Source organism: Paenibacillus sp. P36 (assembly GCF_045866505.1).
Lineage (GTDB): Bacteria > Bacillota > Bacilli > Paenibacillales > NBRC-103111 > Paenibacillus_E > Paenibacillus_E chondroitinus.
Window position 1 is genome coordinate 1,597,083 of record NZ_AP038372.1, and the last position, 57,671, is coordinate 1,654,753.

At 46.9% G+C, this 57,671-nt stretch carries 53 protein-coding genes, 1 riboswitch and 1 other annotated feature (2 of these 55 cut by a window edge); of the genes, 41 read left to right on the forward strand and 12 right to left on the reverse strand.

Annotation, left to right across the window (positions count from 1 at the left end; genetic code table 11):
- Positions 1–522, reverse strand: partial view of a helix-turn-helix domain-containing protein gene (locus ACKTT9_RS07460; protein ID WP_407871052.1) — the 5' portion only. Its footprint begins 327 nt before the window's first position; the window shows 522 of its 849 coding nt (coding positions 1–522); its start codon is at positions 520–522; its stop codon lies beyond the left edge, outside the window.
- 177 nt (positions 523–699) lie between these two features.
- On the opposite strand from ACKTT9_RS07460, the gene ACKTT9_RS07465 reads away from it, so the two are divergent.
- Positions 700–2,184: a tagaturonate epimerase family protein gene (locus ACKTT9_RS07465; RefSeq protein WP_407871053.1), complete on the forward strand. Its 1,485-nt coding sequence runs from the start codon at positions 700–702 to the stop codon at positions 2,182–2,184.
- Positions 2,185–2,238: 54 nt separating this feature from the next.
- Here ACKTT9_RS07465 and ACKTT9_RS07470 read toward each other — a convergent pair whose 3' ends face one another.
- Both ACKTT9_RS07470 and ACKTT9_RS07475 read right to left on the reverse strand, forming a co-directional pair.
- Positions 2,239–2,547, reverse strand: a complete 309-nt coding sequence (locus tag ACKTT9_RS07470) for a hypothetical protein (RefSeq protein ID WP_407871054.1) — start codon at positions 2,545–2,547, stop codon at positions 2,239–2,241.
- A gap of 58 nt (positions 2,548–2,605) precedes the next feature.
- A complete protein-coding gene (locus tag ACKTT9_RS07475; RefSeq protein ID WP_127457771.1) occupies positions 2,606–2,899 on the reverse strand; it encodes a DUF3055 domain-containing protein in 294 nt (97 codons plus the stop codon).
- 196 nt (positions 2,900–3,095) lie between these two features.
- Between ACKTT9_RS07475 and ACKTT9_RS07480 the strand changes: the two genes are divergently transcribed.
- Both ACKTT9_RS07480 and tyrS read left to right on the forward strand, forming a co-directional pair.
- Complete coding sequence (locus tag ACKTT9_RS07480; protein WP_407871055.1) at positions 3,096–4,109, forward strand: HRDC domain-containing protein; 1,014 nt, start codon at positions 3,096–3,098, stop codon at positions 4,107–4,109.
- 52 nt (positions 4,110–4,161) lie between these two features.
- Positions 4,162–4,434, forward strand: a binding site (T-box leader).
- 56 nt (positions 4,435–4,490) lie between these two features.
- Positions 4,491–5,747 carry a tyrosine--tRNA ligase gene (tyrS, locus tag ACKTT9_RS07485; RefSeq protein WP_407871056.1) on the forward strand — a complete coding sequence of 419 codons (1,257 nt, stop codon included), beginning with the start codon at positions 4,491–4,493 and terminating at the stop codon, positions 5,745–5,747.
- Positions 5,748–5,809: 62 nt separating this feature from the next.
- Here the strand turns inward: tyrS and corA are convergent, their stop codons facing one another.
- Both corA and ACKTT9_RS07495 read right to left on the reverse strand, forming a co-directional pair.
- The gene (gene corA, locus ACKTT9_RS07490; protein ID WP_127457774.1) at positions 5,810–6,745 is read right to left on the reverse strand and encodes a magnesium/cobalt transporter CorA; all 936 of its coding nucleotides are present in this window, start codon (positions 6,743–6,745) and stop codon (positions 5,810–5,812) included.
- A 300-nt stretch (positions 6,746–7,045) separates the two neighbouring features.
- A complete protein-coding gene (locus tag ACKTT9_RS07495; RefSeq protein ID WP_407871057.1) occupies positions 7,046–7,273 on the reverse strand; it encodes a hypothetical protein in 228 nt (75 codons plus the stop codon).
- A gap of 220 nt (positions 7,274–7,493) precedes the next feature.
- Positions 7,494–7,623, forward strand: a riboswitch (SAM riboswitch).
- Between the two features lie 103 nt (positions 7,624–7,726).
- Between ACKTT9_RS07495 and metA the strand changes: the two genes are divergently transcribed.
- The 4 genes from metA to mqnC all read left to right on the forward strand — a co-directional run bounded on the left by metA (position 7,727) and on the right by mqnC (position 12,317).
- On the forward strand, positions 7,727–8,671 hold the full coding sequence (gene metA / locus ACKTT9_RS07500) for a homoserine O-succinyltransferase (RefSeq protein ID WP_157319532.1): 945 nt from the start codon (positions 7,727–7,729) through the stop codon (positions 8,669–8,671).
- 34 nt (positions 8,672–8,705) lie between these two features.
- Positions 8,706–9,872 (forward strand): aminotransferase class I/II-fold pyridoxal phosphate-dependent enzyme, encoded by a 1,167-nt coding sequence (locus tag ACKTT9_RS07505; RefSeq protein WP_276562821.1) that lies wholly within the window; start codon positions 8,706–8,708, stop codon positions 9,870–9,872.
- Entirely contained in the window at positions 9,872–11,044 is a 1,173-nt protein-coding gene (locus ACKTT9_RS07510) for a PLP-dependent aspartate aminotransferase family protein (RefSeq protein WP_157319530.1), read from the forward strand. The genes ACKTT9_RS07505 and ACKTT9_RS07510 overlap by 1 nt, the downstream gene beginning before the upstream one ends.
- A 136-nt stretch (positions 11,045–11,180) precedes the next feature.
- Complete coding sequence (gene mqnC, locus ACKTT9_RS07515; protein ID WP_407871058.1) at positions 11,181–12,317, forward strand: cyclic dehypoxanthinyl futalosine synthase; 1,137 nt, start codon at positions 11,181–11,183, stop codon at positions 12,315–12,317.
- A 55-nt stretch (positions 12,318–12,372) separates the two neighbouring features.
- Here the strand turns inward: mqnC and ACKTT9_RS07520 are convergent, their stop codons facing one another.
- Positions 12,373–13,473 carry a diguanylate cyclase gene (locus ACKTT9_RS07520; RefSeq protein WP_407871059.1) on the reverse strand — a complete coding sequence of 367 codons (1,101 nt, stop codon included), beginning with the start codon at positions 13,471–13,473 and terminating at the stop codon, positions 12,373–12,375.
- A 194-nt stretch (positions 13,474–13,667) separates the two neighbouring features.
- On the opposite strand from ACKTT9_RS07520, the gene ytxC reads away from it, so the two are divergent.
- From ytxC to ACKTT9_RS07545, 5 genes are all read left to right on the forward strand, one after another.
- Positions 13,668–14,609, forward strand: coding sequence for a sporulation protein YtxC (ytxC, locus tag ACKTT9_RS07525; RefSeq protein WP_407871060.1), 942 nt, complete (start codon positions 13,668–13,670; stop codon positions 14,607–14,609).
- Positions 14,610–14,951: 342 nt separating this feature from the next.
- Entirely contained in the window at positions 14,952–16,886 is a 1,935-nt protein-coding gene (gene thrS / locus ACKTT9_RS07530) for a threonine--tRNA ligase (RefSeq protein WP_157319527.1), read from the forward strand.
- Positions 16,887–17,066: 180 nt separating this feature from the next.
- Positions 17,067–17,702 (forward strand): 3D domain-containing protein, encoded by a 636-nt coding sequence (locus tag ACKTT9_RS07535; RefSeq protein WP_276509498.1) that lies wholly within the window; start codon positions 17,067–17,069, stop codon positions 17,700–17,702.
- Positions 17,703–18,029: 327 nt separating this feature from the next.
- The gene (locus tag ACKTT9_RS07540; RefSeq protein ID WP_407872984.1) at positions 18,030–19,550 is read left to right on the forward strand and encodes a methyl-accepting chemotaxis protein; all 1,521 of its coding nucleotides are present in this window, start codon (positions 18,030–18,032) and stop codon (positions 19,548–19,550) included.
- A gap of 79 nt (positions 19,551–19,629) precedes the next feature.
- Positions 19,630–20,007 carry a hypothetical protein gene (locus tag ACKTT9_RS07545; RefSeq protein ID WP_246069304.1) on the forward strand — a complete coding sequence of 126 codons (378 nt, stop codon included), beginning with the start codon at positions 19,630–19,632 and terminating at the stop codon, positions 20,005–20,007.
- A gap of 46 nt (positions 20,008–20,053) precedes the next feature.
- Here the strand turns inward: ACKTT9_RS07545 and ACKTT9_RS07550 are convergent, their stop codons facing one another.
- Positions 20,054–21,340, reverse strand: a complete 1,287-nt coding sequence (locus ACKTT9_RS07550) for an ammonium transporter (RefSeq protein WP_407871061.1) — start codon at positions 21,338–21,340, stop codon at positions 20,054–20,056.
- A 271-nt stretch (positions 21,341–21,611) separates the two neighbouring features.
- Between ACKTT9_RS07550 and liaF the strand changes: the two genes are divergently transcribed.
- The 22 genes from liaF to ACKTT9_RS07660 all read left to right on the forward strand — a co-directional run bounded on the left by liaF (position 21,612) and on the right by ACKTT9_RS07660 (position 44,195).
- On the forward strand, positions 21,612–22,733 hold the full coding sequence (gene liaF, locus ACKTT9_RS07555) for a cell wall-active antibiotics response protein LiaF (protein WP_407871062.1): 1,122 nt from the start codon (positions 21,612–21,614) through the stop codon (positions 22,731–22,733).
- Positions 22,734–22,742: 9 nt separating this feature from the next.
- Positions 22,743–23,807, forward strand: coding sequence for a sensor histidine kinase (locus ACKTT9_RS07560; RefSeq protein ID WP_407871063.1), 1,065 nt, complete (start codon positions 22,743–22,745; stop codon positions 23,805–23,807).
- On the forward strand, positions 23,800–24,447 hold the full coding sequence (locus ACKTT9_RS07565; RefSeq protein WP_407871064.1) for a response regulator: 648 nt from the start codon (positions 23,800–23,802) through the stop codon (positions 24,445–24,447). Before ACKTT9_RS07560 ends, ACKTT9_RS07565 begins: the two co-directional genes overlap by 8 nt.
- Before the next feature lie 88 nt (positions 24,448–24,535).
- On the forward strand, positions 24,536–24,949 hold the full coding sequence (locus ACKTT9_RS07570) for a YugN family protein (protein WP_127457787.1): 414 nt from the start codon (positions 24,536–24,538) through the stop codon (positions 24,947–24,949).
- Between the two features lie 145 nt (positions 24,950–25,094).
- Positions 25,095–26,690 (forward strand): S1C family serine protease, encoded by a 1,596-nt coding sequence (locus tag ACKTT9_RS07575; protein ID WP_407871065.1) that lies wholly within the window; start codon positions 25,095–25,097, stop codon positions 26,688–26,690.
- Positions 26,691–26,836: 146 nt separating this feature from the next.
- A complete protein-coding gene (locus ACKTT9_RS07580) occupies positions 26,837–27,526 on the forward strand; it encodes a response regulator transcription factor (RefSeq protein ID WP_407871066.1) in 690 nt (229 codons plus the stop codon).
- A 1-nt stretch (position 27,527) separates the two neighbouring features.
- Positions 27,528–28,997, forward strand: a complete 1,470-nt coding sequence (locus tag ACKTT9_RS07585) for a sensor histidine kinase (protein ID WP_407871067.1) — start codon at positions 27,528–27,530, stop codon at positions 28,995–28,997.
- A 46-nt stretch (positions 28,998–29,043) separates the two neighbouring features.
- Positions 29,044–30,000, forward strand: coding sequence for a 4-hydroxy-3-methylbut-2-enyl diphosphate reductase (locus ACKTT9_RS07590; protein WP_407871068.1), 957 nt, complete (start codon positions 29,044–29,046; stop codon positions 29,998–30,000).
- Positions 30,001–30,060: 60 nt separating this feature from the next.
- Complete coding sequence (locus ACKTT9_RS07595; RefSeq protein WP_246069306.1) at positions 30,061–30,576, forward strand: DUF2062 domain-containing protein; 516 nt, start codon at positions 30,061–30,063, stop codon at positions 30,574–30,576.
- A gap of 130 nt (positions 30,577–30,706) precedes the next feature.
- Positions 30,707–31,750: a 3-deoxy-7-phosphoheptulonate synthase gene (aroF, locus tag ACKTT9_RS07600; RefSeq protein WP_145659934.1), complete on the forward strand. Its 1,044-nt coding sequence runs from the start codon at positions 30,707–30,709 to the stop codon at positions 31,748–31,750.
- Positions 31,751–31,986: 236 nt separating this feature from the next.
- On the forward strand, positions 31,987–33,411 hold the full coding sequence (glnA, locus tag ACKTT9_RS07605; RefSeq protein WP_157319516.1) for a type I glutamate--ammonia ligase: 1,425 nt from the start codon (positions 31,987–31,989) through the stop codon (positions 33,409–33,411).
- 203 nt (positions 33,412–33,614) lie between these two features.
- The gene (locus ACKTT9_RS07610; protein WP_407871069.1) at positions 33,615–34,166 is read left to right on the forward strand and encodes an NADPH-dependent FMN reductase; all 552 of its coding nucleotides are present in this window, start codon (positions 33,615–33,617) and stop codon (positions 34,164–34,166) included.
- A 215-nt stretch (positions 34,167–34,381) separates the two neighbouring features.
- On the forward strand, positions 34,382–35,731 hold the full coding sequence (gene bioA / locus ACKTT9_RS07615) for an adenosylmethionine--8-amino-7-oxononanoate transaminase (protein WP_407871070.1): 1,350 nt from the start codon (positions 34,382–34,384) through the stop codon (positions 35,729–35,731).
- 8 nt (positions 35,732–35,739) lie between these two features.
- Complete coding sequence (gene bioD / locus ACKTT9_RS07620) at positions 35,740–36,483, forward strand: dethiobiotin synthase (RefSeq protein WP_407871071.1); 744 nt, start codon at positions 35,740–35,742, stop codon at positions 36,481–36,483.
- A 17-nt stretch (positions 36,484–36,500) separates the two neighbouring features.
- Positions 36,501–37,511, forward strand: a complete 1,011-nt coding sequence (gene bioB / locus ACKTT9_RS07625) for a biotin synthase BioB (RefSeq protein ID WP_407871072.1) — start codon at positions 36,501–36,503, stop codon at positions 37,509–37,511.
- 13 nt (positions 37,512–37,524) lie between these two features.
- Positions 37,525–38,736, forward strand: coding sequence for an 8-amino-7-oxononanoate synthase (gene bioF / locus ACKTT9_RS07630; protein ID WP_407871073.1), 1,212 nt, complete (start codon positions 37,525–37,527; stop codon positions 38,734–38,736).
- The gene (locus tag ACKTT9_RS07635) at positions 38,733–39,485 is read left to right on the forward strand and encodes an alpha/beta fold hydrolase (protein WP_407871074.1); all 753 of its coding nucleotides are present in this window, start codon (positions 38,733–38,735) and stop codon (positions 39,483–39,485) included. Before bioF ends, ACKTT9_RS07635 begins: the two co-directional genes overlap by 4 nt.
- Positions 39,463–40,338, forward strand: coding sequence for a malonyl-ACP O-methyltransferase BioC (gene bioC / locus ACKTT9_RS07640; RefSeq protein ID WP_407871075.1), 876 nt, complete (start codon positions 39,463–39,465; stop codon positions 40,336–40,338). The genes ACKTT9_RS07635 and bioC overlap by 23 nt, the downstream gene beginning before the upstream one ends.
- Positions 40,339–40,417: 79 nt before the next feature.
- Positions 40,418–41,725, forward strand: a complete 1,308-nt coding sequence (locus ACKTT9_RS07645) for a DUF1800 family protein (RefSeq protein ID WP_407871076.1) — start codon at positions 40,418–40,420, stop codon at positions 41,723–41,725.
- Between the two features lie 14 nt (positions 41,726–41,739).
- Positions 41,740–42,972 (forward strand): DUF1501 domain-containing protein, encoded by a 1,233-nt coding sequence (locus ACKTT9_RS07650; protein WP_407871077.1) that lies wholly within the window; start codon positions 41,740–41,742, stop codon positions 42,970–42,972.
- A gap of 84 nt (positions 42,973–43,056) precedes the next feature.
- Positions 43,057–43,578, forward strand: coding sequence for a mismatch-specific DNA-glycosylase (locus tag ACKTT9_RS07655; RefSeq protein WP_407872985.1), 522 nt, complete (start codon positions 43,057–43,059; stop codon positions 43,576–43,578).
- Positions 43,575–44,195, forward strand: coding sequence for an NUDIX hydrolase (locus tag ACKTT9_RS07660; protein ID WP_407871078.1), 621 nt, complete (start codon positions 43,575–43,577; stop codon positions 44,193–44,195). The genes ACKTT9_RS07655 and ACKTT9_RS07660 overlap by 4 nt, the downstream gene beginning before the upstream one ends.
- A gap of 47 nt (positions 44,196–44,242) precedes the next feature.
- On the opposite strand, the gene ACKTT9_RS07665 is transcribed toward ACKTT9_RS07660, so the two are convergent.
- Positions 44,243–45,103 (reverse strand): DUF421 domain-containing protein, encoded by an 861-nt coding sequence (locus tag ACKTT9_RS07665; protein ID WP_157319507.1) that lies wholly within the window; start codon positions 45,101–45,103, stop codon positions 44,243–44,245.
- Positions 45,104–45,214: 111 nt separating this feature from the next.
- Positions 45,215–45,823, reverse strand: a complete 609-nt coding sequence (gene thpR / locus ACKTT9_RS07670; RefSeq protein ID WP_407871079.1) for an RNA 2',3'-cyclic phosphodiesterase — start codon at positions 45,821–45,823, stop codon at positions 45,215–45,217.
- A 150-nt stretch (positions 45,824–45,973) separates the two neighbouring features.
- Here thpR and serC point away from each other — a divergent pair, with 150 nt between their 5' ends.
- From serC to nrdF, 4 genes are all read left to right on the forward strand, one after another.
- Positions 45,974–47,062 carry a 3-phosphoserine/phosphohydroxythreonine transaminase gene (gene serC / locus ACKTT9_RS07675; protein ID WP_127457571.1) on the forward strand — a complete coding sequence of 363 codons (1,089 nt, stop codon included), beginning with the start codon at positions 45,974–45,976 and terminating at the stop codon, positions 47,060–47,062.
- A 638-nt stretch (positions 47,063–47,700) separates the two neighbouring features.
- The gene (gene nrdI, locus ACKTT9_RS07680; RefSeq protein WP_127457572.1) at positions 47,701–48,060 is read left to right on the forward strand and encodes a class Ib ribonucleoside-diphosphate reductase assembly flavoprotein NrdI; all 360 of its coding nucleotides are present in this window, start codon (positions 47,701–47,703) and stop codon (positions 48,058–48,060) included.
- Positions 48,047–50,131: a class 1b ribonucleoside-diphosphate reductase subunit alpha gene (gene nrdE / locus ACKTT9_RS07685; protein ID WP_407871080.1), complete on the forward strand. Its 2,085-nt coding sequence runs from the start codon at positions 48,047–48,049 to the stop codon at positions 50,129–50,131. Before nrdI ends, nrdE begins: the two co-directional genes overlap by 14 nt.
- 22 nt (positions 50,132–50,153) lie before the next feature.
- Positions 50,154–51,140 carry a class 1b ribonucleoside-diphosphate reductase subunit beta gene (nrdF, locus tag ACKTT9_RS07690; protein ID WP_127457574.1) on the forward strand — a complete coding sequence of 329 codons (987 nt, stop codon included), beginning with the start codon at positions 50,154–50,156 and terminating at the stop codon, positions 51,138–51,140.
- Between the two features lie 403 nt (positions 51,141–51,543).
- Here nrdF and ACKTT9_RS07695 read toward each other — a convergent pair whose 3' ends face one another.
- Positions 51,544–52,605 (reverse strand): LacI family DNA-binding transcriptional regulator, encoded by a 1,062-nt coding sequence (locus tag ACKTT9_RS07695; protein ID WP_407872986.1) that lies wholly within the window; start codon positions 52,603–52,605, stop codon positions 51,544–51,546.
- A gap of 200 nt (positions 52,606–52,805) precedes the next feature.
- On the opposite strand from ACKTT9_RS07695, the gene ACKTT9_RS07700 reads away from it, so the two are divergent.
- Positions 52,806–53,651, forward strand: a complete 846-nt coding sequence (locus tag ACKTT9_RS07700; protein ID WP_407871081.1) for a helix-turn-helix transcriptional regulator — start codon at positions 52,806–52,808, stop codon at positions 53,649–53,651.
- 43 nt (positions 53,652–53,694) lie between these two features.
- Complete coding sequence (locus tag ACKTT9_RS07705; protein ID WP_407871082.1) at positions 53,695–55,059, forward strand: hypothetical protein; 1,365 nt, start codon at positions 53,695–53,697, stop codon at positions 55,057–55,059.
- 86 nt (positions 55,060–55,145) lie between these two features.
- Here the strand turns inward: ACKTT9_RS07705 and ACKTT9_RS07710 are convergent, their stop codons facing one another.
- Positions 55,146–56,201 (reverse strand): LacI family DNA-binding transcriptional regulator, encoded by a 1,056-nt coding sequence (locus tag ACKTT9_RS07710; protein WP_407872987.1) that lies wholly within the window; start codon positions 56,199–56,201, stop codon positions 55,146–55,148.
- A 48-nt stretch (positions 56,202–56,249) separates the two neighbouring features.
- Positions 56,250–57,188: a nucleoside hydrolase gene (locus ACKTT9_RS07715; RefSeq protein WP_407871083.1), complete on the reverse strand. Its 939-nt coding sequence runs from the start codon at positions 57,186–57,188 to the stop codon at positions 56,250–56,252.
- Positions 57,189–57,493: 305 nt separating this feature from the next.
- Here ACKTT9_RS07715 and ACKTT9_RS07720 point away from each other — a divergent pair, with 305 nt between their 5' ends.
- Positions 57,494–57,671, forward strand: the 5' portion of a protein-coding gene (locus ACKTT9_RS07720; RefSeq protein WP_315953391.1) for an ABC transporter permease subunit. The gene runs 779 nt beyond the window's last position; 178 of the gene's 957 nt are visible here — the first part of the coding sequence; it begins with the start codon at positions 57,494–57,496; its stop codon lies off the right edge, out of view.

The following is a 57,671-nucleotide window of genomic DNA, read 5'->3' on the forward strand; positions in this document are numbered from 1 at the left end:
TGGAGAGACATGCTCAGGTGATGTGACCGGATGCTGGCGAATGAAACGTGTCGTGAACAGCAGCAGCTCGATCAGAAAATGACGCAAAGCGAAGGTTTGCCCGAGCTGAGGTTCTTTCGCTTCATGAATCATTTTGCCGAGAATGTCTTCGACAAATCGACGGGTCGGGAGATCGAGCCTAAGCACAGGCGCAGCATGCGTGAAGGCATCGAGCAGGAAAGGAGCATCTGATTTCATGCTTTCCAGGAAGTGATCGCTGAAATTTATCACGACACGCGCATGCCCAAGCTTATCGGAATCCGAAGTAGCGTGAAGCTCACGCCGATTAATGAGCACCAGGTCTCCCGGAAGGATGAGATACGAGCGGTCCCGAATGAAATACATGCGCTCACCTTCGTACAAATAATACAGCTCATACATATCATGCATGTGCTGTGTTCTCTCGAACGATCCATTACGATGAATATGTTGAATATAAAATGGGCCTTCATCCTCATTGCCGAAGGTGACGGTGCTGGGCATCTCAGTACTCCTTTTGTTCAAGTTGTTGTAATGAAAGTATAACATAAGCGAAGTGAAAAATATGAATAGTTTTCCTTGAAAATAGGAATAGATGAAGAGAAAACGCTCCTAACTTGCGATATGATTAAGCTATAAGAAAATAGCAAACGTTTGCAAAATAAGGGAGGAACACACAGAATGAAAGAGCTTATAGACGCAATCAAATCAGGAAATACATCAACGTTATCAGCGCCAGGCGTTAAAGTATATGATTCATCTTTTACACAAATTGGAAATACTTCACTTGTAATGGTACGCACGGAGGCTGGAAAGAGACTGGTTGCAGTTGGTGAAAGTGATTTGTACAATCAGCTAAACGGAGAAGTTGTGGATGGCGCGAAAGTTGCTCCACTAACGCATGAGAATCGTTTGACACTGAATCAATTCTTGCCTTATACAGCCCCGCAAGCATTTGGCACGCAAGTAGCTACGATGGGTCTGGGTGATCGCCTTGGTATTGCAAGCCCTGGACATATTCAAACGATTCGCGGCAAAGATATCCGTCCCGTGTTGGCGCAGCAAAGTATTCGTGAGCTTGCGCTTACAGGCAGAACGTATGAGGATGTTTTGGACGCGGCGGCTTATGCGGTTTTCCAAGAAGGCTACAAAGATGGCTATGGCGCAGACGGCGACCATTTGAAAAAAGAGGAAGACATCGAGTATGCGTTGCGTCTTGGTTTTACGATGCTGACGCTTGATTGCTCCGAGAACATCGATAACACGATTGAAACGTTGTCCGCAGATGAAGTCGCAGTTAAGTATGCAGCTTTGCCAGCCGGCTTGCGTGAGCACTATGAGAAACGTTACTTGGAGACGCCTGCTAATGTACCAGGTGCAGCACTTAAATACACGCGCGAAGCGCTCCAAAAAGATGTGCTGATCTACGACGCAGCCATTAATTTCATGGAAGCAATTTACCGCAAATATATCGCAACGCTGGATCGTGCGGTTGATTTTGAAATTTCGATTGATGAGACGGCTACACCGACATCGCCTGAAGCCCACTACTTGGTAGCGAACGAGCTTCGTGACCGTGGAGTTACCATTTTCAGCATGGCGCCGCGCTTCTGCGGAGAATTCCAAAAAGGGATCGACTACATTGGCGATATCGCGCAATTTGAGCGTGAGCTGGCGAGCCATGCGGCGATTGCCGTGCATTTTGAATACAAGCTGAGCATTCACTCCGGTAGCGACAAATTTAGCGTGTTCCCACTAATCGGACAGTACACGAAAGGTTTGTTCCATATCAAAACAGCAGGTACAAATTGGCTCGAAGCGGTACGTGTTGTAGCAAAAGTGAACCCTTCCCTGTATCGCCGCATGCATCAATTTGCTTTGGATCATTTCACAGAAGCGACAGCGTATTATCACGTGACGACGGACATCAATGCGATTGTTCCTCTTGCTGATGTCGCGGATGCCGATCTGCCGAACTACATGGAAGAAAACAATGCGCGCCAATTGCTGCACATCACATACGGCCTGCTGCTGCAAGCCAAAAATGCTGATGGCAGCAAGCAATTTGCTGAAGAGTTCTTCCGGACGATGACGGAGCAGGAAGACGTATTCGCTGAAGGTTTGCGTCATCATATTGGCAGACATTTGGAGCTGCTCGGTAAATAATAAAAAAAGAGGCAATCCTCAAGCGTTGTAATCTGCTTGAAGATTGCCTCTTTCTTATTCTTGATTCGAAGGTTCATTCCGGTTATCGTCTGCGCCAGGATAATCCCGTTTGAGACCTTCATGCAGCTCATGATTTTCATAGGAAAACCGGTTCGGCGGGCGCTGATCTTTACGCCAAGGCGTGCTTTTTCCCAGCGATTCCGTGTTTAGGCTTGTGCCATAAGGGCCTTCGGGAAACTCCTCGGGAATCAGGTCGTTTCGCTGAGATTCGACCGTCTCCAAATCAGCGTATACATCTCGCTGCTCGGGTATGAACCCTTTTGTTTCGGTATACTTATCTTTCGCGGACTCTTCAACACTCATGGAAAATGCCTCCTCATCTGGGTTGCGCATGCTTTTTCCAGTGTCCCCCGCTGATCCGTTAAATATCCGTGAAATGAATGGAACCGATAATTTGCGATAAAAATCCATTCAGTTCCAGTGCTTGCTCTTCATTGAGCTTGAAAGCGTACTCGAGGTATCCCTCTTCGGCCAAGTCATCCGGACCAATTACCGCACTGCGTCCTGATTGTAAATCAATCACAAGTTTTTTGCCGTAATAACGGGTTGTTGTCATGATCGCAAGGTCAAAACGGTGCAGCGCATTGCCGACGAAGCATACAAAACGCGTTGTCGTCTCTTCTTGATGGTCGTATAAAAAGTCATAATCAGACATAAGGGCCCTCTTTTCATTCTGGTATGTCTTTCATTATAACCGAAATAGGCTTGTCAACAAAACATAGGTTGCGCCCATCTTACAAACATGGTATGATTTGGATATTGGAAAAAGGGAAGCACCTTTTCAGCCTAGCTGAAGAGGTGCTTTTTCGTTTTTCTTAACCTATTTTTGTAGACGTTTGGAGGAGGTAAGTATGAACATTGTTTTTTTGAACACTTTGGAGAAAGAAACGGGGGATCATCGCGTATTATCTGCGCAGGTATCGATTGCTGAAGAGCAAGGCGTGTGGAATGTGTTCTGGAACGAGCCCGACAGCGCGGGCAAGCTGCAGCAAGATCAGTGGTACCAAGGGATGAGTTGGGATGAGATGCTAAGCACCTTCCGTCATGGTTTGCGCGAGAAGTTTCGCAGCGGCTTCCGTCCTATTGTGAGCTCGGAGCTGGAATCCGCTCAAGTGCTGTCTGGCAAAGCGAGAATGACGCAGATGCTGACTTATTATTGCGAAGAAAACCCAAGCGAGGAAGTGTACGAGCAGCTTCGTGCATGGAGACGCGAACAAGCCTCGCGTGAAGGCAAAGCGCCGTATATTCTCGCCACGAATCGAGTGCTGCGCTTGATATCTGTTTTCTTACCCCAAAGCAAGGAAGAACTTCAGCAAATCCCCGGCTTTGGTGAGCAGAAGACCAATATGTATGCAGGGGATATTTTAAAAATTACTGCGGAGTATACGCGTTTGAATGGTTTTCCGCTGGATTGGGTTGCCAAGAACGTCGATATCGTCAAGTTCGAGTCATGGCTCCTCGCTCAGAAGGAGCAGAAGCTGCGTATGGAGCTGGACCGTGAGGTTAGCAAACGCAAGCTGCTCGAGATTACGGCTCGCGGAGGCAGCTTGGCTGATCTTCAAACCGATTTGACGATGCCGCGCAGAGAGCTTCTCCTGTGGGTAGAGGAACTGGACCGCGAAGGCTATGATATGGATCTGCTGGTGGAAGCGGAACTAGCTTCGGTCCCGGAGGAGGAACAGATCAAGGCATGGAACGCTTTTGAATCCGAAGGCGACCGTTATCTGAAGCCGGTTCTTCAGCGTATGGGAGGTACGGAAGAGCTGAAAGGCAAAGAGCTCGACCGCGCATATGAATGGCTTCGATTGCTGCGATTGCGTTTTCGCAAGGACAAGGAAAGCATGAGCGCGCAAGCTGCAAGCTAGTATTGACAGAGCTTAGGCAGATATGATTAAATGGTCAATAATCTTAATAGCAATCAAAGCGATGACGAACTGGGGTTATGCCCTTAGTAGGAGTAATGCCGCTGCTGCAGAGAGTCGGTGGAAGGTGCAAACCGATGCAAGCATGGCTCCGAATTACCGTTCCGAGTTGGTTGAGGGAACATGCTCCGTTTAAGAGCATCAGTAGCTTATACCCGGCATTCGATGCCGTTACAATGACTAAGTGAAAGAGAAGGCTGCGAATGAGAGTCGCAGATCCTTCACTTTAATTAGGGTGGTACCGCGAGACAACCGTCTCGTCCCTTTGTGGACGATTTGGTTGTCTTTTTGTTTTTTTTCATATCGATGAGGAGGGATTGCAAGATGACGGGGATCGAATTAACCGATGCACAAAGGCAGGAAGTCGAGCGCCAGCTGCAAATCATTAAACGTGGTGCGGCTGAAATCATACCGGAAGATGCGCTGAAACAGAAAATTACCCGGGCAATTGTGACGGGAAAACCGTTGAAAGTGAAATTGGGCTTGGATCCATCTGCGCCTGATATTCATATTGGGCACACGGTTGTCTTGCAAAAGCTTCGCCAATTTCAAGAGCTGGGCCATGAAGTTCAGCTGATCATTGGAGATTTCACAGGTCGTATTGGCGATCCAACAGGCAAGTCGGAAACGCGCAAACAGCTGACAGAAGAGGATGTTCAGCATAATGCCCAAACGTACCAGACGCAGCTGTCCAAAATTTTGGATTTTACGAAAACAACCTTTTACTACAATTCTAGTTGGCTGGGTGAACTGAAATTTGATGATGTGCTGAAGCTGGCGGGCAAAGTAACGGTGGCGAGGATGCTGGAGCGGGACGATTTCGCCAAAAGATATGCGGCCAATCAACCGATTCATGTGCATGAATTTTTCTACCCATTAATGCAAGGCTACGATTCCGTTTCACTGGAGACCGACATTGAGCTTGGGGGTACAGATCAGACATTTAATATTCTGATGGGACGCACGCTGCAAGGCGCCTATGAGATGCAAGACGGCCAAGTGGCTATTCTGATGCCGCTGCTCGAAGGGCTGGATGGCACGCAGAAGATGAGCAAAAGCTTGAAAAATTACATCGGTATCGATGAGGCCGCGAATGAAATTTTCGGCAAAACGATGTCGATTCCGGATTCGCTTATGCTGAAATATTATGAGCTAACGACTGCGATCTCAAGCGAAGAGCTTCAGGAGTTGAAAGAGGGACTGGAAGCGGGTTCCATCCATCCAAGGGATGCCAAGATGAAGTTGGCAAAGGAATATGTGCGTATGTATCATGGCGCGGAAGCAGCTCAAGAGGCTGAGCAGCATTTTATCACGGTCTTTCAGAAGCGGGCGCTGCCGGAAGAAATTGAAGAAATACAGATCAGCGAGGAACTGCTCGATGCTGGCCAGATCTCCATTATTAAGCTGCTTGTAGCTACGGGGCTGCAGGCTTCCAACGCAGAGGCAAGACGCAGTATTGAGCAAGGCGCGGTGAAAATCAATGAAACGAAGATATTGAATATCCATGAGTTATTCCAGCCGCAGGATGGCGATATTGTTCAGGTAGGCAAACGAAAGTTTGTGAAAATCAAACAGGTGTAGCCATCGCCTAAAAAAAGGCCTCTTGAACAGCGATCTGCTGCTTCAAGAAGCCCTTCCTTCTATTATAGCCATTCTTTTTTACGGAATAAAATATACATGGCAATGCCTAGCACACCCATAAACGCTAAGACGAACTCATCGCCGTGAGCGACATGTAGCCCTAGAATGTTATCAAAGTTCATTCCGAACACTCCTGTAATGAACGTCAACGGCATGAAAATAGTTGTCAGCGCGGTAAAAACACGCATGATATCATTCGCGCGGTTCGCCAGGCTGGATTGATATGCTTCTCGTAAGTTCCCCATCAGATCGCGGAGCGTATCGAATGTATCCACAATTTTGACGGCATTCTCATAAATGTCGCCAAAATATTTCTGGAGCTGGTGGTCAATCAGCCTGAGATCCTTCTTGCCGAGCGTACCGATCACATCACGTTGTGGAACAAGCACTTTTTTGAGCCAGAGAATTTCCGAACGAAGTCCGATGATTTCATTCAAATGCGATTTTTTGGTAGCTACCAAAATATCTTCTTCCAGCTTTTCAATCTTGGCCTCGATACGGTCACCAACCGCAACGTAATTATCGACGACAAGATCGACTAGATGGTATAGGAAACGGTCGGCGCTGTTGACCTCCTCTTCCCAGAGAAACGGCTTTAAAGCGCGAAGTTCATTAATTTTTTGCCTAGTAACGGTAATAATGACATGTTTGCTAAGAAATAGATTAAGTCCGCGAAGGAAAATTTCCTCATCATCAAAACGAATGCTATTTATAACGATAAAATAATGCGAATCATAAAATTCAATCTTAGGACGCTGTTCCTCTTCGCTCAAGCAGTCCTCCACGGCCAAATCATGTAGATGGAATAAAGGCTGAAGAAGTTCTAAATCCTCGATCCCTGCATCAATCCAATAAAAGCCTTGTTCTGGAGGTGTTAGTGCGACAGACACGTCTTCGACCAATGTGAAAATGCCATTCTGAACCCACCGTGTTTTCATCTGATCCACCCCTTTGCATGGAATCAGCCGGTTACGTTCATCATGTGCGCGAGACTACGAATGATGGAATAACCGACTGCATTCCTACACTATAAAATTTACAAAACTTGCAGGTGCTACTCCTCGGTTCCCCGTCCAAACGTATGCCCCCCTTTTGCGTCCGTGTCGAATAATACTTGTCTAGTATAACCCTTCATATACCCTGTTTCAAGCCAAAAAGTTTGGCGCCACAAGTAAGAATGTGCTTTAGATACTCTATGGATTCAGGGCTTGTTCGGTGTCAAAAAAAACCGCCATGAATTACATGGCGGCTTTCAAGATCTTGCCTTTCATTTCTTGATAAATGTCAATCAGTTCAGGATAGCCTCGGAGTAGCAGATCTTCTTCACTCTCTGCTCCATAGACTCGACATAATAAGGCAGCGGCATCCTCAGCTTGTTGCCTGGTTGGCTTCGATGTTTCAATTAAAGCGAAATATCGATTTAATGAAGCGAAAGCAGAGAAGTTATCCGAAGATGGTGCGGACATAATGGACCCCCTTTAATAGTTAGATAATGTAATCAGTTTGATATTTATTTAACCCTGTTTCGCGTTATTTAAACACCAAATCACGATACATTTCGTATCAATATTACCATAGATGGACAGCCTGAAGCAATTTCTTTGTTTTGCAGGTTGTCAGGATCGGTTAATGTCTTGACTTTACTTTATTTTATAGTATGATGATTTTAATCGCATACGTTTCATTTTCTTATCAAGAGTAGGTGGAGGGACTAGCCCTATGACACCCGGCAACCGACAAACCTTTGCAAGCAAAGGGATGCACGGTGCTAATTCTTGCGGAACCGCTTGTAGAAAGCGAATCTGGGAGATAAGAGAAGGACATTGACAGTGACATTCCATGGCCTTTCTCTGATTCCAGAGAAGGCCATTTTTGCTTTTCCATACACCCAAAATAAACCATGAAGAGGAGTGAACAGGATGCCGATCAAGATTCCTGACAACCTGCCTGCCAAAGAAATTTTAAACCAAGAGAACATCTTCACCATGGATGAATCTGTCGCGTATCACCAGGACATACGTCCACTTCGCATTGCTTTGTTAAATTTGATGCCTACCAAGGAAACGACCGAGACACAATTGCTGCGCTTGATCGGGAATACGCCGCTGCAGGTGGAATTCGTTCTTCTGCATCCAAAAACTCATACTTCCAAGAACACTTCCGTTGAACACCTGGAGATGTTCTATAAAACTTTTGACGATATTAAAGAAGAAAAGCTGGACGGCATGATTATTACAGGCGCCCCAGTCGAACAGATGGAGTTTGAAGATGTGAATTACTGGGAGGAGTTGACGCAAATCCTGAATTGGAGCAAAGAAAACGTCACTTCTACCTTGCATATTTGCTGGGCAGCACAAGCGGGCTTGTATCATCACTTCGGGGTTCGTAAATTTGCGCTGGACAACAAAATATTCGGTGTATTCCCGCACACGGTAGAGGTGCCGAATACGAAGCTGCTTCGCGGTTTTGATGAAATTTTCCACGTGCCGCAATCCCGCCACACGGACGTTCGTCGTGACGACATTGAGCGATGTCCGGACCTGGAGATTTTATCCGAATCAGAGGAATCCGGTGTCTATATCGCGGCAACACGTGATGGCAAGCATATCTTCGTAACGGGCCATTCCGAGTATGATGCGAATTCATTGAAATGGGAGTACGATCGGGATGTGAGCAAGGGACTTCCAATTGATATCCCCAAAAATTATTACCCCAACAATGATCCTAGCCGACAGCCTTATAACACTTGGAGAGCCCATGCGAATCTGCTGTTCTCCAATTGGTTGAACTATTATGTGTACCAAGAAACGCCTTTTGAGCTTACCGCTAATATCAATGAAAGCCTGGCAAGTGCGTCACTGTAATTCGAACCCAAATCATGAGGAGGAACTCCCTTTGTTGAAAATCGAAAGTCGTCTCGCCCAAATTGGCTCCATCGAAGAACCTGTAACCGGAGCTGTCAGCTTCCCTGTTTATCAAGCTACTGCTTTCCGTCACCCGAAGCTCGGTCAAAGCACCGGTTTTGACTACGCGCGTACCAAAAGCCCAACTCGTAAAGTGCTTGAGGATGCGATCGCGCAATTGGAATCCGGAGATGCGGGTTTCGCTTGTTCATCCGGCATGGCAGCCCTGCAAACGGTTTTTGCCTATTTTAGCCAAGGCGATCACTTGATCGTTTCCTTGGATTTATATGGTGGTACGTACCGTCTGCTCGAGAAGATCATGTCTCGCTTCGGTGTAACGGCTACGTACGTAGATACCAACGATTTGGACGGCTTGGAATCTGCCTACCGTTCGAATACCAAAGGGCTGATCATTGAGACGCCGACGAATCCACTCATGATGATTACAGATATCGAGCTTGTATGTACATGGGCCCGTAAGAAAGGCATTGTGTCCATCGTCGACAACACGCTTTTAACTCCTTATTTACAGCGCCCATTAGAGCTGGGCGCAGACATTGTCGTTCACAGCGCGACTAAGTATTTGGGTGGACATAACGACGTTCTTGCCGGACTGATTGTGACCAAGGGCAAGGAGCTTTCGGAGCAGATGGCCTTCCTTCACAATTCGATTGGAGCCGTGCTTGGGCCGCAAGACAGCTGGCTTTTGATGAGAGGTATGAAGACGCTGGCGCTTCGTATGGAGCGTCATGAACAAAATGCAACAGCCATCGCGAACTTCCTGCTGGAGCACCCGCTCATCAGTGATGTTTACTACCCGGCACTGGAGTCTCATCCAGGCCATGCCATTCAAAACAAACAATCGAGCGGAAATACAGGGATTTTCTCCTTTAAAGTGAAAGACGCCAGACTGGTTGAGCCGATTCTGCGTCACATTCAGCTTATCGCCTTCGCCGAGAGCTTGGGCGGCGTCGAATCGCTGATGACATATCCGGCTGTACAAACACATGCGGATATTCCGCTTGAAATTCGCCAGCAAATCGGCGTGGATGATCGCCTTCTGCGCTTCTCTGTCGGCATCGAGCATCAGGATGATCTTATCGCTGATTTAGCGAATGCGCTTAGCCAAGCACAAGCAGAATTAGAAGGAGAATCCCTGTAATGAGCCATTCACCGAACGATAAACGCAAGCCGCACGGCAAATTCGCTACCAAACTCATACATTTTGGCGCTGAGATTGATGAAGTAACTGGTGCTTCCAGCGTGCCTTTATATCAAGCGTCAACTTTCCATCAAGCTGACTTGGAAGTTTCTCCGGAGTATGATTATACGCGTTCCGGGAACCCAACCCGTCAAGCTCTGGAAGACTACATTGCCCTACTCGAAGGCGGAACCCGCGGCTTCGCCTTTGCTTCCGGCATGGCCGCGATTTCGTCGGCCTTCATGCTTCTTTCACAAGGGGATCATGTGATTGTGACGGAAGACGTGTACGGTGGTACATACCGCTTGCTTACTACGATCATGAATCGGATGGGGGTCGAATCCACCTTTGTTGATATGACGGATATCGCCCAAGTTCGTGCAGCGCTGCGTTCTAACACAAAAGCAGTGTTTCTGGAGACGCCTTCCAATCCGACGCTTAAAATTACCGACATCGCGGAAGTAGCTGCTTTTGCCAAAGAGCACGATTTGCTGACGATGCTGGATAATACATTCATGACGCCTTACCATCAACGTCCGATCGAACTAGGAATTGATATCGTGCTTCACAGCGCAACCAAATTCTTGGGCGGACACAGTGATGTCCTGGCTGGACTTGCCGTAGTTGCGAATGACAGCTTGGGCCGCAGAATGAAGCAGATCCAGAACGGGTTAGGCAATGTTCTTGGCATTCAAGATTCATGGCTGCTCATCCGCGGAATGAAAACTTTGAAAGCCCGCATGGAAGTGTCGGAGAAAAGCGCACAACGATTGGCACAATGGCTTTCAGAACAGCCTGACGTTGAGGTCGTTTATTACCCGGGTCTTCCGAACCATCCACGTAGAGAGATTCATGAAAAGCAGTCCCTTGGTTATGGGGCCGTTGTTTCCTTCGATGTTGGCTCCGGTGAAAAGGCTAAAAAGATGCTGAGTAAAGTGCGCATTCCGTTGGTAGCCGTTTCTCTAGGCGCTGTAGAAAGCATTTTGTCTTATCCGGCTATGATGTCTCATGCCGCGATGCCGAAGGAAGTTCGCCTGCAGCGAGGCATTACGGACGGCCTTGTCCGGTATTCGGTTGGTCTGGAAGATATCGAAGACATCATTGAAGATCTGGAGCAAGCGCTTCGCGGTTAAACGTTTCGGAATTCCCAGAATAGTCATATTTGAAAAAGGTTCCTACTTATGAAAAGCAGCAATTTGCTGCTTTTTTGGCATGAGTATGGTACGATAAATGGATACGAGCCATCAGAAATTAAAGGAGTGAAGAGCTGTGAAACCGATCGATCGTATTTTAAATAAAGCACAATCAGGCGGCCGAATTGATGTAGAAGAATGCATTACACTGTTCGAATCCGATCAAATAGAAAAAATTGGCGATACCGCGAATCAAATTATGAAGAAATGGCATCCGGACCCGATTACTACATTCGTTATTGGCCGGAACATCAACTATACAAACATTTGTGATGTATACTGCAGATTCTGTGCGTTTTATCGTGCTCCTGGTTCAGCTGAAGGATATGTATTGCCGGACGAGACGATTTTCCAGAAGATTCAAGAGACACTGGACGTAAACGGTACGGAGATTCTGATGCAAGGCGGTACCAACCCGAACTTGCCATTCAGCTATTACACGAACATTCTGCGTGAGATTAAAAAGCGTTTTGACATTACGATGCACTCTTTCTCACCAGCGGAAATTATGAAAATGAAAGACGTTTCAGACGGCTTATCCTTAGAAGAGGTTGTTCGCCAACTGCATGAAGCCGGACTGGATTCCTTGCCTGGCGGTGGCGCCGAGATTTTGGATGACCGTACTAGACGCAAAATCAGCAGGCTTAAAGGTTCATGGCGCGACTGGATGGACGTCATGCAAACCGCTCACAGAATTGGTATGCACACAACGGGTACCATGGTAATCGGTTTTGGGGAGTCGATGGAAGAGCGCGCGCTTCACATGCTGCGTATCCGTGATGCACAGGACGACGTATTGATGCAGAAGCTTAATACTCCTGGTTTCCTTGCGTTCATTCCGTGGACGTTCCAACCGGATAATACAAATATGAAGGCGGAGAAAGTAGCGCCTGAAGAATACTTGAAAACATTGGCGATTAGCCGGATTATGCTCGACAATGTACCGAACTTCCAATCTTCTTGGGTTACAATGGGACCTGAAGTGGGTAAACAGACTTTGAGCTACGGTTGCAATGACTTCGGCTCTACAATGATTGAGGAGAACGTGGTTTCAGCAGCAGGCACGACGCACAAAGTCAACGTTACATCAACACTGGACATTATCCGTCAAGCAGGCAAAATTCCTGCGCAGCGGAACACGAAATATCAAATTCTGCGTGTGTTCGACGACGAAAATGTGAAAATTGATAAAGATTTTGTCATGCAGAATTAATAAATAAAGAAGCCTCCTTCCACTTGTATCGTGGTTGGAGGCTTTTCTGCGTTACTTATTGCACTTCCTTCAAGGGAGCAGTGTGAATGATCGTTCTATTTTTACCCGTTTTCTTGGCTGTGTATAAGGATTGATCGGCGCCGGCGAAAAGCAGCTCTTTGGAAGTTCCAGGCTGATACTCGCTGAGCCCGATAGAGATGGTGACAGGTTGGCCGTTCAGCTCTTCCTGTTTCATTTGAGAAATTTGCCAACGAATGCGTTCGAGCAGGTCAAACACTACATCGGTGTTCTTCTCTGTGAAAATGATAGCGAACTCTTCGCCGCCATAACGTGCAACAAAATCATTGAGGCCCACATGATGTTTCAAGGTGCTGCTGACATTTTTCAAGACGGCGTCACCGGCCCTGTGTCCGTAGGTATCATTGACTTTCTTGAAATTGTCGATGTCGAGCACAGCGATATGAATGCAGAAGTGACCTAAAGCGTTTTGCACGATAAGCTCATCCAAGTATTCATGGAAGGTAATATGATTGTACAAATCGGTTAATGCATCCGTTTTGGAGAGCTTGTCCATGATTATGTTTTTGATCAATAATTCCTGTTTCAGCTCCGTTGTTATTTGCAAATTATTGAGGATTTCAACGCCGCGCTTAATAATGCCGAATGTAATGATTGAAATAATAGTTAGCACCGGCAATATCGTCAGCAGATCTATGAAGGTGTAATCTGCGAGTAAGCGCAATTTGACAATAAAAAGAATGGAGAAGGAGACGAGAGATAAGGCTATGGAGTATATGATCTTGGAAAATTGCAGGTAAAAAATAGAAACGAAAATCGGAAGCAAAAGATAAAGGATAACGAGATTAATTTCATAATTGAAGAAAATAATGGTGAAGGATAAGATCGCACCGCCGCTTATGATTTGGTAATCCAGCTGATTTTTATAAAATTTATTGGTTGTTTCCAGCATAAGCAGGATGAAGATCATGGTGAGGACGGAGACAATAAGATGCCCTGATGTGAAGGAAGCATCTCTTTTTGTAGTGAAAGAGTAGAGTAATTCGAAAGGTAATTGAAGCAGGACAAGGAACCAGTAGGTGTTCAGCAGCTTGCGGTTCCAAGCGTGTCTGTGCAGTTGGTATGTGTCTATTTGCATGGATATTCACTCCAATATGAGACTAAAGCACTACGATGATTATCATAGCATGAAAATTTGCGCGAATGGAATAACTTTACTTAAAGATTTGATAAAGAATACTGAAAGGAAATGGCAATTTGTTCGTTGTATATCTCCTACCTATCGACCATATACTCTTAAGAGGAGGATGTATTGATGGAAGGAGTGAGGGTATGGAGCTGTTTACTATCGTAATCATGAAGGTTGATGAGTCCTATGTGCGTTCGCTAAGCGCTCAAATCGAACGTGAGCTGCAACTTTTACATATGGTTGAAAGTGGATGGACTATTGCATACGAATGGTCAGAAACACATGCATATATCCGACTGGAATCGAAGCTGACTGACGAGGAAACTTCAGCGGTGAGACGCCAAGTGTTGCCGAGTCTGGCTGGTGTATTGGCAAATCACATCATTGCGGACAAGGAATCAAGTATTTTGCGTCAATTGCTTATTAAAGAGTTTAAATATGAGGCCAAGGAAGATTTGGAAGCTATCGAAGGGTACTGTAAACCGACGGTTTATACAGACACAGGGAATGAGGATTCCCCTGTTCTTACCAACAGTTTCGGCATTCAGCGGCGCAGACAAGTCTTAGTCGACCAGCTCATATTGGCTTTAGAAGAAACTTCAACAATCAGTTTGGACGGCTTCCTGCATTTCCGTTTGCAAGATTACACGGACGAGCTCCGGGAAATCGCGGAATATGCGATAGACGAATTTATGATGGATCGTCAATACCAGGAATTTATTTCTCTTTTGCAATATTTTGTGTATATCCAAGAAGCCAAAATTCCGGTTGTTCATCTCATTCACAAAGGCGGGCATGAATTCGTTATTTTGAATGATCGTATGGAACTCATTGATGCCAATGAATTTGATGCTTCTTTTAAAATGGAAATGTTGGAAAAGGACATTAATTTCGAAGATATGATCGTGAGCACGTTGATAACGGTATCTCCTGCAAACATCTATATTCACACGAGAGACGCTGACATAACGATCATCAAAACGATTAGACAGATCTTTGAGGATCGAACAACGGTGTGCTCCTACTGCCGAACATGTGACATTTATTTAGGGGAAGCGAAAAAACAAGACCAACTATCCCCTTGACCTTGAACGAAGAGCCAATTATAATAGTGAGCGAAGGCGTTAATCAAAGACAAGAACTTTCTGCAAGAACTGCACAGAGAGAGGAGACCAGGCTGCAATCTCCTTCAGTGAAACGGATTGTTTACCCCTTTGTAGCCGTGTTGTGGAATTCGGCCTGATCTGCAGACTGTTAGTATACAACACCGGAATCATTCCCGTTACCGAATGCTGATGAGGATTCGCCATACTTGATAAGAGATGCAGCGAATCGAACTAGGGTGGAACCACGAGCTGAGCGCACTCGTCCCTTATGGGATGCAGTGTGCTTTTTTGCGTTCAATCACATATACAGGAGGAACGAAGATGGTTGTACAAGTGAAATTACCAGATGGCGCAGTGAGAGAGTACGCAGTTGGAACGACCATTGAGCAAGTGGCGGAGTCCATTTCTTCCGGGTTAAAGAAAAATGCGGTAGGCGGTAAAGTGAACGGAAAATCGGTTGATTTGTCGTTTGCTTTGGAAAATGATGCTGACGTTGAGATTTTAACACTCGACAATGAAGCGGGATTGGAAATGTATCGTCACAGTACGGCTCATTTAATGGCTCAAGCTATTAAACGCATTTATGGCGACAAGGCAGTAAAATTAGGAATCGGACCTGTCATTGAAGACGGATTCTATTACGACATCGATTTGGAAACGCCGCTGAATCCAGAGGATTTGGTGAAAATTGAGAAGGAAATGGAACGCATCTCTAACGAAAACCTGGCGATTACTCGCCGCGTGGTTTCCCGTGAGGAAGCGATTCGCATCTTCACTGAGCTGGAAGATCCGTACAAACTTGAGTTAATCCGTGATTTGCCGGAAGATTCCGTGCTTACGATTTATGATCAAGGTGAATTCTTCGACCTGTGCCGCGGACCGCATTTGCCATCCACTGGCAAGATCAAAGCTTTCAAACTGTTAAGCGTAGCGGGCGCATACTGGCGCGGAGACGCGAAAAACAAAATGCTGCAGCGTATTTACGGAACTGCGTTCCCTAAAAAAGCACAGCTGGATGAGCACTTGCATTTGCTTGAAGAAGCAAAAAAACGTGACCACCGCAAGCTGGGTAAAGAGCTGAAAATGTTCGCGTTCTCCCGCGAGGTTGGTCAAGGTTTACCGCTTTGGCTGCCAAACGGTGCTAAATTGCGACGTACAATGGAACGCTACATCGTGGACTTGGAAGAGCGTTTAGGCTACCAGCACGTATATACACCGGTTCTTGCCAACGTGGACCTATACAAAACTTCCGGTCACTGGGACCACTATAGCGAAGATATGTTCCCGAAAATGGTCATGGACAATGAAGAGCTAGTCCTTCGTCCGATGAACTGTCCGCATCATATGATGGTTTATAAGAGCGACATGCGCAGTTACCGTGATCTGCCGGTTCGTATCGCAGAGCTTGGCACGATGCACCGTTATGAAATGTCAGGCGCATTAACCGGTCTACACCGTGTTCGTGCTATGACGCTGAATGACGCTCATATCTTCTGTCGTTTGGATCAAATTAAAGAAGAGTTTTCACGTGTAGTTACTTTGATCCGTCAAGTTTATGCTGATTTCGGCATTACAGACTACCGTTTCCGCCTTTCTTACCGCGATCCTAAGGATACTGAAAAGTACTTCCAAGATGATCAAATGTGGGAAACTTCCCAACGCATGCTGCGTGAAGTTGTAGAAGAGCTAGGCCTTCCATTCTATGAAGCCGAAGGGGAAGCTGCTTTCTACGGTCCTAAACTTGACGTTCAAATCAAAACAGCTCTTAAGAAAGAGGAAACTCTTTCCACAGCGCAAATTGATTTCTTGCTGCCAGAGCGCTTCCAGCTTGAGTACACAGGCGAAGATGGCCAGAAGCATCGTCCGGTTGTTATTCATAGAGGGATTATCTCGACTATGGAACGGATGACAGCGTTCTTGCTGGAAAATTTCGCAGGTGCTTTGCCAACTTGGTTAATGCCGGTACAAGCCAAAGTCATTCCAGTATCGCCTGCTTTTGAGGAATTCTCAAACAAGGTAACTGAGCGTCTGTTGGCTGCAGGTATTCGTGTTGAAGCGGATAACCGCAATGAAAAGCTGGGTTACAAGATTCGCGAGGCACAGCTGGAGAAAATTCCGTTCATGCTCGTTGTCGGGGAAAATGAAGTAACGAATGAAAGCCTATCTGTCCGCAAACGCGGTCAAGGGGACCTGGGTACACATCCGATTGATCAAGTGATCGGCATGATCAATGAAGAAATAAGCAAAAAACTATAATCGTATACAACGAAAGCAGAGAAGAGTCATTCTTCTCTGCTTTTTTTTGTTTTCAAAATTAGGCATTTTGGTATGTATAAGGGAACGCAAAGGGGGCATTTTAATCAGTGAGTCTGCATATGGAGGTTTAATTCTGGAATGAACTGGACAACCTGCAATAGTAGGGGAGGTATCAAAACAATGTTTACTGCGTTATTTACGAAGCCCAAATGGCTTGGAACCTGGATGATCATGAACGTTTTGATTGCGCTTTTCGGACAAGAAACAAGAAACACGGCAGAAACCGTAAGCCATATACAAGTGCCGCACCAAATGGATGCTCCGAGCAATTCGGAACCTGTTTCTGTGCCAGTAACACAAGATCGTGGGCAGCAAGTCAATTATCGCTATGTGCCGAAACTGGACTCCGATTTGTCCAAGCTTAAGTCGGTTGAAGTGACGGCTACCGGGTATTATGCGGGTAAAGAATCCACGGGGAAAAATCCGGATCATCCTGAATACGGCATTACCTTTTCAGGGATCAAAGTAAAGCGGGACGACAAAGCGTTATCGACCATCGCAGCAGACACGAAAGTCTTTCCATTAGGCACAGTTTTGTTTATCCCGGGATACGGTTACGGGGTAGTTGCCGACACGGGAAGCGCCATTAAAGGGAAGAAAATTGACTTGTATTTTGACACGAAAGATCAGGTCTACAAGGAATGGGGCAAGAAAACCGTCAAGGTTTTTATCGTCAAGCAGGGGAGCGGCAAGGTGACGGAGCTCATTTGGAATCAACTGAAGGATGAGATCTTGTCTCCTACAAAATCGTTATAAAAATGGTTCGGGCTAAATTTTTTAATCATAAAAAATCCTGTTTGGGAAACGATATACATACAGGAGGTGATTGAACATGGCTAAGAACAAAAACAACAAGAAAGCAGCACAAGACGTAGAATTCGCTACGGAAACTGCGGTACCTAACAAGCAGCAACAAACGAACACACAAAACCAAAACAAATAACGAATAACCATAGCGATGTTAAAAAAGAGCAGGGATCCTTCGGGGTCTCTGCTTTTTTTATTTCTTTTCATCGTCGCCTATTTTCGATATAATGTAGCAAAATCTAACATTTGCCCATCTGGGAGGAGTGCCAATTGCTTATGCAGGCAGAGACGAAACTGAAAGCTTGGTTGTATGGTCTTATTCTCATCGGTATTGCCTTAAATGTAGTGGCTTTATTTTCAACATCTTTTTGGTTTACGGCTGCGAGTTTGGCTGTTTTTTTGTTTTTAGGGATATTGATCACTGTTATGAATAGGTCATCAAGCATTTCACTCGACTCTGAAAAGCGGCAGCAGGAGCAATTCCGAACCTTTATTCAGGAATCACAAGTCGTGGCGGATCGCTTGGCAGCGGCGGTAGAAGAAGTAAACCGCTCTATTAGTCAACTGCTGCACATTGCCGATGCGTCCATTCAAGGCGAAGAGGATCTCAAGGCTCGCAGCGATCAAGCGGTAGGACAGCTGCAGGAAGCGTTCGCAGCGATTCAGCAGGTGGCGGCGGCAGCCGATCATATTTTAGATTCATCGTTACATATGCACAAAGAGAGCGAACAGACCAAAGACACGGTTGTCGATGTATGCCGCTCCCTGAATGCCACAGACGAAGTCATGAGCGATCTGCATATCAATAATGATACGATGCAGCGCAAGATTCAGGATCTTACCACACATACTTCTAAAATCGAAGAAATCAATACGTTCATTGCCGAAGTGGTCAATCAAACGTCGTTGCTTGCTCTTAATGCTTCCATCGAGGCTGCTAGAGCGGGTGAGCAAGGGCGGGGCTTTTCAGTTGTCGCACAGGAGATCAAAAAGCTAGCTGCGCAAAGCCATGAAGCGGTGACAACATCTTCGGAAATTTTGACATCTATTGAGAGCGGCGTTGCGCAAGTTGTGGCCGCAGTTGCAGAAGAAAAGAAGTCGGTTGCACTAGGAATTAGTGAAATGAAAGTGATGAAGGAAAAGATCGATACGATTTTCTCGCTTATCCTGCATGTCAACAATCTCGTTGCAAGCACGACAACCTCAACCAAGACACAGTCAACCTTAGTGACAGGCACGAGGTCCTCGCTCGGACAAGTGGTAGACTTGATGAACGAAACCATGAACAGTGTGGAGAACACGCTTATGCAAATGAAAAAGCAGCGCCAGGAAGTTTCGATGCTCCAGCACATCAACCAAAATCTTGATCGCTCCTCGTCAGAGCTTATCCAAGCGATTCAAGCCGTTGGTTTGCAAAATACGAAGGGGACAACAAACGTTAATATTCAAGAGATGAAGCAACTGCTCAGCGCTCTTGTCCTCAAACCTGACATCACTTCCTTGATCGATGGGAATCATGCCGCTCAATTAAGCGCAGTTTTGAAGAAAACAGATGGGATTGAGGCGATCTGGTCGAACCGGGCAGACGGGACCTTCATCTTTTCACTGCCTGAAGCCGGTCTTGTGAATGGGAAGGGAAGAGAGTGGTGGAAGCGGGCGATGGCCGGTGAACTCTTTATTTCGGAGGAATACGTGTCAGCTATTACGAAAAAACCGTGCATTACTTTATCAAAAGCGATAATAGGTGACACGGGAACCCCGATTGGCGTCTTAGGAATCGATTTAATCTTGAAATAATGGTTCTCAAAACCATTATTTTAGTGTAAAATAAGATTACTGTAATGAATGTTAACATGGAGAGATAGGTGAAGTGACTGTGCTGAATGCTATGCGACTGGACGGTAATTCTCAAAAGACATCAAGGAAAGCCGCGGAGGTATTTCCTTTCCTAGAAGCTTACATTGCCCGCAAGGAGCAGCAGGCTTTAGAGATCGAGCAGGTAGTGGAGCGTTACGAAATGAAGAGAATGAAGGAAGAGCGGGCTTATCAGGCAATGTCTTCACTTCGTCGCATGTTTACGGGGAAGAAACCTGACCATCATCTGGCCGTTGAGTATATCCATTATGTGAAGAAGCCGATGGAGCAAGTGAACAAGCTGCGTGCCGAGATTGCGCGTGCCAGACAGATTATGAACGAATCCAAGCCCGGCGAGGACATCACCATTCCAGATGATTTCGAAGAGCTGCTTAACTAATAACAAATTAAAACCCTTCCGTCTGGAAGGGTTTTTTGCTGTCAGTTTATCCTTTTTTCAATTGTTCCAAGTCCAGGAAACCGTCCTCCTGGCTGTAAGCGGGAACCCCATGGATTCCTACATCTAAGCCTACGAGCTCTTCATCACTGCTTACGCGCAGAGGTACGATGAGATTAATGAGCTTCATGACGCCCCATGTGAGGGCGAAGCCCCAAATACAAACTGTAACAAGACCTAATGCTTGAACACCTAACAGACCGAATCCACCACCATAAAATAAACCGGCTGTACCTTCGCGGATAGCGTCAGGCTGTGCGAACAAGCCTACAGCCAATGTTCCGATGCTGCCGCTGATGCCGTGCACGGGGAACGCTCCGACGGGGTCATCGATTTGTCTGGCTTCCAGCATTTCAGTAGCGTAGACCATCGCGATACCGCAAACAGCTCCAATGAAAATGGCGGCAACATCACTAACGAATGCGCAGCCGGCGGTAATGCCGACGAGCCCTGCAAGCGCGCCGTTGATAACCATTGGCGGGTCAGCTTTGCGATAGCGTAACATCGTAAACAGGATGCAGGTTGCGCAGCCTGCTGCTGCAGCTAGCATAGTTGTTACGGCAATATGGCCGATCGATGTATTGGTAGCGCTTAGCGTACTGCCGGAGTTGAAGCCGAACCAGCCGAACCATAGGATGAATGCGCCTACGGAAGCTAGCGGCAAATTGGAGGGTGGCACGATGTTGGCCGTTCCATTCGCTGAGAATTTACCGATCCGCGGGCCGATGATCACTGCTGCGGCGAGTGCCGAGAAGCCGCCAAGTGCATGGATGACAGCTGATCCGGCGAAATCAACCATGCCGAGCTTGCCGAGCCAACCGCCAACTGACCATACCCAGTGACCGGCAATGGGATAAATTAAACCTGTCATGGCAATGGTGTATAGGATGTAAGCTCGGAAGTTGATGCGTTCGGCAACTGCGCCCGATACGATGGAGATAACAGCGATAACGAAAGCGCATTGGAATAGCCAGTAGGTTTCATGTGAGATGTTGAGATCAATGTGTGTCAAATCTCCTCCCATGAAAAAGCCGCTCGTGCCGATGATTCCCCCTGCGTCTTTACCGTACATGAGTGCGAAACCGATGAAATAGAAAATAAGTGCTCCGAAAGCGATATCAACAAACACTTTCATAATGATGCTTACGGCATTTTTCTGCCTGACAAAGCCTGCTTCCAGTAACGCAAAGCCCCCTTCCATCAATAAAATCATGGCAGCTGTTAGTACCACCCATATGGTATCTAGACCGCTGGAAAGCTGTTGGATTTGATCCATTTCTAATCTCTCCCTTATATTCGAAGCGTTCTAATGGAACAATTATACGGTTCTCATGACAAGCATGTCAACGAAATACGTAAGAATACATAACATAAAGAACGTATTGTTCGTATCTTCCAAATCCATGTCAGTTATTTTGTGTTTGTGCTCGCAAAACTCAGTCTCTAGACCGAGGCGGCCTTCAATCCCTCGTCTCTTTTCAATCTTGCTTGTATCTTATAGACTAGAAGTATCTTAACAACGATGTACACAAATGGAGGAAGAACGTATGAATCCGCATATGTTTCAACGCATGATTTGGGGGCTTGTCCTTGTGACGGCAGGTATCCTATTTTTACTTAATCAACTGGGGTTCATTCATATTGACCTTGCTTATATGTTTTCCACGTATTGGCCTGTCATTCTCATCTTTTATGGGCTCGTCGGATTCCTATGGCAGCGTAAATATCATTGGGGAGGTTCGATTTGGAGCTTACTCGTTTGCGGTGTCGGAACGATTTTCCTTCTTAAGAATCTGAATCTCACCGATCGCTCACTGGGAGACATGTTTAAAATTTTGGCCCCTGTTGCTTTAATCTTATTCGGGCTGAACGTTATCTTCCGCCCTGGCCGTAGAGAGTCGCCGGACTGGCTTTCAATGAAAGAAGCGAAAGAGCAAGCAAGAAGAGAGAGACGGGAAGCAAGACGCAAGGAGCACGAGAGACATAGTAATCCCTGGGACTCCGCGGGCTGGAACCATAAGGAGAAAGTAGAGCGGGACCTTTTCACAGGAAGCGAAACCAAGCATACACTGAGCGACGAGGAAAAAGAAGTTCTCAAAGATATTCATGGCGAATTTCATCAAAAGCATGCGGACGAATGGCTTGGCTCCGGGGATTCACGCGCGAAGGCGCCTACAGCTCAACCGGAATCGCATGGTCAGCCGAAAACGCAGAATCTTCACAAGCACAGTCATGGTCACAGTCACGGACATCGCTACGATGACTTCGTGCGCAATTTTGATTCAGGTGATGTTCTTCATCGTCACGGCTTCATCGGGGATGTTCATCTGGGGCAGGAAGCTTGGGAGCTGAAGCCGATTCAAATCTCTCACTTCATTGGAGATTCTGTGATTGACTTGACCCGTGCGGCCATTCCGCTTGGAGAAACAACGATCCATGTAACTGCCTTTATCGGCGACGTGAAAATTTTTATTCCTAACGATCTGGATGTAGAAGTTCGTGTGATGGCAAGTTCTTTTATAGGGGACATGAAAGTTCTTGATCGCCGCGAGAGTGGGTTTCTGCGCAGCGTGAGAACACAGACCTCTCATTATGATGAAGCCGAGCGAAAACTTATCGTCACGACAAGCATGTTTATTGGTGATATAACAATCAAAAAGATAGGTTAAGGATGGAGCATGTACAAATTGCGAATGTTCAATATGAAGTGGCAGCTGCTGAATTACTTTCTGATCTCGAGTTTACTCACCGTCACAAGTATTTTTATTGTGCTGGAATACTACAGCCGGGAGCTTGCGTCATGGGAGTTCCGGAAGTGGTTTCTCATTGCCATTTTAGCGGTCTGTTTAACAGTAGGTTATGTAGCAACCAAGAGATGGCAGCGTAAGGTCGATGAACTTCATGTAGCTATGCTCGAACTATCCAAAGGGAATTTCGCCAGCCGTATTGAGCTTGAGCCTGTTGAACCGTTCATGTACTTATATGATGCTTTTAATAACATGGCGGCTTCTGTCGAAGAACGTGTTCAGCTGCTGCAGAAACTTGGCGAGGCCGAGGCGATTCGCGATCAAGAGCTTACAGAGAATGCCGTTATGGAAGAACGGCGCCGGCTTGCGCGCGATTTGCACGACACGGTGAGCCAGGAGCTTTTCGCTATTCATATGTCAGCGTCCTCTCTGCCGAAAATATTGGAAAGAAACCCGGATGCAGCGGGGGCAGTTATGAATCAGCTGATTCAAATGTCGCACCATGCCCAGAAGCAGATGCGAGGCTTGATTTCACAGCTTAGACCCATTGAATTGAATGATATGAGCCTTCAAGAAGCCCTGGAGAAGTGGTTTCCGGAATATTGCCGGACCCATGAACTGCAGGGCCAGCTTGACGTTTCTTTGCGTGATCCGATATCAGAAGCGATTGAGCATCAGTTTTTCCTGATTATCCAAGAAGGTCTTGCGAATGTGGTGAAGCACGCTTCTGCCAAAGGAGTAAGGCTGGCTATTTATGAAAGAGAGCATCAGTACGTACTTCAGCTGCAAGACGATGGCCAAGGATTCGAGCGAAAGGATATTTCTTCAGCTTCCCATGGTCTATCCACGATGAGAGAACGAGCGCAAAAGCTGGGCGGAGATGTGGAAATCGACAGTAAGTTAGGTTCAGGCACCCGTGTCAGGGTTCGCATTCCGCGCTTTACAGGTCAGACTGGCATGGTCACAAAGGAAAGAGAGGGAGAAAGCCATGAGTAGCATTAGGGTAATGATTGTTGATGATCACGATATGGTTCGTGTGGGCTTAAGGACTTATATTTCGATGGAACCCGGTCTGGAAGTTGTGGGGGAAGCCGGTAATGGGCAAGAAGCGTTCGACAAGTTAAATGGTGAGCTGTCCCAAGGTCTCCCTGATGTCATTTTGATGGATCTCACGATGCCTGTACTCGACGGGATCGGAGCAACCAAATTAATTTACACCAAATATCCGCAGATCAAAATCATTATGTTAACCAGCTTTCTGGAAGAAGCCAAGGTGCTTGAGGCCGTAGAGTCGGGAGCTATCAGCTACATGCTGAAAACCGTCTCGTCCGATCAATTGATTCACGCCATCCAGAGCGCATACCGCGGCATGCCTGTGATGAATTCGGAGGTGTCCATGGCGCTGACGAGAGGGGTTAGACAACGCAACGCCATGCCGGAGGAAGAGGGCTTGACTTCACGCGAGAAGGAAGTGCTGTTATTGATTGCCGAAGGGAAAAGCAATAAAGACATTTCGGAGGAACTTTTTATTAGTATAAAAACGGTGAAAACACACGTCAGCAATCTGCTGATGAAGTGTGAATTGGATGATCGTACACAATTGGCTATTTTTGCACACCGCAAAGGTTGGGTTTAAGGAAGTAAGCCCTCATGACACATAAAAACTACATTTTGGAACACTCTATGCGTAAGGAAATTAATATGAGCGCTTAAGGAGTGTCGGAATGAAAACAATATCTTCTTCATTAGAACAGGTCAAAGAGTCCTTCGACAGTGTAAGAGACCACCTGCAGGAGTTTGATTTTGCGTTGGGCGGTAACTGGGATTATGACCATGGGTATTTTGACCGCTCTTTAGATGAAGCCAATAAAGTGTGGTTGCGTATTCCATTTCAAGTGGTGACGGGAAGAATTGATGGCGATACAGAGGCGACGGATGCCATCGTAGAGGTGGGAACTCCATTTGTGCTGAAACATGTCTATAATGAAGGCCTTGATCAAGAAGCAGAAGCGGAAACCTATGGAGCGATGATTGATCAGTTTCAGGCGCCGCTCGATCCGGATGCTGCCGTTGACGACAAGTGGGTAAAAGAAGCCGCGGGACTGCTCAAAAAAGTCGAACAAGCTTGGATACAATAGAATTGTCCTTTTTTTACCTCCATTTTATTGTTTTTTAATATTCGTTTAAGGTTGTGAGTGCATGATAGTACCATAGACAGCAAGACATCATCCAACTAACAAACATGCACTTTATAACTCGTATAAACAAATGGAGGTAAGAAATATGGAAGACAACAAAAAAGACTATAGCGACTTCTTCAAGTCGCAGAATAACAATAGCGATTCGAACGACTCCATGAACCGTAAAGAAACGAACCCTGAAGAACCGCATGATCCGAACAAAGAAAGACCTTCCTACTATTATTCTTATGGACCTTACAAGTCCGCTTTTAACGAGAGTAACGAACAGGAAGCACTTACAACCTCCGCATCAGGCACAGAGGGAACGTCCAGCGTCGAGGTTACCCCGCCTAAGAACTTGCGCCCATTCAGCTTCGGACCGGATGTAGGTTCTGCGCAAGGACCTGGTCCTTGGGATTCGCATACTAGAAAACGTTCTTCTTCTGTAAAAAGCGTTTTCGCTGCTTTCATGGCAGGAGCCTTGGTTGTAGGAGGACTCATGTTCACCGCTGACAAAATGAACTTGTTCACAGGCAACCAGCCGTTGGCATCGGGCAGCACGACTACGGCTACGACGAAGGGTTCCAGCGATAACGGCGAAGTGAAAAATGTAGGGCTTGATGTTGTCCGCCCTGGTAATATTTCCGCGATCGCGCAAAATGCCGGGCCTGCTATCGTGAAGGTTGAATCTTTGGTGAAGCCGAAGCAGTCGACACGTGGCGGCAACTCGCTTTTCGATGATCCGTTCTTCCGTCAATTCTTCGGAGATAACGGCGGCGGCAATACCGCACCAAAAAGCGGTACGCAAGATTCGGGCAGCGGCGAGCTACAGCCGGCAGGGATGGGAACCGGGTTTATTTTCGAGAAAACCGGCTATATTTTAACGAATGAACACGTGGTTGACGGTGCTGATGAGGTGCAAATTACGGTTGAGGGCTACGATAAACCATTCAAAGCCAAATTGCTGGGTAACAGCTATGACTTAGACTTGGCTGTCCTCAAAATTGAAGGCGACAAAGATTTCCCGATTCTCCCTCTTGGCAAAGCAGAAGATGTGAATGTTGGAGATTGGGTTGTAGCCATCGGTAACCCTTACGGTTTTGATCATACGGTAACTGTTGGTGTACTGAGTGCGAAAGAACGTCCGATCTCTATTCCAGATACCAAAGGAACACGCGAGTATAAGCACTTGCTTCAAACAGACGCTTCCATTAACCCTGGTAACTCTGGCGGACCTCTGCTCAACTTGAACGGTGAGGTTATCGGAATTAACACGGCGGTAAGCTCGCAAGCTCAAGGTATCGGATTTGCCATTCCGACAAGCACAATTTCTTCCGTCTTGGAGAACCTGAAAAACAACGTTCAAATTCCTAAAGAACCAGTTCCTTACTTGGGTGTAGGCTTGCAAGATATCGGTAAAGACTGGGTTAGCGAATTGAAGCTTTCCAATACCGACGGAGCATTAGTTGGCAGCGTTCAACGTAAAAGTCCTGCTTTCCAAGCCGGCCTTCGCCAATACGATGTGATTGTTGATATTAACGGTACGAAGATCAAGAACTCTCAAGAGTTGATTACGAAAGTTCAAGCTACAAAAGTCGGCGATAAAGTAACGTTAGGTGTGATTCGTGACGGCAAACGGATGGATGTGCCGCTTACAGTTGGAGACAAAAATACGTTAGCTGAAACGCCTGCTGAATAAGAGAAGTAACTTTATTTATAAACAAAGATTCGTGCGTACGGTTAAAAGGAAGTGGAGACCCGCGGGCCGCAAGCTTGCAGGCTCTGCTTCTTTTTGCTTGCCGAGCTGATTTTGATACAATGAAAAGGAAGAAGGGGGGCCAACCAATGAGGGAAAATATTATGGTGATCGATGATGATGAGAAAATTACGTCTATGTTGAGACGTGGCCTGGCTTTTGAAGGATATTCCGTTGAAACGGCAAGCAATGGCGCTGAAGGACTTAAGCAAATGCTGAGGTCGGAACCCAATTTACTAATCTTGGACGTGATGATGCCGCATATTGATGGCTGGGAGGTTGTGCGGCGAATCCGTGAAAGCGGCAGCGAGGTGCCGATCTTGATGTTAACGGCCAAAGATGAAATTAGTGATCGTGTAAAAGGTTTGGATCTTGGAGCTGACGATTATTTGGTCAAGCCCTTTGCGCTGGAGGAGCTGCTCGCTAGGGTGCGAGTGCTATTACGCCGTCGGACGGAGCGGACGGAGCAGCCGACCAACCGTTTGACCTATGAGGAAACGATTCTTGATTTGGATACGCGGGAAGTATTCCGTGACGATAAATTGATTGAACTAACGACCAAAGAGTTTGATTTGCTTCACCTGTTCATGCAGAATCCGAAGCGTGTCCTTTCACGCGATATTATTATGGAGAAAATATGGGGTTACGATTACAGCGGCGAATCCAATGTTCTCGAGGTATACATAGCACTGCTGCGTCAAAAGACCGAAGAGTTTGGCCATAAGCGCTTGATTCAAACCGTCCGGGGAGCGGGGTACGTATTGAGAGGGGAATCCTGATATGTCGCTTCGTTTGCGGCTGACGCTTTGGTATTCCGGTGTTTTGGCATTAACGATGCTGCTTTTCGGGATCGTGCTGTACGTTTTCTTGAATTATTTTTTGTATGATCAGATCCGTCAGGACTTGAAACGGGAAGCGGGGAATACCTCCCTGCGGATTCAGAAAAGCATCGCCCTTTCACAGAAGGGGCTTGTCGTGGAATTAGAATTGGAGAACAGAGATTTCTATTCTACAAATACGTTCCTGCAATTATATAATGTGAATCTCAAAACCTTTAATCGCTCGGCGAATTTGCAATTTTATAATGTAGCACTGCCATTGGATACTCCCAGCATTGATAAGTTGAAGGGCGATGCCGACGGTTTTTTTCAAAAAACCAAAGTGCTTGAGCAAGATTTTCTCATCTATTATCAAGGCATCTACGACCAAGCAAATAATCTGATTGGTATTCTACAAGCGGCCGTCCCTATTGGCAGTTATGAGAGAACGGCCGTTACCCTTAAGTATACGCTCATGTTCTGGGCATTGTTTACGATTATCGTTGCTGCTTCGCTGGGGTGGTTTTTATCGCGTAAGGCGCTTCAACCGATTGAACGCGTGATTGATGCTGCCAATCAAATTGGAAGCGGAGACGATTTGGAGAAACGAATTGAGTACCAAGGACCGCTTGATGAAATCGGCCGGCTCACCCAAACGATCAACGGCATGCTTTCACGCATCCAGATTACTTATCTGGAGTTGGATGAAGCCTACCGTGCACAGCGCAGATTCGTATCAGACGCTTCTCACGAGCTGAGAACACCGCTGACAACGATTCGAGGGAATGTGGATCTTCTGGAGAAAATGTGGAAGAAGACGTCAGGGACGGAGCTCGCCACACCGGAACAGATGCAAATGTCGCTGGAAGCAATGCACGACATTGCCGGAGAAGCGCAGCGGATGAGCAGGCTCGTGAACGATCTTCTCGCGCTTGCCAGAGCAGATGCAGGGGTTGTTATGGAGAAGCATTCTGTCGAAATGCTGCCGCTCGTGCAGGAGGTTGTGAGAAGGGCGCAGTTGTTAGAGCATACGGCGGAATGGCAGGTGGGTGATCTGGAAGTTCTGGACCATGCCATCGTACAGGGGAATCGTGACTATTTACAGCAGCTGCTGTTTATTTTCATTGAGAATGCATTTAAGTATACGCCGGTCGGGACGGTGTCGATTCATGTGTCGCGGACGAATGATTTTGTCGGCATTCAAATTGCAGATACGGGGATTGGGATGGACAAAGAAGATATTCCGCATATCTTCGACAGATTCTATCGTGCCGACTTATCTAGAGGGTTAACTACGGGTACAGGACTAGGCTTATCGATTGCCAAATGGATTATTGATGAGCATGGCGGGTCCGTTGAAGTGACGACACGCAAAGATGAAGGCAGTACATTTATGATATGGTTGCCGGCTAACTTTCCTCTACCTGTGTAATCCGTTATAATAAAAGGAAAACAGATGATGTAGGCAGGTGGAAGGCATGGAAGTCGTACGAATTTCTCCAAGAGGCTACTGTTATGGTGTCGTAGACGCGATGGCATTGGCTATGCAAACTGCAAAAAATTTAAATCTTCCAAGACCGATTTATATATTAGGTATGATTGTGCACAATGCGCACGTCACCGATTTCTTCAAAGATGAGGGCGTCATTACACTGGACGGTGAGAACCGTCTGGAAATTTTGGAGCAAATTGAAAAAGGTACTGTCATTTTCACGGCACACGGCGTTTCTCCCGAGGTTCGAAGACGGGCAAGAGACAAAGGTTTGACGGTTGTCGACGCCACGTGCCCAGATGTGACAAAAACACACGATTTAATTCGCGAAAAAGTAGCAGACGGCTATGAAGTTATCTATATTGGTAAAAAGGGGCATCCGGAGCCGGAAGGCGCCGTTGGGGTTGCCCCTGGCCTTGTGCATCTTATTGAGAAGCTGGAAGAGGCTGATCGTCTTAACGTTAAGTCCGAGCGTATCATCATTACGAATCAAACAACGATGAGCCAATGGGATATCAGGCACATCATGAATCGTCTCTTAGAGCTGTTTCCTAAGGCCGAAATTCATAATGAGATCTGTCTTGCAACGCAGGTACGGCAAGAAGCTGTGGCCGAACAAGCCAAAGAATCTGATCTGGTTATCGTCGTCGGAGATCCCAAAAGTAATAACTCCAACCGCTTAGCGCAAGTTTCAGAGGAAATTGCTGGAGTCAGGGCGTATAGAATAGCTGATATCACTGAATTGAATCGGGAATGGTTAACCCATGTCCGAAAAGTTGGGGTGACTTCAGGGGCTTCAACGCCGACTCCGATTACCAAAGAAGTCATTTCTTACCTGGAAAGTTACGATCCGAAAGATGAAACCACTTGGGCAGTTATACGTACTATTAATATGAAGAAGCTCATCCCGGCTATGAAGTCCAAAGCAGCCAGCAGTGAGTAATTCGTATTTATTCCACAGGGCGGGATTGTGACCAGCATGCAGAGCACTCAGAAGGTGAAAATGATGAAAACTCGCTACGATTGGAAAAGCAGCAAACGCTGGTTTAGGTACAAATATTTACTTCTTTTACGTGCCAAAGGCGGCCCTTCTAAGGTAGCGCGCGGCTTTTCAATTGGTCTGGCTATAGAAATGTTTACTCTGCCTACAGCTGGATTTGCATTCGTTCTTATTTTTCCTTTGGTCTATTTGTTAAGAGCTAATCTGCCTGCGGCATTAATTGGGTTTGTATTCGGCAAGGTGATTTATCTCCCGTTCTCAATACTCAATAAGCAGGTCGGAGATTGGTTGGTACCGAAGCATGTCAAGGTGTATCTGATTCATCATCTGCCTCATATCTTATCCAATATTATCCGAAGCGGTTTGGACTTGATTGTGGGTGGGATGGTGGTTGGAACCATTCTCGGTATTATTGCTTATTTCCCTGTAGTGCTCTTTCTCAAACACCATACAAATCGTCGCAAAGAAAAACGCAGACTCCGCAAGGATCAGCTAGCACCTTCTAAACAAGAAGAATAGCAAATAAATTAACGCTTGACGAATCTTCGTCAAGCGTTGTATATTTACTTTAGTGATTAAAAGCGTAGAAGCGAACAAGCGTTGAAGTGTTTAAGTGGAACAACCCATATAAATGAGGAGCGTGTATATCATGATCGCCATTACTTCTAACAAAACGTCTGACGAGCGTATTCAAGAAATCGTCCAATTTATTGAGAAGCAAGGTGTGCAAGCACACGTTTCCAAAGGCGAAGATCGCACGGTTATCGGTATTATCGGTCAAGCAGATCCCAAATTAGCAGAACAACTGCGCCAAATGTCAGGAGTGGAACAAGTCGTGAAAATTTCGAAATCATACAAATTAGCAAGCCGTGACTTCCATCCGGCAGATACCGTTATTAATATTAAAGGCGTGGAAATTGGCGGCGAGCAGTTGGTTGTTATGGGCGGACCTTGCGCCGTGGAAACTCCGGAACAAATCGATGAAATCGCCCGTTTGGTGAAAGCGGCTGGGGGGCAAGTGCTGCGCGGCGGCGCATTCAAACCAAGAACAGGACCTTACAGCTTCCAAGGCGTAGGCGTTGAAGGTTTGATTATGATGGCTGAAGCGGGCAAGAAGCATGGACTTCTAACGATTACAGAAGTTATGACTCCTGAATACGTGGATGTGTGCGCACAGTATGCAGATATCCTGCAAGTCGGCACACGCAATATGCAGAACTTTGACCTGCTTCGCAAGCTGGGTACGATTCAAACGCCGGTTCTGCTGAAACGCGGATTCAGCTCCACATATGACGAATTCCTGAATGCAGCAGAATACATTCTTGCCGGCGGTAACCCGAATGTTATGCTCTGCGAGCGCGGAATCCGAACATTCGAAACTTACACACGTAACACATTGGATTTATCTGCCATTCCAGTACTTAAACAGCTTAGCCATCTTCCTGTCATTTCTGATCCAAGTCATGGTACAGGTCGCAGAGAACTTGTCGTTCCGATGACGAAAGCTTCCGTTGCTGCAGGCGCGGACGGTTTGATCATCGAAATGCATACGGATCCGGACAACTCCATGACCGGTGACGGCGTACAATCCCTGTTCCCGGACCAATTCGCAAACTTGCTCGTAGATTTAGAGAAGCTTGCACCATTGCTTGGCAAAAAGTTCGACACGCAGAAAGAAGCTATTCTGGCATAATATTATGTTCAAGGAAAAGAGTTTCTTCTATTAGAAGAAACTCTTTTCCTTTATTTGTATATAAGAAAAGTCTGTGAAATAGTGTAAGCATAGCTTACACATAAATAAAAAATACCTGACATAAGTATTGACTGTGAAAGCTTAATCGCTATATAATATGTGCAAGATAACAACAAAAAGTTGAACATTAATCATGTAAAGTACGTTGAATGTACGGAAATGGGAGGGTTTTTTAAATGTCAGTTCAAAACGTGTTGAACCTTATCAAGGAAAAAAATATTGAGTGGGTAGATTTTCGTTTCGTAGGTCTTTCCGGTAAAGCACAGCATATCTCTTTGCCAGCTTCTGAAGTAGATGAAGAAACATTTGTAAACGGCGTAGCTTTTGACGGTTCGTCCATCCCAGGATTCCGTGGTATTGAACAATCTGACATGGTAATGATGCCAGATACGGAAACTGCCTATGTAGATCCTTTCACAGCGCACCCAACATTGATCATTATGAGCAACATCCATACGCCAGAAGGCGAACGTTATGATCGTGATCCACGTAGTATCGCACAAAAAGCTGAAGAATATCTTCAAACAACAGGTGTTGGTACGACAGCATTCTTCGCACCAGAATCCGAATTCTTCATCTTTGACGATGTTCGTTTCGAAAACGGCATGAACAAATCCTACTTCGAAGTTGACTCCGAAGAAGCAGGTTGGAACACAGGCCGCAAAGAAGAAGGCGGTAACCTTGCTTATAAAGTTCCAGTTAAAGGCGGTTACGTTCCAGTAGCTCCAATCGATTCTCAACAAGACATTCGTTCCGAAATGTGTAACAAACTTGCTGACGCAGGTCTTCGTATCGAACGTCACCATCACGAAGTGGCAACAGCTGGTCAAGCTGAAATCAACTTCCGTTTTGACACTTTAACTAAAACAGCAGATAACCTGCTCAAATACAAATACATCGTTGCTAACACTGCTAGAGAATATGGCAAAGTTGCTACTTTCATGCCTAAGCCGCTGTTTGGCGACAATGGTAGCGGTATGCACGTTCATATGTCCATCTTCGACGGAAGCGAGCCTTTGTTCTATGAAAAAGGAGCATATGCAAACTTAAGTGAAATGGCAATTAACTATATCGGTGGTATTCTTTACCACGCACCAGCTTTGATCGCTTTGACGAACCCAAGCACAAACTCCTTTAAACGTCTAGTTCCTGGTTACGAAGCTCCAGTTAACCTTGTATTCTCCAAAGGTAACCGTTCTGCAGCAGTTCGTATTCCAATCGCGGCTGTGACACCTAAAGGCTGTCGTATCGAATTCCGTACTCCGGACAGCACAGCTAACCCATACCTTGCTTTCGCAGCAATGTTGATGGCTGGTCTTGACGGTATCAAAAAGAAAATCGATCCACGTGCACTTGGATACGGTCCTTTCGATACAAACATCTATGAAATGTCTGATGCTGAGAAAGCTGAAATCCGCAGCGTTCCAGGTACATTGGACGAAGCTCTTGATGCTCTTGCAGCTGATTCCGAATTCTTGACTGAAGGCGGCGTATTCACACAAGATTTCATCGATAACTACATCGAATTGAAACGTGGCGAAGCGAAACAAGTTGCAATCCGTATTCACCCACACGAGTACAACCTGTACTTCGATTGCTAATTCTTAGCCCTTATATCGCTTATAAAGATGAGCTGCTTCTATCATGGTTTTCCATGGTGGGGCAGCTTTTTTTTAATTGATAATAAAACCTATTTAATAATTATTATAATCTAGGTCTGGAAATTTAATGAAAACCATGTATAATAAAATCATCAATCAGTTCTTATTCTTTATTATTCCAACGCTGGGAAGGAAGATATGTAATGAGAATCACCCTAATTGCAGGAAGCAACCAAAAAGCAGCTACAAGTACAAGACTCACGGAGTACATTCAGCATTTGGTTCAATCGCTTGGGCATCAAGCCACACTTATTGATCTGAACAAAACACCGGTACCGTTTTATTCACCGGACAATGCTCATGGCGGTCATGAAGCACTTGAAAATCTGAAGCGTGCAATGCACGAAGCAGATGGCATCGTGTTAGCGACGCCTGAATATCATAGCGGAATCTCTGGTGTTCTGAAAAATGCACTGGATCATCTGGGACAAGATCATTTTAATAATAAAGCCGTGCTTTCCGTCAGTTCAGCGGGCGGTGCCGTAGCTGTCAGCTCGCTGACTCAGCTGCAAACAATTGTTCGCAACCTTCATGGCATTAACTGCCCGGAGTGGATTTCCATTGGCGGCGATCAGCGGAAAAGTTTTCAAACAGGAGTGGCTTACAGCGATATTCATCCGGATGTCGATAAACGCGTGCGACGTGTCGTAAATTCCTTCCTGGATTTGACAACCGTATTGAAAGTTCGACAATAGCTTGTTCGACAAGAAATGATTTAAATTCACATATTATTCAAAAAGAGTAATGCAAGCGTTCAGACGCTTTGTATTGCTCTTTTTTTAATTGTTAACCTGTAGATGGGTGAAATGTGTTTACAATGATGTAATGATCTGCTAAACTGACCTCTATCTATTGTTAACCTAATAACGAAATTATTGGTTAACAATAAAACTGTTTAGGAGGGAATGTCGTGTCAAAGTCCTACGAACGACTTGCGGCCCTCAACAAGTCGCATGTCTGGCATCCTTTTACACAAATGAAAGACTACAATAACGAGGATCCTCTTATCATTGAGCGTGGAGAGGGCGTTAGACTTTATGATGTCCAAGGACGCGCGTATTACGATGGATTTTCATCTGTTTGGCTAAACGTTCATGGCCATCATGTACCGGAGCTTAACCAAGCCATTTCCAACCAATTGGAGCTTGTTGCTCATTCTACTTTGCTAGGTATGGCTAATATCCCCGCCATTGAACTGGCGGAGCGGCTTGTAGACATCACGCCACTTGGATTAAACAAAGTGTTTTATTCGGATTCTGGAGCAACCGGAGTGGAGATCGCGATTAAAATGGCTTTCCAGTATTGGCATAACAAGGGCCATCGTCATAAAAAATCTTTTATCACAATGGGGCAAGCGTACCATGGAGATACGCTTGGCGCTGTGAGCGTTGGGGCGATTCCTCTATATCATGACGTGTTTCGCCCAATGCTGTTCCAGTCGCATGTCATCCCTTACCCCTATGCTTATCGGCATGAAGGGAGGGCAGAGGGAGCCAAAGAAGCGACTATCGATGCTTTGCGAGATCTGCTGGAAACAAAGGCAGATGAGATTGCTGCACTTATCGTGGAGCCGATTGTCCAAGGAGCCAGTGGAATTGTCGTGATGCCGGATGGCTGCCTGCGCGAGATGGCTGAGCTTTGCCGTGAGCATGACGTGCTGCTCATCGCGGACGAGGTAGCGACCGGTTTCGGTCGCACGGGGGAGATGTTCGCCTGTGATTTGGAAAACGTAACACCGGATCTGATGGTGGTGGGAAAAGGACTCACAGGCGGCTACTTGCCTGTAGCGGCAACGCTGGCGACGGATGAGATTTATGGCGCCTTTTATGCGGATTATCAGGAGCAGAAAACCTTTTTCCATGGACACTCTTACACGGGGAACCCGCTCGGATGTGCGGTAGCTTTGGCCAGCTTAAGGCTTTTTGAAGAGAGAAACATGTTGGAGGGTGTTCGTTCGAAGGCAATTTTTACTGCGAATAAACTAGCGGCGCTCAAAGATAGACCGCACGTCGGTGAAATCCGGCAGAAAGGGCTGATGATCGGAATCGAGCTTGTACGTGATAAAGGATCACGAGAACCGTACGAGTGGGGAGAGCGAATTGGCGTGCGGGCGAGCCAGAAGGCTAGAGAGCTTGGCATGCTGACACGCCCGCTGGGCAATGTGATTGTCTTCATCCCGCCATTAGCCAGCACGGAGGCCGAGCTTGGAGAGATGACGGAGATTTTGGCGGCATCCATTATTCAGGTCACGGAAGGATGAGGTCGACGATGAACAAAGACAACGAGGAGCCGATACGGGGACTGTTCATCACAGGGACGGACACCGGAGTCGGCAAAACGATGGTGACAGCTGCCATAGCAGCGGCGCTTCGTGCGGACGGCTGCGAGGCGGGCGTGTGGAAGCCTGTACAATCAGGCGCGCTTCTGGGCAGTGGTGAAACAGATGCCGAACAACTGCTGCAGCTGACGGGGATAAATGAGCGGCCGGACGCCGTTGCGCCATTCACATTTGAAGCGCCGCTGGCTCCAATGCTTGCTGCCAGGCAAGCCGGCGTGACTTTGACGATGCAGGAGCTGATCGCCGCGGGCAAACCGCTTATGGAGCGATACGATGCCCTGCTGGTCGAAGGCGCAGGAGGCGTGGCCGTTCCGCTGAACGATGATGCCTTGATGGTGGATTTGATCGCAGAGCTTCAAATACCTGCACTGATTGTTGCCCGTTCCGGTCTAGGCACAATTAACCATACGATTTTGACAGCAGCTTTTTTACGGCATTATAAAATTCCGATTATAGGCGTCATCTTAAATGATGGGGATGATCCAGACATTCAAAACGATCCGAGCGTTGTCACAAACGCGGAGCTTATCGAGCAGTATAGCGGTCTTCCCGTTCTCGGCCGGTTTCCTTTTTTGCCAGCTGATGAGGTTCATACAGACCTTTTAATACATACCGCCAGGAAATCTATACAACTTGCACCGATTAAAAAAGCGCTAAACATTGTGCCCCAATGAACGCCAAGGAGGAGAACATGAACTTGAATATGAACAGCATTTCAACCCATAAGGAGTGGCCTTTGTTGGCCCAAAAAGCATTAAACGGCGAACGTTTGACGGAAGAAGAAGGGCTGGCTGTGCTCGAAGCAAGCGATGATGAGGTGCTGCCGCTGCTGCAAGCCGCTTTTCAAGTCAGAAAGCACTATTATGGCAAAAAGGTCAAATTGAACATGATTATTAATGCGAAAAGCGGCCTCTGCCCCGAGGACTGCGGGTATTGCTCGCAATCGATTGTTTCCACGGCGCCGGTAAGTAAATATACCTTACTTGATAAAGATACGCTGCTTGCCGGCGCACGTGAAGCTATGGCGCGTAAAGCAGGAACCTACTGCATTGTAGCGGCAGGCAAGGGACCGACAGACAAGGAATTGGCACAAGTCGTGGATGCCGTAAGAGAAATCCGTGAAACGATGCCGCTAAAAATTTGCGCTTGTTTAGGCATTTTGAAGGATGAGCAAGCGCAGCGGCTTGCAGAAGCAGGAGTACATCGGTACAACCATAATCTCAATACGAGCAAAGCGAACTACCCGTCGATAACGACGACGCATACGTACGATCAGCGTGTTGAAACGGTGGAAAAAGTCAAAACGTACGGCATGTCCCCCTGCTCCGGCGTCATTATCGGGATGGGCGAAAGCAATCAAGAAATTATAGAAATGGCCTATGCGCTGCGTGAACTGGACAGCGATTCGATTCCAATTAATTTCCTCAATGCCATCCCTGGAACGCCATTGGAGCACTCCGGCCGCACTCCGGCGATGAAGGCTTTGAAAGTACTCGCATTATTCCGCTTTATCTGTCCGTCCAAAGAAATTCGTGTAGCAGGAGGCCGTGAAGTGAATCTACGTACGCTGCAGCCAATGTCGCTGTACGCGGCGAATTCGCTATTTGTCGGTGATTATCTAACAACGGCAGGTCAATCGATTGGCGTGGATCACCAAATGATTGAAGATTTGGGTTTTGAGATTGAACTTAACGCTTTGTAAGGTGGTACGAACAATGAATACGGAATCTTCATTGAAATGGATGGAACAGGAACTTGTCTCTCTGGAAGAGGCTTCCTTGAAGCGATCTTTGCGGGCAAGTTCAGCGATAGCAGGGCTTCCTGGGCGCATGTTTCGCGGGACAGGGGCGAATAACCTGCCCAACCTGCTCAACTTGTCCGGAAACGACTATCTTGGGCTGTCCCAGCATCCTGCGATGATCGAGGCGATGCGGGAGGTGCTGCTTCAAGAAGGGGTTGGCGCGGGGGCATCCCGCCTTGTGACTGGCAATCGGCCGGCTTATACAGAACTGGAAGAAGCCATTGCCGATTGGCAGAGCTGCGAAGCAGCCCTTGTATTTGCCAATGGGTATATGGCTAATACAGGAGTTATCCGTGCCGTGGTTGGCCGGGATGATGTGGTGTTTAGCGATCAACTGAATCATGCCAGCATTGTTGACGGTATTCTAATGAGCCGTGCAGAGTTGGCGCGTTACCGGCATAACGATATGGAACATTTGGGAGCGTTATTGCATAAACACCGCGACAGGAAGCGAAAGCTGATCGTGACGGATGCGGTCTTCTCCATGGACGGAGATCAGGCCCGCTTGGAAGATCTGATCCTGCTCAAGCAGGAGTATGGAGCGATGTTGATGGTGGACGAAGCGCACAGCGGAGGAATCTATGGAAGACATGGCGAGGGATTATGCCATGTGCGTGGGGTCAAGGACGAGGTGGACATCCATATGGGAACGTTCAGCAAAGCCTTTGGCGCCTATGGAGCGTATGTGTGCGGAAGTCGGACGCTTATTGATTTTCTCGTAAACAAAGCGCGCACGCTTATTTATTCAACAGCCATGCCCCCTGCGCTGGTCGCAGGCATTGCTCAAGCTCTAGTGCTGGTGCAGCAGGAACACTGGCGGCGCGAACGGCTGTATGCCAATCTTCGTTCTTTCCGATCTCATTTGGAAAAGTTCGGCTTTCTCCTCGGGATCGGCGATTCTCCTATCGTACCGATGATCGTCGGCGATAATGAAACTGCCTTGCGTTTCAGCGCTGCGCTGGAAGAGAAAGGCATCGCAGCGGTGGCGATCCGTCCGCCGACGGTTCAAGAAGGGACAGCGCGTATCCGCTTCTCTTTATCCGCAGCCCATACAGATAAAGAACTGCGGGACGCAGCGGCGTGCATTCGTGAAGTAGGGCTGCAGCTTGGAGTGATGGGACGATGACGATGACTCCAGAGAAGAGCGGAACGATTGTATGGTTGCCTGGGTGGAGTATGCCGCCCGAGGTATTTGATCAGCTCTGTAAGGCGCTGCCTGAATATCATCATGTGTATCTCAACTATAGCGAGGCTGAAACATCTGAAGACTTGTTGACGTACACGGAGGAAATGGTGAGAAAATGGAAAATATCGGCGCTGCATCGACCTCTTTTTATTGGCGGCTGGTCGCTTGGCGGATTGCTGGCGCTCCATTTAGCAGCAAAAGGGCTTGCAGACGGTCTTATCTTATTCGCGGCGACGGCACGTTTTATTCGTTCTAGAGATGAGGCTCATCTAGGCCAGCCCGATGCTTATGTTAGGCAGATGATGAAAGCTGCTGCGCAAGACGCTCTTGCCGTTGAAACCAATTTTCGCCAGATGTTATGGACGGAAACAGAGCGGGAGTCAGGGATCGGCGACCAACTTCCTCCAATAGGCAGCTGGTCAGCGCCCGCTCTGCTGGCAGGGCTTCAAGTTTTGCGTAAGGTGGAAGTCAGTGCTGTACTCTCGGAAATTGCGTGTCCGGTGCTGCTGTTCCATGGCAGGGAAGATCGGATATGTCCTTACAAAGGGGCGGAAGAGCTTGCAGCGGGACTGTCTCGCGCTCATTTATATGTCATTCCTGATTGCGGTCATGCACCGTTTCTGGGAAGGGAAGAAGAGATCGCAGCGGAAATGAGGCGGTGGCGTGATGAACAGCTCCATGGAAATTGAACGTCAATTTAATCGGAGCTCGGCGGGATCCTATGATGAACATGCCAATGTGCAGAAAATGATGGCTGATCAGCTTGCAGCAGCTCTCCATGAAAGCGCAAGAGAGAGTAAGCAAGCGCGAGTAGGCAGCATTCTTGAGATCGGATGTGGCACAGGCATTGTGACGAGCGGGTTAGTTGAAAAATACCCCAAAGCGTCGATCACCGCTCTGGATATTGCACCTGGCATGCTTCAGGCGGCTGAGCAGCGTGTTCGAGGCAGCCAGCCAGCTGACAGGGACATCCGCTTCATCCATGGCGATGTGGAAAAGTGGTCGGCAACCGCACTGCCGGCTTCCTTCGATCTGATCGTCTCCGGCGCCTGCTTTCAGTGGCTGCAGCAACCGGAACAGACGCTTCAGCACCTTCGGCGTCTTCTTCGCCCGGGAGGCGTGTTGGTGTTTACGACATTCGGGCCGGCAACATTTTATGAGCTGCATGAGTCATTCAGGGAAGTATATCGACAGCATGGACAGCAACCACAGCGGCATGGGTTGACTTTTCAATCCGGTCCAGGGTGGAGAGAAATGCTCGTTGACAGCGGCTTTACGCACACGAACATTCAAGAAGATCGCTTGCTTCACGTGGAGACGTATCCGACTCCAAAGGATTTTTTGCATACAGTTAAAGCAATGGGAGCCAGCACATCAGAAGCAGCGGTTGCACCCGGCATCGGCAGACGGCGTTTGTTCGTCGATATGTACAAAGCGTATGAGACGAAGTTTAGCGTATTAGGAGGCGTTTCGGCTACCTATGAGCTTTTGATGATGCAAGCGAGGATTCCTTATAAAGATAGAGATTCAGACAGGTTCTGAGTCTCTATCTTTTTTATTCCTACATACTTTTGACATATTTATGTGCTAAGGTATGGAAAATTAGGCGGGGAGGGAAATCATGGGAATAACTTGGACGAATACAGAAGTTGTTCATTTATTGCTTCGGGCCGGATTTGGAGGGGCTGAGAGTGAAGTTAACGCTTGTGTGGCGCTGGGGCGCGAGGAGACGGTGCGACGGCTTATCGCAGGAGAAGCATTGACCGAAACGGCGGCGCTGACACCTTTTGATCAATTAAGCGCAGACAGCAAAAAAGCTCTGGATCCGTTACAGCTTGGCGATCAGCAAATGTACTGGTTATACCGGATGGTGAATTCCAGCGCGCCGTTGATTGAGAAGATGACGTTGTTTTGGCATGGACATTTTGCAACAGCAAATTACAAAGTTAAGAATGTCACATTGATGGTTCAGCAAAATGAGCTGTTCCGGAAGTATGCATTAGGCAATTATAAGGAGCTGGTACTCGCTATCGGCAAAGATCCGGCTATGATGATCTGGCTTGATGTGAATCGCAATAAGAAAAACAAACCGAATGAAAATTACGCGCGTGAAGTGATGGAGCTTTTTACACTAGGAATTGGTCAATATACCGAAACGGATGTGAAGGAAGCGGCGAGGGCTTTCACAGGCTGGACCTATAATGAGAAAGAGAACAAAGTGGCGTTTAATCCCAAACAGCATGACAATGATTCGAAAATGCTGCTAGGTGAGAAGGGGAATCTCGACGGCGATGAGGCTATTGATATTATTTTTCATCAAAAATCGGCTGCTACCTTTCTGGCCTTGAAATTGCTCAAATACTTCGCCACAGACAATCCATCAGACAACTGGGTACAGCAAGTGGCAAAGCTGATCACTGAGAAGGCGACAATCGGCGAAGTGCTTCACGACCTGCTCTTGTCGGATGATTTCTATAACCCCGATTTGCGGTTATCCCTTATTAAAACGCCGGCTGATTATGTTGCTGGCATTCTCAAAACCACGCAGCTGCATGTGGCCAAAGGGCATGCGCAAGCGATGAGGAAGATGGGGCAGGAACTGTTTTCACCGCCGGACGTTGCAGGCTGGAGAGGCGGCGCATCATGGCTGAACACCAATTTGCTGCTCGCGAGGTATCAATTCGCTGAGTCCATTGCTACGCAAATGAACAACAAGTTGGTGGGCACTTCACCGAAGCAGGCGGAACGGCCGGAGGAATGGGTGAAGTTGTGGAGTCAGCGTCTGGGAATCACTCAACTGTCTGATAAGACGATGCAAGGTTTAAGCGCTTATGTGGAAGATACCATCTTACATACAAAGCAGAAAAATGCCGGTTTACGAGGCTTGGTGCAGCTCCTTTTGATTAGTCCGGAAGCGCAAATGAAATAACGGGGGTGAAGGGCATGAAAATGACAAGAAGGGAATTTCTGCTGAAAGGGACGGCAATGTTTGCTACGTTAAGCCTTGGCGGCATTTTGTTTACTGAAACAGGAAAATCGATATTCGCCGGGGGAGCCAGTGACGATGTCGACGAGCCGGTGCTGGTTGTTGTGCAGCTTAGCGGAGGCAATGACGGCATCAATACGCTGATTCCATATGGGCAAGGCGTCTATTACGATTCAAGGCCGACGCTGGCTTATCAGCAAAAGGACGTGCTTGCCCTTGATTCTCAAGTGGGCTTGCATCCTAGTCTGGCAGGGCTCGCTGCCCTTTTCAAAAATGGAAACATGGCGATCATTCAAGGCGTCGGTTACCCGGAGCCGGATCATTCCCATTTCCGTTCTATGGAAATTTGGCAGACCGCAGAGCCTGCGAAAATTAGCCGGAGCGGCTGGTTAGCCCGCTATATAGAGTCTTCGCTGCGCGATAATGCGAACCCGCTCAAAGCGGTTCAGGTCGGTGCGGCGGGCAGCAAAGCTTTTGCCTCGGAGAAGATGAGCTTTCCCGTCATTCAATCGCTGGAATCGTATCATGTGATCGATCCCAAAACGCCGATGATGGATAAGAATCGGATAACCAAAGCTTTTTTGGACATGTATACGGATCAGAACCAGATGGAACAGCTGCGGGTCGTTTCGGGGCGCGGGTATGAAGCTTATAAAAGCGTTGAAGCCATACAATCTTTAACAGCCACTTATACCAATAAAGTTGAGTATCCCAAAACGAATTTTGCCAGTGATCTTCAACTCGTTGCCAAGCTGCTGGCGGGAAAATCGGGAACGCGCGTATTTAATGTCCAAATCGGCGGTTTCGATGATCATGCCGATGAAAAGGAACAGCATGCCAGGGTTTTGACACAGGTGGATCAGGGTCTGACGGCTTTTTATAAGGATTTGGAAGCGCAAGGTTTGCAGGATCGGGTTGCTATTATGATGTTTTCGGAATTTGGACGTCGTGTGAAGGAAAATGGGAGCGGCGGCACGGATCATGGCACGGCAGCACCGATGTTTGTGATTGGCGGGAAAGTGAAAGGCGGTATCTATGGCGCTTACCCGAGTTTAAGCAATTTGGATAACGGGGATTTGAAATATGAGGTTGATTTCCGCTCTGTGTACAGTACGCTGGTGGATCGCTGGTTAAAAGGAGATGCTTCGGCTGTTCTTGGGAAACCTTATGAATCGTTGAAGTTTATATAGGGAAAGTGGTAACCTTATTGAAGGAGCTAGATATAGTTAGAAAAAGTGATACAAGCGTGGAAGGAGTGCTGAAGGATGGTGGATATAAAACCGATCTCGGATCATTTGAAGGAGCATTTATCTATCCTTTTTGTAGGATATAACCCTAGTATTCGATCGGGTGAAACCGGCCATCACTATGCGAATCCGAACAATCGCTTTTATCGCATATTGTTTCAAGCTGGGTTAACGCCTCGGCTCTATAAGCCACAAGAAGATGAAGACCTGCTTGAACTTGGCTACGGGTTTACGAATATCGTGGCGAGACCCTCACTGACGGCTGCTGAAATAACGCCTGAGGAGTACCGACAAGGCCGAATTATTCTCAGAGAGAAGATTCAAAACATGCAGCCAAGGGTTGTATGTTTTGTAGGCAAAGGGGTTTACGAGCAGTATAGCGGACGCAGAGGGATGGCTTGGGGCAGCCAGCCAGATCCCATCGTACCAGGCGTAGTAGAGTACGTATGTCCCTCTTCCAGCGGGCTCGTTCGCATGAAATTGGAAGAAATGGTCGCTATCTATACCGGAATTAAAACATTTATCGGGATGGAGTTGGGTAATGGATGAATATTCCATGGCTGCAATGGGCTAAAGAAATTCAAGCGATTAGTCAAGCCGGGCTTGCCTACGGTGAGAACGGCTATGATTTGGAGCGCTACGAGGCGCTGCGCAAGATCAGTGTGGAGATGATGAGCCACTTCACGGACACTCCGATTGACAAAGTGACGGAATTATTCGCCAGCGATACGGGGTATCAGACGCCGAAGGTTGATATTCGAGCGGTTGTCCTAAAGGAGAACAAAGTGCTCCTTGTGAAGGAAAGAGCCGACGGCGCATGGGCTTTGCCAGGTGGTTGGGCGGATATTGGCTACACACCGAGCGAAGTCGCTGTCAAAGAGACGCGCGAGGAAGCCGGTTACCAAGTCAAGCCTGTGCGTTTGTTGGCGGTTCTGGACAAGAAGTGCCACGCACATCCGCCTGCCCCCAACTATGTCTACAAAATATTTATCTTATGCGAATTGGTTGGCGGTGAGGCGCTAGAGGTCAGCTTGGAAACGACCGAAGTCGGCTTTTTCGGCGAACAGGAGCTGCCGCCTCTCTCAATCGAGCGGAATACAGTCGAGCAGGTCAAACGGATGATAGAGCTTGCAGGCGGCCCGGCCTCACAGGTGCTGCTGGATTAAAACAAGAAGGCTCCCCAGTCGTGAAACCACAGCGGGGAGCCTTCAGATTATCGCGTTAATATAGGTTTAAGTTGATCGAGAATATCCTCCATTTGCTTGGAGCATTGCTCGTACATCGCTTTGGCTTGCTTATTGTTGGTTGTCAGTCCGTACAGCATGAGGTCTGCTTCGCACTGTTTCAGAGTCGCGAAGAGAGTTGCTTTTTCCTGCGGTATGGGAACATTGATTTTATCGTCAAATAAGTCAAGATACAGCTCGCCGTAAGAGTCGACTTGCCCTAGAAATACATTTTCGACGGTTACCCCGACCTTGTCCAACTCCGTCTTCAGCCATCCCCGGTTAAATGAAAGGGTTGCTAATGCTTCATCTAATATCTCACCGTCCATAATGACGGCTTGCGGCTCTTTCTCCGGTGCAACCTTGATGCCCAAATGCTTCGCAGTGAGCGGCAAATTCTCCCGATGCAGCAATACGTTGATTTCACCGCTTGGCTCCATGATTGCAAATTCAACATCCGCTACTTTAAAAACCGAACGCTTGCGCAGTTGTTCCATAAGTTCATCGGTGGTGAGCCGCTCTTTTTTTAAATTATCTTCTAAAACCTTCCCGTCTCTAACGAGTACAGTGGCTTTGCTGTCAATAAAATCGCGCATTTTTTTGCTTTTAAGCTGTAATAGTTCAATGCCTAGCGAACACGCGATCCAAACGGTTAACGAGATCAGGCCGAGGTACCATTTCGAATCGATATCCAAGGATATCGCTCCAGCCAGATTTCCGATGGTAATACCCGTGATGTACTCGAACAGAGATAATTGGGACACTTGTCTTTTGCCAAGAATCTTGGTCATGATGAACAATACGATTACGGCTAAAAGGGTGCGTACGATGACTTCATAAGCATCGGGCATGTGATTTCCTCCTTACATGTCAAAAAGAACTTGGCGGCAGATGATGTCAGAAGCAATAGGCAATCAGAAACAGTAGGCAAGTTTATACATTATTTGTGAAAATAATGGAAATTATACGCCGGGGCTCAAAGGAAAAACGCCCAGCGGCTCATACGAAGGCTGCCGGCCCAAGTGGCTGCGGTAGAGGACAATGTCCTCTACCCGCCACGCGGGCAACGAAGGCGCGCCTGCCAGGGAGGCGCGCGAAAACGGTTCCGCCGCCAGCCGATAGCGGCGGGCTAGCGTGAGATGCGGCCGGTAGGCGCGAGCCTCGGCCGGAAAGCCATGGCGGGCGCAGGCGCCCGCGACCTCGCGCTGCAGCGCAGCCAGCGCGTCCAGGTCGCCGGCGACGCCCGCCCACAGCACCGACGGCGCTGCCGGAGGTCCGAACACGCCGAGCCCGTCGGCGTGCAGGGTCAGCGGCAGCGCAGCTGCTGCAAGCTGGCGCAGGTCGTGCGCCAGCGATTCCGCTTTCTCGGCGGATGCGTCGCCGAGAAAGCTTAACGTGACGTGGACGTCCTGCGGATGCGTCCACTTCTGGAAAGGCAGCCGCTCCTTGAGGGCGGCTGCTACGAGTGCCAGCTCCCGCTGCGTTGCTTGCGGGAGCCGGATGCCGACAAAAAGCCGGTACGTGTCGGACGGTGTTGAAAGCGCTTTTGTCGAATGAGCGGAGGGATGCATGCGAGTGTGGGCTCCTTTTTGGATTTTTATGTCGTGTAGCCTGGTTCCGGTTTCCTGCTTCAACTAGCATTGCCAACTAAGGTTTTACTTGATGCATGAGGAGAATATTGCTATCATAGCCATAATACAAAAGCAAAGGTGTGGTCATTCATGGGAAATCGGGCCTATAACTTTAACGCAGGGCCTGCGGCATTACCGCTCGAAGTTTTGCAGAAAGCGCAAGAGGAACTTGTCGAATTTAAGGGAATCGGCATGTCGATCATGGAAATTTCGCATCGCAGCGCGGAGTACGAGCAAGTACATACGGAAACGCAGCAATTATTGAAGCAAATTTTTGCTATTCCTGACGGTTATCAAGTACAGTTCTTACAAGGCGGAGCAAGTACGCAGTTCGCTATGATTCCTATGAATTTCTTGAAGCCGGGCAAAGTGGGCAGCTATGTGCTGACCGGCGCTTGGGCTGAGAAAGCGGTACAAGAAGCAAACCTTTTCGGAGAAGTAGCGATTGCTGCCAGCTCCAAAGAGAACAAATTTATGAAAATTCCGGATCTCAGTGAAATCAACATTCATCCGGATTCCGCTTACCTCCACTTGACTTCCAATGAAACGATCGAAGGCGCTCAGTTCCAAAGCTACCCGGACACAGGCAATGTGCCGCTTATCGGGGATATGTCCAGCGATATCTTGAGCCGTCCGGTTGATGTCTCGAAATTCGGCATGATTTATGCCGGTGCCCAAAAAAATCTAGGTCCATCCGGCGTGACGGTCGTCATCGTCAAAGAAGATCTTCTGCAGGACTTGCCGAAAACAATCCCGACCATGCTTCGTTATGACATTCACGGCAAAAACAATTCCCTGTACAATACGCCTCCGGTGTATTCCATCTACATGGTGAACCTTGTGCTGAAATGGATTCAGGAACAAGGCGGACTAGCTGTTATCGAGAAAAACAATCTGGAGAAATCAGGTTTGATCTACAGCGCCATCGATCAAAGCGGCGGTTTCTACCGTGGTCCAGTCGATAAGGGCAGCCGTTCGGCAATGAACATCACGTTCCGTTTGCAGGATGAAGAGCTGGAGAAGAAATTCATCAAGGAAACCGAGCAGAACGGATTTGTCGGGTTGAAAGGCCATCGCAGTGTAGGGGGCTTGAGAGCATCTACCTACAATGCGGTTCCTTACGCTTCCTGCAAAGCGCTCGCAGATTTCATGATTGATTTCCAAAAACGCAACGGCTAGTAACGGACGAAATTAATGTGCTAAATCAATGAGCTATTCATGGCACCCTCATGTGCGCGTGGATAGCTTTTTTTATGTCTCAGGATAGTAGGGTCGGATTGTCGTTTACAATGTCTTAAGATGGCCTCTGAGACGGTTTGAGAGGCTTTTTTTGAGAGGGGTACGGAACTAGATCTAGTAGGGGAAAAGAAGAGATTCCAAGCGAAGTTCCTTTCGACAAATGTGAAAATTTCAAGTCTAAAATGAAAATATTTTTTCAAATCCTCTCGAGCCACGCCCCGTCTGGGTTTGCCTATTTTGGGCTCGGAAATGTGTCATAATACACGTTGACAAACACAATATATTGATATAAATTTGAATCTATCAACTAGATGTCGTGGGAAAAAGCGAATTCGGCAACTCCTGAATTCGCAGCGGAAATACCGCGTAATACCGGGAAAATACCCGATTTACCGCTATTTTCAGCCGTTTTCCTGCTTGCGGAAATGCGCTTATTTTGTCGAGGAGACAGAGGACAATACTAGATATGGATGGACGGTAAGATTTATATTACTAACTACATATAGGTTATCTACATAAGACTGACACAAGTACGAGAATGCTTGAACCAATGATAGAAATGTTAGGAGACGGAGCCCATGCTGATTGCTTACGATTCGAAAACGGGGAATGTTCGCCGATTTATTAATAAACTTCAAATGCCGGCGATCCAAATCGAGGAAGCGTTGAAAGTGGACGAGCCATTCGTGCTCGTTACCTACACCACCGGATTTGGCCAAGTTCCTGAGAAGGTAAGTTCCTTCCTGGAAACGAACGCCTCCAATTTGATCGGAGTGGCAGCAAGCGGCAACCGCAACTGGGGAGACGGGTTTGCCAAAAGCGCAGACACCATTTCACAACTGTATGATGTGCCTGTGTTAACGAAGTTTGAGTTATCCGGCACCAAAAATGATGTAGAACGATTTGTTCAGGGGGTACATGCAATTGCGGCACATTGAGCTGAATAATTTATTAATGCAACGCGGAGCGGATGGTTTTTTTCAACTAGAGAAGGATAAAGAAGCTGTTGAAGTTTTTATGCAGGATGTTCACAGTAAAAGCCTCACTTTCCCCGATACCTCTTCAAAAGTTCGTTATATGATTGATAACAACTATTATGAGAATGTTTATGAGTACTACACAACAGAAGAAGTAAATCAAGTGTATCAAGTGGCCCACGATCATCAGTTCGAGTTCGCCTCCTATATGGCAGCTTCGAAATTCTATACAGATTACGCTTTGCGCAGTGACGATAAATCCTTATACCTGGAGCATTTCCCGGATCGCGTTGCGATTGTAGCGCTTTACTTGGGACGCGGTAACGTTGAAACTGCCAGTACGCTTGCTGTGTCGATGATGGAGCAGCGTTTGCAGCCGGCGACGCCGACATTCCTGAACGCAGGAAAAAGCCGCCGTGGGGAGATGGTTTCGTGCTTCCTGCTGGAGATGGATGACTCTCTCAACTCGATTAACTACGTGCTGGCGACATGCATGCAGCTTTCCAAAATTGGCGGCGGCGTAGCCGTTAACTTGTCCAAACTTCGCGGGCGCGGTGAGTCCATCAAAGGCGTAGAACGCGCAGCCAAAGGGATTATGCCTGTTCTTAAGCTGATGGAGGATGCATTCTCCTACGCGGATCAAATGGGGCAGCGCAAAGGCTCCGGAGCGGCTTATTATAACATTTTCGGCTGGGATCTTATGGAGTTCCTGGATAGCAAGAAAATTAATGCAGATGAGAAATCGCGTCTGAAAACACTTTCCATCGGTCTTATCGTACCGAATAAGTTCTACAAGCTGGCGGAAGAGAACAAACCTCTTCATGTATTTGCGCCTTATACGGTGTGGCAAGCTTACGGCAAGCATCTGGATGACCTGGATATTGATGAAATGTACGATGAGCTGCTAGCGAACCCGAAAGTGAAGAAAAAAGTCGTGATGAGCGCGCGTGACATGCTGGTCAAAATTGCGACAACGCAACTGGAATCCGGTTATCCTTATATGATGAATCGTACGAATGCGAACAGGGATCATGCCCTGAAAGGTATCGGAACGATCAAAATGTCCAATCTCTGCACAGAGATTTTCCAATTGCAAGAAACATCGGAAATCAATGATTACGGTCAAGATGATGTGATTCTGCGTGATATCAGCTGTAACTTGGCTTCTATGAACATTGCGAATGTGATGGGGCACAAGAAATTGCGTGAAACCGTTCATGAAGGCATGACGGCTCTGACAGCAGTCAGTGACATGACGACGATCAGCAATGCGCCAGGCGTAGCTAAAGCGAATCGTGAGCTGCACTCGGTTGGTCTGGGAGTCATGAATCTGCACGGCTATCTATCCAAGAACAAAATCAGCTATGAGAGCGATGAAGCGAAGGATTTCGTCCGCACGTTCTTCATGGCGATGAACTACTATTCGATCGAAAAAAGTATGGAAATTGCCAAGGCGAAAGGGCAGGTCTTCGAGGGCTTTGAGCTGTCCGAATATGCGAACGGCGCTTATTTTAACCGTTACACAGAGACAGATTACCGTCCGGTTACGGATAAAGTGAAGGAACTGTTTGCAGGTATGGAGATACCATCCCGGGACGATTGGAGCAAGCTGAAGGCAGAAGTCCAGAAGCACGGTTTGTACCATGCATACCGTTTGGCTGTTGCGCCAACACAAAGTATTTCGTATATCCAAAACTCAACTTCGAGCGTAATGCCAATTGTTGAACCGATCGAGACTCGTACATATGCGAACTCAACGACATACTACCCGATGCCATTCATGGCTCGTGACAATTATTTTTACTATAAATCCGCGTATCAAATGGATCAATTCAAGATTCTCGATTTGATTGCGGAAATTCAAACGCATGTGGATCAAGGCATTTCAACTATTTTGCACGTAAATAGTGATGTGTCTACGAGACAACTTGCTAGATTGTATCTGTATGCGGCACACAAAGGACTTAAATCGCTCTACTACACGCGAACGAATCAACTATCCGTTGAGGAATGTGTCAGCTGTTCGGTGTAATTGGGAAGGGGATTGAACATAGATGAGCACGGCAACTACCATTAATCAGCCAATCGTCAAAAAAGCGGTGAACTGGAACCGGCCGGATGATGATTTCACGATAACATTCTGGAATCAGAACATTATGCAGTTCTGGACGGACGAGGAAATTCCATTGTCTGACGATAAAATGTCCTGGATCACGCTGAGCGGGGCTGAGCGTGAACTCTACATGAAGGTGCTGGGCGGCCTCACGCTGCTTGATACGATGCAAGGCGGCGTTGGCATGCCGAAGATTCTTGAGCATGTTGACGGGCTGCAGCGCAAAGCGGTGCTCAGCTTCATGGGCATGATGGAGCAAATTCATGCGAAGTCGTACAGCTCTATTTTCACGACACTGTCGACTACGGAAGAGATCAATGAATTATTTGCATGGGTAGAGCAGAATCCTTATCTGCAGTTCAAAGCGAATAAAATTTCCCATTATTATGAGAATATTACAACGACCAAAGAGCTGTACTTAGCGATGGCGTCGTCGGTTTTGCTGGAGAGCTACTTGTTCTACAGCGGCTTCTATTACCCGCTTTATTTGGCCGGACAGGGTAAAATGACAAGCAGCGGGGAAATCATTGATTTGATTTTACGCGACGAGAGTATTCACGGTCTGTATATTGGTGTATTGGCTCAGGAAGTTTACGCAGAGCTTAGCCCTGCTGAGCAAGATGAGGCATATGAGACGCTGTCTGCACTGCTGAAAGAGCTTCATGCGAATGAGGAAGGTTATACGGAAAGCCTGTATGGGCCTCTGGGGTTAGCGGATGATGTGAAAGCATTCCTGCGCTACAACGCGAACAAAGCGTTCATGAACTTAGGGGTAGAGCCGTTGTTCCCGGAAGAGGATATCAACCCGATTGTTCTGAACGGACTCAGCACGAAGACGAAGCAGCATGACTTTTTCTCGAAAAAAGGGAACGGCTATGTGCGTACGATTCACGTTGAAGCTTTGACGGATGATGATTTTGTTTTTTAAGGTTTGAAAAAGGTGCCCTTTGGGTGCCTTTTTTTTGGGCTTATAGAAGGTTGGAGTGGTTGAGGAGTTACCCTTTGGCGGTATGGTACGGTGGAACATAAGGGAATGACGAGACGCAATTCTAGCGGAAAGTGACTTCAAAGCGAACTGGAGGGAACTATGGTACGTTATTTTGGCTATTTCTAGGGGAATTCTGCTTATTTCATGGAAAAAAGACCCTGTGGTTCCTCTACTTCCATGGCATGCCGGATATTTGCCAAAATAGCGCCCTGTAGTTCCCTCCGAGGATATGTTGCCTTATAAGGTTCATTATTTGCGACGTGCAAGCCGTTTAAAGTAAGAAGAGTACCTTGAACTTGCCACGTTGCACCGCGGGAGTTGCAACTTGTACAGTGACCAAGTGTCACTCTTGCCGTAATCGAGCAGTGCTGTCACGGATGACTAATTCCGGTTTTTTGGGCATCTCAAAAGACGGTGTCTTGCCTTCAATCCGCTGCAGCAGAAGATCTACAAGCTTGGAGCTGGTCCAGGTTATATCGTAGCCGACATTTGTTAAATTGGGACGCAGCGTGCGAAAAAACTCGGAAGGCCCGAAGCCAATGACAGATACATCCTGTGGCACTCTGTACCCCTGATCAGCGAAGTAGTTCAAGGCTGCGACCGTTGTAATCTCATTCGAGATCAGGAGCGCTGAAGGTTTTTGCGTCTGAAATAATTGATAGATCGCATTATAGCTTTGATCCATTTGTCCAATAATAGGGACGATCATTTCTTCTTTGAACGGCACACCATACTGGGCCAAGGCTTTCTTAAAGCCATTTATTCTTTCGACATTGAAGGATAACATGCTGCCTTTGACACTTCCCACCAACATACGAATATCCGTATGGTTCAAATCGAGCAGATATTTAGCTGCGATATAACCGCCTTCGAAGTCGTCCGAGGATACGTAGTAACGGTCTTGAGGGTTGTTAGAGTATTTCATATTGAAGACGTAAGGGATTTCAGCTTCGTCTAGCAAGGAAGTCAACGTATCATTTTGAGAGGGGCTGAAAATAATAAAGCCGTCCGCGAGTTGATTTTTGATTACCTCAAAATAGGAATAAGCGTCCCCTTCAGCGGACGTGATAATTAAAATGTTGTAACCTTCTTTGTGGGCTTTCTCGGTCAAGCCTTTAAATTGCGCTTGAAATCCAGCATTCGACATGATCTCGCTAATATGAGCCTGGCTAATTACTAGTCCAAGAATATAGCTTTTGCCGGACTTGAAGATGCGAGCTGTCTTGTTTGGAATGTAGCCGAGACTTTCGATGACCTCTAGAACCTTTTGCCTTGTTCGGGGTTTCACGAGGTCAGAATCATTTAATACTCTAGAGACGGTAGAAGCAGTGACATTCGCCTTCAAGGCGACGTCACGGATAGTAGGCTTTTTGATGGAGACTCTCTCCTTTGGAAAGCGTGGAATGAATTAATGATAACGATGCCATTATATCATTTTATCTGAAAAAATTACAGTAAATTGTTCAATAAAAACGTGGGAATTCAGGTTGACATCCTTTGAAAGCGGGTCTAATATAATGTTGTAAGTGCTTTCAGTTCTTTGTGAAGCAAAATGGCAACGGTACCATTTCTTATGAAAATTTCAATAAAGAGAGGGGTATGACCTTGCATAATTCGTTGCAAATTTCCAAGAAGATGACGCGTACATATCATTTTTTAAACAAAGGAACCAATTTCTACAATTTGAATTATGTTGCACGTATGCCAACGACGGCTTCGAGGAATGGGGAAAGCCTCCCATTTGATGATCGGAATCAACATAAGAGTTATGAGTACGCAACACTTTTTGAACTGGAAGAAAAGCTCTGCAGTACGATGATGCGGAGCACAGTCAAGAAGCTGCAAAGTACGCTGGACTACATTGAGCTGCGTATGGATGCTATTCAGCCAGAAGATACGAGCGCGGCAAGGCGTGTGTATCTTCACTTGATGCATGCCATAATTCGAACGGTATATAAAGCTGGATTTACACTCAGGGACATGATGGAATGTGATATTGACCCATGTGCCAGCATGGAGCAGTTTGCAACCAAGCAAGAGATTCACCGTTATTTGGAAGAGATTTGCCTGCATATATGTAAGCATATGCTTGCATTACGTGTGGACAAAAACCAACGTATTGTGTGGGAGATCAAGTCCTACATCGATGAACACTTTAACCAGGACTTTGGACTTGAGCATGTATCTGAGTTAGTGAAGTGCTCCTCTACATATATAAATCGCTTACTGAAGCAGTACACAGGAAGCACTTTTTATAACTTATTGACTGCAAGGCGCATCGTAAGCTCCAAGCAATTGCTTTCCTTGAATGATTGGACGGTTTGTCAAATCAGTAATAAAGTTGGCTACAATAATGTGCACAGTTTTATACGTGCCTTTAAGCGAAGCGAAGGCATCACACCCGGGCAATATCGCGACTTGCTTCTCTATAACGCCTTGGAGCTTGAGTAAAAATGGCAACGGTACCATTCTTATTTTTGATAAGGAGGCAACTATGGAAAGAGTCAGAAATAACAATCTGGGCTTAATTCCTTTAGCAGGTATTTGCAGCTATGAACAAGCCTGCAATGTCGGTTATGACATTGACCGTTCGGTGAGTTTATTGAAAAGGTATGTGTACGTGGAAACCCAACTGACGAACATTTTCGCCGCACATCTTGCCCATGTGCCTGAATGGGAAGTAAAGTGTGCTTCGGGCTTGCACATGTGGCTCGATGCCGAGCATAGTGCCATGCTTCGTAAGCGAATTACAGAGATGCGCGAACCTCCGCATGATTTGGACAAAACGCCAGATGCTGCGATTGAATTGTTTTTTCAGGAGTTGATTCGGTCGCAAACGACCCTGGAGCTTATGGTTGGTATTTATGGCGTAGCCAAGAAGGAACTTATTCGATCTTTAAACAAGTATTTGGTAGAAACCAATCCGTTAGCGGATCATCCTACGTGTCGAGTGCTCAAAATCATCTTAGTGGAAGAAGAAGAGATGCAGCTATGGGGAGAGCAGGCGATACAAGCGTTGATGATAACAGAGGAGGATCGAATAGCCGCACAACAATGGCAGGAGCATTTGCAATGCTGTTTGCAAGCGGCAGGAGGCTTCTCAGGTGATTTGGAGAAATCAGCGAACTGGACGCCTACTACTCCTCGTACCAAAGATGGCAAACCTTATGACATGGAAGCTGAACCACGCCGGGATGCCCGATTTGCCGATACGTATAACTCAGCGGGGAAAATAGATGAGTATTATCTAGAGGAGACACGGCCTTCAGACGAGAGAACATATGCCTTGATCTATAAAAGGTTGAAGGAAATGACAGTTCCAGAGTGGATGGGGCCAATCATTTACAAGACGAAGGGGAAACCGTGGGACTATTATGTGGATATGAGCAGACAACTGTGGGATGAGGCCCGTCATTCCATGCTCGGTGAGGTTGGTTTGTATCAAGACGGTGTTGAATTTTATAAATACCCCATCGACTTTAGAACAAGCTTAACATTGAACACGAAGTTCGAACCGTTGGAAGCGCACATCATTTTGTGGTATTTCGAGCAAAGGCAAATGCCCAAAAAGACAGGGAAACGGCTAGAGTGGGAGATTGCCAAAACGTCGGACAATGAGCTTGCTATCACGTTTCAGGATTACGATTGGGCTGATGAGGTGCTTCACACGCAAATCGGCAGAAAATGGCTTGTACCGGAGGTCGGCGGCTTAGAAGAGCTGAAGAAGAAAGCGGAGGAGTTATTGCCCAGAATAGTGGAAGAGAGGGCTAAATTGGATGAACGATCGGATCAAAAGCAATGGTGGCCGGATTTTTTAACTGAAATGCGAGCAGGTCGGGATCGGATTCTCGATAGGTAGCTTAACATGCCATACATGAAAAATGAAAACTCCGTATTGAGCAGCAGGTCTAGGAGACCAGCCCATACTCGTACGGAGTTTTTTCATCAGTGTTCTTTTACTGCCAAGACAGTTGGGTGAATATATCTTGCCGTACTTCCCCGAATGATCAGCTCGGGTTTTTTTGGTCTTTCAAGAACCACTGGCCTGCCTTCAATTCGCTGCAGCAGCAGATCGACCAGCTTGTCGCTGGACCATGTAATGTCATAGCTGACATTCGTTAAATTCGGCCGATGATGCCGAAAAAATTCTGATGGACCGAAACCGATGACAGACACATCCTGCGGTATACGGTAACCATAATCGAAAAAATAATTTAAAGCGGCCACCGTCGTTGTTTCGTTTGAAACCATCAGAGCAGTGGGCTTTTGCGTCTGGAACAATTGATGGATTAAATTGTAGCTCTCTTCCATCTGACCGGGTATGGTGACAATCATTTCCTGTTTGAACACGATGCCGTATTCGTCGAGTGCCTTTTTGAAACCAAGCACGCGATCTTCATTGAAAGGCATAATAGTCCCTTTTACAATACCAAGAATAAAGCGAATATCCGTATGGTTCAAATCTAGCAAGTATTTAGCCGCCATATATCCACCCTCAACATCATCCGAGGAGATATAGTAACTATCTTCGGGATTATTGGAATATTTCATATTGAACACATAGGGAATGCCGGCTTCTTCAAGCAGGGAGGTCAAGGACTCATTGATAGACGGACTTAATATGATAAATCCATCGGCTACCTGATTTTTGATTACCTCAAAGTAGGAGTTGGGTTCAGCATCGGTTGAAGTGATAATGAGCATGTTATATCCTTCGTTGTGCGCTTTGACGGTTAGCGCTTTAAACCTTGCTTGGAATCCGGCATTTAAGACGAGTTCGCTAATATGCTGCGTACTAATTACGAGTCCGAGGATATGGCTTTTGCCGGATTTGAACACGCGAGCCGTTTTGTTTGGAATGTAGCAGAGGCTCTTGGCGGCTTCCAGTACCCGCTGTCTTGTGCAAGGTTTAACGAGGCTGGAAGCATTCATAACTCTGGATACGGTGGAGGGAGTTACGTTTGCTTTTTCGGCAACGTCAAGAATAGTTGGCTTTTTGATGAGGCTTCCCTCCTAAACATAGTAACGATAACTGCCACCGTGACAAATTTAGTTAGGCAGCTCCCGTAGTTTGGCAAATAAGTCCATGTACACTAGACTCCGATCAATATCTATCGCTTCTTTATAAAAGTGACGAGAATCATCGAAAGAATATGTAAATCCGGGATTGAGAACTGGAGTCCGCCTTACCATAGAAGGCACCCATTGCTCGTTAAGTACCCAGGCAATAGCTGCAACATCCCAAAGCACTTTGGACCATCCCATCTTATTTTGTCCAAACCGGGTAAATCGACCGTGGAACATATCGCTGAAGTAGGTGCCAAGCTTATTTTGCCCACGCAAACAGGCATCAATTTCATATGGCGTAGTCAGCAAATGGGACGCAACCCCATGACATGGGAGTACGACTAAAGGCACGCCACTGTCAAAAATAAGCGAAGAGGCCTGATAGTCTTGCGACACATTAAAGATTTTCTGAGTGGGCCACCAGTAGGCATTCGGACCAAGCCACACGACGACCATATTGTGAATGATTTCAGGACATTTTGCGATAGCTGAAGCCACATTCGTAATGGCGCCAATGGCAACCACATACAGCGGTTCGCTGGATGAAAGAGCCAGGTCAATGATTTTATCCGCAGCTTCGCTCGACACTGGCTCAGTATGACTGGTCATGTATTGCGATGAACCCTTATAGACCGGAGGAGCATTCTTCACATCCATCAGCTGCATAATATTCAGGATTTCCTTATAGCTTTTCTCCATGCCATCCGCCGGGCTGACCGAGTTCCAATTGAAGAAAGGTGCGGCTGTAACGGCCAGTAAATCGATTTTTTCCGGGGAAAGCAGCGCATAGGCTAAGGCAAATTGATCGTCAACTTCGTTAAATGTGTCCGTATCCAATACCATGCGAACTCGGCCTTCCGGGAATGTAAGTCTTTGCAGCATGGTGCTGTCATCCAGCTTGGGCCACGTAGATTTAGTCATTTTGTGCCACCTTTCCAATCGTTAACAGGATTTTGAAATGATAAGTTGTATTATAGGGGAACAAGTTAAATTTATGGAATATTCAATTATCTAAACAGGTGTCAATTTTATAAATGCACATTTGTTTCATAATTGCACAATCTGAGATGTTAACTGTGTATTTACTACAGGATAAGGAGAGGGCTATGATAGAGGTATCAAACGGGAAGGGCTGAATGGAGTGAAGCGCTAGTTGGATAACGTAAATTATTATTTGAATATTCAGATAGTTGCCAATTACTGTACATAGATTGCGAGGTGTTCATATGAGTGAAAATTCAGGTTCGCAGACAGTGAGGTTGGTAAGATCCGCACGTCAACCGCTGGCGTTGACCAGGCTACTGAAAAATCTCGTCCGCTATAAGTATTTCTATATGATGTTAATCCCCGGTCTTCTGTACATCGCCATTTTTCATTATGCACCGATGTTCGGGTTGGTCATTG

Coding starts and splice junctions, on each gene's coding strand:
- ACKTT9_RS07590 (WP_407871068.1), top strand. CDS start 29,044: ATGGAAGTCGTACGAATTTCTCCAAGAGGCTACTGTTATGGTGTCGTA.
- ACKTT9_RS07665 (WP_157319507.1), bottom strand. CDS start 45,103: ATGCCCGATGCTTATGAAGTCATCGTACGCACCCTTTTAGCCGTAATC.
- ACKTT9_RS07645 (WP_407871076.1), top strand. CDS start 40,418: ATGGGAATAACTTGGACGAATACAGAAGTTGTTCATTTATTGCTTCGG.
- ACKTT9_RS07595 (WP_246069306.1), top strand. CDS start 30,061: ATGATGAAAACTCGCTACGATTGGAAAAGCAGCAAACGCTGGTTTAGG.
- corA (WP_127457774.1), bottom strand. CDS start 6,745: ATGAAAACACGGTGGGTTCAGAATGGCATTTTCACATTGGTCGAAGAC.
- ACKTT9_RS07520 (WP_407871059.1), bottom strand. CDS start 13,473: ATGCAAATAGACACATACCAACTGCACAGACACGCTTGGAACCGCAAG.
- bioF (WP_407871073.1), top strand. CDS start 37,525: ATGAATACGGAATCTTCATTGAAATGGATGGAACAGGAACTTGTCTCT.
- glnA (WP_157319516.1), top strand. CDS start 31,987: ATGTCAGTTCAAAACGTGTTGAACCTTATCAAGGAAAAAAATATTGAG.
- ACKTT9_RS07650 (WP_407871077.1), top strand. CDS start 41,740: ATGAAAATGACAAGAAGGGAATTTCTGCTGAAAGGGACGGCAATGTTT.
- ACKTT9_RS07470 (WP_407871054.1), bottom strand. CDS start 2,547: ATGAGTGTTGAAGAGTCCGCGAAAGATAAGTATACCGAAACAAAAGGG.
- tyrS (WP_407871056.1), top strand. CDS start 4,491: ATGACGGGGATCGAATTAACCGATGCACAAAGGCAGGAAGTCGAGCGC.
- ACKTT9_RS07610 (WP_407871069.1), top strand. CDS start 33,615: ATGAGAATCACCCTAATTGCAGGAAGCAACCAAAAAGCAGCTACAAGT.
- bioD (WP_407871071.1), top strand. CDS start 35,740: ATGAACAAAGACAACGAGGAGCCGATACGGGGACTGTTCATCACAGGG.
- thrS (WP_157319527.1), top strand. CDS start 14,952: ATGGTTGTACAAGTGAAATTACCAGATGGCGCAGTGAGAGAGTACGCA.
- ACKTT9_RS07660 (WP_407871078.1), top strand. CDS start 43,575: ATGAATATTCCATGGCTGCAATGGGCTAAAGAAATTCAAGCGATTAGT.
- ACKTT9_RS07465 (WP_407871053.1), top strand. CDS start 700: ATGAAAGAGCTTATAGACGCAATCAAATCAGGAAATACATCAACGTTA.
- liaF (WP_407871062.1), top strand. CDS start 21,612: ATGAATCCGCATATGTTTCAACGCATGATTTGGGGGCTTGTCCTTGTG.
- ACKTT9_RS07715 (WP_407871083.1), bottom strand. CDS start 57,188: ATGACTAAATCTACGTGGCCCAAGCTGGATGACAGCACCATGCTGCAA.
- ACKTT9_RS07560 (WP_407871063.1), top strand. CDS start 22,743: ATGTACAAATTGCGAATGTTCAATATGAAGTGGCAGCTGCTGAATTAC.
- ACKTT9_RS07550 (WP_407871061.1), bottom strand. CDS start 21,340: ATGGATCAAATCCAACAGCTTTCCAGCGGTCTAGATACCATATGGGTG.
- ytxC (WP_407871060.1), top strand. CDS start 13,668: ATGGAGCTGTTTACTATCGTAATCATGAAGGTTGATGAGTCCTATGTG.
- ACKTT9_RS07540 (WP_407872984.1), top strand. CDS start 18,030: ATGCAGGCAGAGACGAAACTGAAAGCTTGGTTGTATGGTCTTATTCTC.
- serC (WP_127457571.1), top strand. CDS start 45,974: ATGGGAAATCGGGCCTATAACTTTAACGCAGGGCCTGCGGCATTACCG.
- ACKTT9_RS07575 (WP_407871065.1), top strand. CDS start 25,095: ATGGAAGACAACAAAAAAGACTATAGCGACTTCTTCAAGTCGCAGAAT.
- ACKTT9_RS07475 (WP_127457771.1), bottom strand. CDS start 2,899: ATGTCTGATTATGACTTTTTATACGACCATCAAGAAGAGACGACAACG.
- ACKTT9_RS07535 (WP_276509498.1), top strand. CDS start 17,067: ATGTTTACTGCGTTATTTACGAAGCCCAAATGGCTTGGAACCTGGATG.
- ACKTT9_RS07480 (WP_407871055.1), top strand. CDS start 3,096: ATGAACATTGTTTTTTTGAACACTTTGGAGAAAGAAACGGGGGATCAT.
- ACKTT9_RS07495 (WP_407871057.1), bottom strand. CDS start 7,273: ATGTCCGCACCATCTTCGGATAACTTCTCTGCTTTCGCTTCATTAAAT.
- ACKTT9_RS07585 (WP_407871067.1), top strand. CDS start 27,528: ATGTCGCTTCGTTTGCGGCTGACGCTTTGGTATTCCGGTGTTTTGGCA.
- bioB (WP_407871072.1), top strand. CDS start 36,501: ATGAACTTGAATATGAACAGCATTTCAACCCATAAGGAGTGGCCTTTG.
- metA (WP_157319532.1), top strand. CDS start 7,727: ATGCCGATCAAGATTCCTGACAACCTGCCTGCCAAAGAAATTTTAAAC.
- aroF (WP_145659934.1), top strand. CDS start 30,707: ATGATCGCCATTACTTCTAACAAAACGTCTGACGAGCGTATTCAAGAA.
- ACKTT9_RS07565 (WP_407871064.1), top strand. CDS start 23,800: ATGAGTAGCATTAGGGTAATGATTGTTGATGATCACGATATGGTTCGT.
- ACKTT9_RS07705 (WP_407871082.1), top strand. CDS start 53,695: ATGGAAAGAGTCAGAAATAACAATCTGGGCTTAATTCCTTTAGCAGGT.
- thpR (WP_407871079.1), bottom strand. CDS start 45,823: ATGCATCCCTCCGCTCATTCGACAAAAGCGCTTTCAACACCGTCCGAC.
- ACKTT9_RS07580 (WP_407871066.1), top strand. CDS start 26,837: ATGAGGGAAAATATTATGGTGATCGATGATGATGAGAAAATTACGTCT.
- ACKTT9_RS07635 (WP_407871074.1), top strand. CDS start 38,733: ATGACGATGACTCCAGAGAAGAGCGGAACGATTGTATGGTTGCCTGGG.
- nrdF (WP_127457574.1), top strand. CDS start 50,154: ATGAGCACGGCAACTACCATTAATCAGCCAATCGTCAAAAAAGCGGTG.
- ACKTT9_RS07570 (WP_127457787.1), top strand. CDS start 24,536: ATGAAAACAATATCTTCTTCATTAGAACAGGTCAAAGAGTCCTTCGAC.
- bioC (WP_407871075.1), top strand. CDS start 39,463: ATGAACAGCTCCATGGAAATTGAACGTCAATTTAATCGGAGCTCGGCG.
- ACKTT9_RS07510 (WP_157319530.1), top strand. CDS start 9,872: ATGAGCCATTCACCGAACGATAAACGCAAGCCGCACGGCAAATTCGCT.
- nrdI (WP_127457572.1), top strand. CDS start 47,701: ATGCTGATTGCTTACGATTCGAAAACGGGGAATGTTCGCCGATTTATT.